This is a genomic window from Psychrobacillus sp. FSL K6-1267, from assembly GCF_038003265.1.
Lineage (GTDB): Bacteria > Bacillota > Bacilli > Bacillales_A > Planococcaceae > Psychrobacillus > Psychrobacillus faecigallinarum.
Window position 1 is genome coordinate 1903162 of the sequence record NZ_JBBOOR010000001.1, and the last position, 57671, is coordinate 1960832.

The 57671-nt window shown below is 34.9% G+C and carries 63 protein-coding genes and 2 riboswitches (2 of these 65 only partly in view); of the genes, 50 read left to right on the forward strand and 13 right to left on the reverse strand.

The annotated features are described in order from the left end of the window. The 4 genes from MHB55_RS09500 to MHB55_RS09515 all read left to right on the forward strand — a co-directional run. Nucleotides 1-928, forward strand: partial view of an ABC-F family ATP-binding cassette domain-containing protein gene (locus MHB55_RS09500; protein WP_340863088.1) — the end only. The gene continues 953 nt to the left of window position 1, outside the view; only the last 928 of its 1881 coding nucleotides appear in the window; the start codon falls outside the window, past its left edge; the stop codon is at nucleotides 926-928. 24 nt (nucleotides 929-952) lie between these two features. Beyond that, on the forward strand, nucleotides 953-2065 hold the full coding sequence (locus tag MHB55_RS09505; RefSeq protein WP_154310893.1) for a conserved virulence factor C family protein: 1113 nt from the start codon (nucleotides 953-955) through the stop codon (nucleotides 2063-2065). Between the two features lie 241 nt (nucleotides 2066-2306). Further along, entirely contained in the window at nucleotides 2307-2588 is a 282-nt protein-coding gene (locus MHB55_RS09510; RefSeq protein WP_144536686.1) for a hypothetical protein, read from the forward strand. Between the two features lie 212 nt (nucleotides 2589-2800). Beyond that, complete coding sequence (locus MHB55_RS09515) at nucleotides 2801-3307, forward strand: hypothetical protein (protein WP_340863089.1); 507 nt, start codon at nucleotides 2801-2803, stop codon at nucleotides 3305-3307. Between the two features lie 67 nt (nucleotides 3308-3374). On the opposite strand, the gene MHB55_RS09520 is transcribed toward MHB55_RS09515, so the two are convergent. The 4 genes from MHB55_RS09520 to MHB55_RS09535 all read right to left on the reverse strand — a co-directional run bounded on the left by MHB55_RS09520 (nucleotide 3375) and on the right by MHB55_RS09535 (nucleotide 7066). Next, a complete protein-coding gene (locus MHB55_RS09520; RefSeq protein ID WP_191697048.1) occupies nucleotides 3375-4232 on the reverse strand; it encodes a manganese catalase family protein in 858 nt (285 codons plus the stop codon). 133 nt (nucleotides 4233-4365) lie between these two features. Next, nucleotides 4366-5823 (reverse strand): UDP-N-acetylmuramoyl-L-alanyl-D-glutamate--2,6-diaminopimelate ligase, encoded by a 1458-nt coding sequence (locus MHB55_RS09525; protein ID WP_340863090.1) that lies wholly within the window; start codon nucleotides 5821-5823, stop codon nucleotides 4366-4368. Nucleotides 5824-6266: 443 nt separating this feature from the next. Beyond that, entirely contained in the window at nucleotides 6267-6671 is a 405-nt protein-coding gene (locus MHB55_RS09530; RefSeq protein WP_340863091.1) for a VOC family protein, read from the reverse strand. Between the two features lie 47 nt (nucleotides 6672-6718). Next, nucleotides 6719-7066, reverse strand: a complete 348-nt coding sequence (locus tag MHB55_RS09535; RefSeq protein WP_191963859.1) for a n-acetylglutamate synthase — start codon at nucleotides 7064-7066, stop codon at nucleotides 6719-6721. A gap of 212 nt (nucleotides 7067-7278) precedes the next feature. On the opposite strand from MHB55_RS09535, the gene MHB55_RS09540 reads away from it, so the two are divergent. From MHB55_RS09540 to MHB55_RS22270, 16 genes are all read left to right on the forward strand, one after another. Then, complete coding sequence (locus MHB55_RS09540) at nucleotides 7279-7707, forward strand: BrxA/BrxB family bacilliredoxin (protein WP_144536676.1); 429 nt, start codon at nucleotides 7279-7281, stop codon at nucleotides 7705-7707. Beyond that, nucleotides 7707-8486 carry a class I SAM-dependent methyltransferase gene (locus MHB55_RS09545; RefSeq protein WP_340863092.1) on the forward strand — a complete coding sequence of 260 codons (780 nt, stop codon included), beginning with the start codon at nucleotides 7707-7709 and terminating at the stop codon, nucleotides 8484-8486. Before MHB55_RS09540 ends, MHB55_RS09545 begins: the two co-directional genes overlap by 1 nt. Before the next feature lie 278 nt (nucleotides 8487-8764). Beyond that, nucleotides 8765-9340, forward strand: coding sequence for a YpjP family protein (locus tag MHB55_RS09550; RefSeq protein WP_151110026.1), 576 nt, complete (start codon nucleotides 8765-8767; stop codon nucleotides 9338-9340). Between the two features lie 37 nt (nucleotides 9341-9377). Then, on the forward strand, nucleotides 9378-10322 hold the full coding sequence (locus tag MHB55_RS09555) for a thymidylate synthase (protein ID WP_340863093.1): 945 nt from the start codon (nucleotides 9378-9380) through the stop codon (nucleotides 10320-10322). Between the two features lie 14 nt (nucleotides 10323-10336). Further along, the gene (locus MHB55_RS09560) at nucleotides 10337-10828 is read left to right on the forward strand and encodes a dihydrofolate reductase (RefSeq protein WP_340863094.1); all 492 of its coding nucleotides are present in this window, start codon (nucleotides 10337-10339) and stop codon (nucleotides 10826-10828) included. Then, complete coding sequence (locus MHB55_RS09565; protein ID WP_225321676.1) at nucleotides 10791-11564, forward strand: lysophospholipid acyltransferase family protein; 774 nt, start codon at nucleotides 10791-10793, stop codon at nucleotides 11562-11564. The genes MHB55_RS09560 and MHB55_RS09565 overlap by 38 nt, the downstream gene beginning before the upstream one ends. 59 nt (nucleotides 11565-11623) lie before the next feature. After that, nucleotides 11624-12463 carry a DegV family protein gene (locus MHB55_RS09570; RefSeq protein ID WP_151110020.1) on the forward strand — a complete coding sequence of 280 codons (840 nt, stop codon included), beginning with the start codon at nucleotides 11624-11626 and terminating at the stop codon, nucleotides 12461-12463. Nucleotides 12464-12629: 166 nt separating this feature from the next. Further along, a complete protein-coding gene (locus tag MHB55_RS09575) occupies nucleotides 12630-13442 on the forward strand; it encodes a GDSL-type esterase/lipase family protein (RefSeq protein WP_151110018.1) in 813 nt (270 codons plus the stop codon). A gap of 12 nt (nucleotides 13443-13454) precedes the next feature. Continuing rightward, nucleotides 13455-14030 carry a YpmS family protein gene (locus MHB55_RS09580; protein WP_151110016.1) on the forward strand — a complete coding sequence of 192 codons (576 nt, stop codon included), beginning with the start codon at nucleotides 13455-13457 and terminating at the stop codon, nucleotides 14028-14030. 10 nt (nucleotides 14031-14040) lie between these two features. Continuing rightward, complete coding sequence (gene msrA / locus MHB55_RS09585) at nucleotides 14041-14571, forward strand: peptide-methionine (S)-S-oxide reductase MsrA (protein ID WP_340863095.1); 531 nt, start codon at nucleotides 14041-14043, stop codon at nucleotides 14569-14571. After that, nucleotides 14561-14971, forward strand: coding sequence for a peptide-methionine (R)-S-oxide reductase MsrB (msrB, locus tag MHB55_RS09590; RefSeq protein WP_144536655.1), 411 nt, complete (start codon nucleotides 14561-14563; stop codon nucleotides 14969-14971). Before msrA (MHB55_RS09585) ends, msrB begins: the two co-directional genes overlap by 11 nt. Nucleotides 14972-15605: 634 nt before the next feature. Continuing rightward, nucleotides 15606-15860 carry a hypothetical protein gene (locus tag MHB55_RS09595; protein ID WP_144536653.1) on the forward strand — a complete coding sequence of 85 codons (255 nt, stop codon included), beginning with the start codon at nucleotides 15606-15608 and terminating at the stop codon, nucleotides 15858-15860. Between the two features lie 267 nt (nucleotides 15861-16127). After that, complete coding sequence (locus MHB55_RS09600; protein ID WP_340863096.1) at nucleotides 16128-16784, forward strand: Type 1 glutamine amidotransferase-like domain-containing protein; 657 nt, start codon at nucleotides 16128-16130, stop codon at nucleotides 16782-16784. Between the two features lie 373 nt (nucleotides 16785-17157). Beyond that, nucleotides 17158-18360 (forward strand): IS110 family transposase, encoded by a 1203-nt coding sequence (locus MHB55_RS09605; RefSeq protein WP_340863097.1) that lies wholly within the window; start codon nucleotides 17158-17160, stop codon nucleotides 18358-18360. Between the two features lie 355 nt (nucleotides 18361-18715). Next, nucleotides 18716-19144 (forward strand): hypothetical protein, encoded by a 429-nt coding sequence (locus MHB55_RS09610; protein WP_340863098.1) that lies wholly within the window; start codon nucleotides 18716-18718, stop codon nucleotides 19142-19144. A 174-nt stretch (nucleotides 19145-19318) separates the two neighbouring features. Continuing rightward, nucleotides 19319-19606, forward strand: a complete 288-nt coding sequence (locus MHB55_RS22270) for a TIGR04104 family putative zinc finger protein (protein WP_427659898.1) — start codon at nucleotides 19319-19321, stop codon at nucleotides 19604-19606. Between the two features lie 120 nt (nucleotides 19607-19726). Here the strand turns inward: MHB55_RS22270 and MHB55_RS09615 are convergent, their stop codons facing one another. Continuing rightward, nucleotides 19727-21568, reverse strand: a complete 1842-nt coding sequence (locus MHB55_RS09615) for a methyl-accepting chemotaxis protein (RefSeq protein WP_229654079.1) — start codon at nucleotides 21566-21568, stop codon at nucleotides 19727-19729. Between the two features lie 120 nt (nucleotides 21569-21688). Between MHB55_RS09615 and MHB55_RS09620 the strand changes: the two genes are divergently transcribed. The 6 genes from MHB55_RS09620 to MHB55_RS09645 all read left to right on the forward strand — a co-directional run bounded on the left by MHB55_RS09620 (nucleotide 21689) and on the right by MHB55_RS09645 (nucleotide 26701). Further along, entirely contained in the window at nucleotides 21689-21910 is a 222-nt protein-coding gene (locus MHB55_RS09620) for a YozE family protein (RefSeq protein ID WP_144536646.1), read from the forward strand. A gap of 71 nt (nucleotides 21911-21981) precedes the next feature. After that, nucleotides 21982-22683 (forward strand): purine-nucleoside phosphorylase, encoded by a 702-nt coding sequence (gene deoD / locus MHB55_RS09625; RefSeq protein ID WP_340863099.1) that lies wholly within the window; start codon nucleotides 21982-21984, stop codon nucleotides 22681-22683. A gap of 73 nt (nucleotides 22684-22756) precedes the next feature. Beyond that, nucleotides 22757-24271, forward strand: coding sequence for a S41 family peptidase (locus MHB55_RS09630; RefSeq protein ID WP_445678231.1), 1515 nt, complete (start codon nucleotides 22757-22759; stop codon nucleotides 24269-24271). Between the two features lie 103 nt (nucleotides 24272-24374). Then, nucleotides 24375-25280, forward strand: a complete 906-nt coding sequence (locus tag MHB55_RS09635; protein WP_340863100.1) for a CobW family GTP-binding protein — start codon at nucleotides 24375-24377, stop codon at nucleotides 25278-25280. Beyond that, entirely contained in the window at nucleotides 25273-25533 is a 261-nt protein-coding gene (locus MHB55_RS09640; RefSeq protein WP_144536638.1) for a hypothetical protein, read from the forward strand. The genes MHB55_RS09635 and MHB55_RS09640 overlap by 8 nt, the downstream gene beginning before the upstream one ends. A gap of 160 nt (nucleotides 25534-25693) precedes the next feature. After that, nucleotides 25694-26701, forward strand: a complete 1008-nt coding sequence (locus MHB55_RS09645; RefSeq protein ID WP_340863101.1) for a CAP domain-containing protein — start codon at nucleotides 25694-25696, stop codon at nucleotides 26699-26701. 66 nt (nucleotides 26702-26767) lie between these two features. Here the strand turns inward: MHB55_RS09645 and MHB55_RS09650 are convergent, their stop codons facing one another. After that, entirely contained in the window at nucleotides 26768-28120 is a 1353-nt protein-coding gene (locus MHB55_RS09650) for an MATE family efflux transporter (RefSeq protein WP_340863102.1), read from the reverse strand. A gap of 40 nt (nucleotides 28121-28160) precedes the next feature. Here MHB55_RS09650 and MHB55_RS09655 point away from each other — a divergent pair, with 40 nt between their 5' ends. Further along, nucleotides 28161-29237 carry an undecaprenyldiphospho-muramoylpentapeptide beta-N-acetylglucosaminyltransferase gene (locus MHB55_RS09655; protein WP_340863103.1) on the forward strand — a complete coding sequence of 359 codons (1077 nt, stop codon included), beginning with the start codon at nucleotides 28161-28163 and terminating at the stop codon, nucleotides 29235-29237. 38 nt (nucleotides 29238-29275) lie between these two features. Here the strand turns inward: MHB55_RS09655 and MHB55_RS09660 are convergent, their stop codons facing one another. Beyond that, entirely contained in the window at nucleotides 29276-29821 is a 546-nt protein-coding gene (locus tag MHB55_RS09660; protein ID WP_144536633.1) for a GNAT family N-acetyltransferase, read from the reverse strand. 610 nt (nucleotides 29822-30431) lie between these two features. Here MHB55_RS09660 and MHB55_RS09665 point away from each other — a divergent pair. The 7 genes from MHB55_RS09665 to MHB55_RS09695 all read left to right on the forward strand — a co-directional run bounded on the left by MHB55_RS09665 (nucleotide 30432) and on the right by MHB55_RS09695 (nucleotide 40040). Continuing rightward, on the forward strand, nucleotides 30432-31109 hold the full coding sequence (locus tag MHB55_RS09665) for a response regulator transcription factor (RefSeq protein WP_340863104.1): 678 nt from the start codon (nucleotides 30432-30434) through the stop codon (nucleotides 31107-31109). 110 nt (nucleotides 31110-31219) lie between these two features. Then, a complete protein-coding gene (locus MHB55_RS09670) occupies nucleotides 31220-32476 on the forward strand; it encodes a HAMP domain-containing sensor histidine kinase (RefSeq protein ID WP_340863105.1) in 1257 nt (418 codons plus the stop codon). Nucleotides 32477-32746: 270 nt separating this feature from the next. Then, complete coding sequence (locus MHB55_RS09675; protein ID WP_340863106.1) at nucleotides 32747-35548, forward strand: 2-oxoglutarate dehydrogenase E1 component; 2802 nt, start codon at nucleotides 32747-32749, stop codon at nucleotides 35546-35548. Between the two features lie 26 nt (nucleotides 35549-35574). Beyond that, complete coding sequence (gene odhB / locus MHB55_RS09680; RefSeq protein WP_144536625.1) at nucleotides 35575-36819, forward strand: 2-oxoglutarate dehydrogenase complex dihydrolipoyllysine-residue succinyltransferase; 1245 nt, start codon at nucleotides 35575-35577, stop codon at nucleotides 36817-36819. 160 nt (nucleotides 36820-36979) lie between these two features. Further along, complete coding sequence (locus tag MHB55_RS09685) at nucleotides 36980-37177, forward strand: DUF6501 family protein (RefSeq protein WP_144536623.1); 198 nt, start codon at nucleotides 36980-36982, stop codon at nucleotides 37175-37177. A 108-nt stretch (nucleotides 37178-37285) separates the two neighbouring features. Beyond that, nucleotides 37286-38149 carry an ATP-binding protein gene (locus tag MHB55_RS09690; RefSeq protein ID WP_340863107.1) on the forward strand — a complete coding sequence of 288 codons (864 nt, stop codon included), beginning with the start codon at nucleotides 37286-37288 and terminating at the stop codon, nucleotides 38147-38149. Nucleotides 38150-38159: 10 nt separating this feature from the next. Beyond that, complete coding sequence (locus tag MHB55_RS09695) at nucleotides 38160-40040, forward strand: vWA domain-containing protein (RefSeq protein WP_340863108.1); 1881 nt, start codon at nucleotides 38160-38162, stop codon at nucleotides 40038-40040. A 162-nt stretch (nucleotides 40041-40202) separates the two neighbouring features. On the opposite strand, the gene MHB55_RS09700 is transcribed toward MHB55_RS09695, so the two are convergent. Both MHB55_RS09700 and MHB55_RS09705 read right to left on the reverse strand, forming a co-directional pair. Next, on the reverse strand, nucleotides 40203-41399 hold the full coding sequence (locus MHB55_RS09700; protein WP_340863109.1) for a toxic anion resistance protein: 1197 nt from the start codon (nucleotides 41397-41399) through the stop codon (nucleotides 40203-40205). After that, on the reverse strand, nucleotides 41377-42048 hold the full coding sequence (locus tag MHB55_RS09705; RefSeq protein WP_340863110.1) for a 5-bromo-4-chloroindolyl phosphate hydrolysis family protein: 672 nt from the start codon (nucleotides 42046-42048) through the stop codon (nucleotides 41377-41379). Before MHB55_RS09705 ends, MHB55_RS09700 begins: the two co-directional genes overlap by 23 nt. Before the next feature lie 256 nt (nucleotides 42049-42304). Here MHB55_RS09705 and MHB55_RS09710 point away from each other — a divergent pair, with 256 nt between their 5' ends. The 5 genes from MHB55_RS09710 (at nucleotide 42305) to MHB55_RS09730 (ending at nucleotide 45045) form a co-directional block, all read left to right on the forward strand. Continuing rightward, nucleotides 42305-42583 (forward strand): DUF1033 family protein, encoded by a 279-nt coding sequence (locus MHB55_RS09710; RefSeq protein ID WP_144536613.1) that lies wholly within the window; start codon nucleotides 42305-42307, stop codon nucleotides 42581-42583. Nucleotides 42584-42777: 194 nt separating this feature from the next. Then, complete coding sequence (locus tag MHB55_RS09715; RefSeq protein ID WP_144536611.1) at nucleotides 42778-42978, forward strand: cold-shock protein; 201 nt, start codon at nucleotides 42778-42780, stop codon at nucleotides 42976-42978. Nucleotides 42979-43133: 155 nt separating this feature from the next. Further along, the gene (locus MHB55_RS09720) at nucleotides 43134-43973 is read left to right on the forward strand and encodes an STAS domain-containing protein (RefSeq protein WP_144536609.1); all 840 of its coding nucleotides are present in this window, start codon (nucleotides 43134-43136) and stop codon (nucleotides 43971-43973) included. Between the two features lie 201 nt (nucleotides 43974-44174). Next, nucleotides 44175-44663 carry a YkvA family protein gene (locus tag MHB55_RS09725; RefSeq protein ID WP_340863111.1) on the forward strand — a complete coding sequence of 163 codons (489 nt, stop codon included), beginning with the start codon at nucleotides 44175-44177 and terminating at the stop codon, nucleotides 44661-44663. 58 nt (nucleotides 44664-44721) lie between these two features. After that, nucleotides 44722-45045 carry a hypothetical protein gene (locus MHB55_RS09730; protein ID WP_340863964.1) on the forward strand — a complete coding sequence of 108 codons (324 nt, stop codon included), beginning with the start codon at nucleotides 44722-44724 and terminating at the stop codon, nucleotides 45043-45045. Between the two features lie 149 nt (nucleotides 45046-45194). Here the strand turns inward: MHB55_RS09730 and MHB55_RS09735 are convergent, their stop codons facing one another. Then, entirely contained in the window at nucleotides 45195-46796 is a 1602-nt protein-coding gene (locus MHB55_RS09735) for an ABC-F family ATP-binding cassette domain-containing protein (RefSeq protein ID WP_340863112.1), read from the reverse strand. Nucleotides 46797-47132: 336 nt separating this feature from the next. On the opposite strand from MHB55_RS09735, the gene MHB55_RS09740 reads away from it, so the two are divergent. After that, nucleotides 47133-47354 (forward strand): transcriptional regulator, encoded by a 222-nt coding sequence (locus MHB55_RS09740; protein WP_225321673.1) that lies wholly within the window; start codon nucleotides 47133-47135, stop codon nucleotides 47352-47354. Between the two features lie 184 nt (nucleotides 47355-47538). Beyond that, entirely contained in the window at nucleotides 47539-47919 is a 381-nt protein-coding gene (locus tag MHB55_RS09745; RefSeq protein ID WP_144536603.1) for a YolD-like family protein, read from the forward strand. Between the two features lie 178 nt (nucleotides 47920-48097). Here the strand turns inward: MHB55_RS09745 and MHB55_RS09750 are convergent, their stop codons facing one another. The 3 genes from MHB55_RS09750 to msrA (MHB55_RS09760) all read right to left on the reverse strand — a co-directional run bounded on the left by MHB55_RS09750 (nucleotide 48098) and on the right by msrA (MHB55_RS09760) (nucleotide 49543). Further along, nucleotides 48098-48412, reverse strand: a complete 315-nt coding sequence (locus tag MHB55_RS09750) for a DMT family transporter (protein ID WP_144536601.1) — start codon at nucleotides 48410-48412, stop codon at nucleotides 48098-48100. Continuing rightward, complete coding sequence (locus MHB55_RS09755; protein WP_144536600.1) at nucleotides 48412-48753, reverse strand: SMR family transporter; 342 nt, start codon at nucleotides 48751-48753, stop codon at nucleotides 48412-48414. The genes MHB55_RS09750 and MHB55_RS09755 overlap by 1 nt, the downstream gene beginning before the upstream one ends. A gap of 66 nt (nucleotides 48754-48819) precedes the next feature. After that, nucleotides 48820-48917, reverse strand: a riboswitch (guanidine-I (ykkC/yxkD leader). A gap of 95 nt (nucleotides 48918-49012) precedes the next feature. Then, nucleotides 49013-49543: a peptide-methionine (S)-S-oxide reductase MsrA gene (gene msrA / locus MHB55_RS09760; protein WP_340863113.1), complete on the reverse strand. Its 531-nt coding sequence runs from the start codon at nucleotides 49541-49543 to the stop codon at nucleotides 49013-49015. Between the two features lie 162 nt (nucleotides 49544-49705). On the opposite strand from msrA (MHB55_RS09760), the gene MHB55_RS09765 reads away from it, so the two are divergent. From MHB55_RS09765 to MHB55_RS09805, 9 genes are all read left to right on the forward strand, one after another. Continuing rightward, nucleotides 49706-50656 carry an LCP family protein gene (locus MHB55_RS09765; RefSeq protein ID WP_340863114.1) on the forward strand — a complete coding sequence of 317 codons (951 nt, stop codon included), beginning with the start codon at nucleotides 49706-49708 and terminating at the stop codon, nucleotides 50654-50656. Nucleotides 50657-50726: 70 nt separating this feature from the next. After that, on the forward strand, nucleotides 50727-51923 hold the full coding sequence (locus tag MHB55_RS09770) for an AI-2E family transporter (protein WP_340863115.1): 1197 nt from the start codon (nucleotides 50727-50729) through the stop codon (nucleotides 51921-51923). A 5-nt stretch (nucleotides 51924-51928) separates the two neighbouring features. Further along, nucleotides 51929-52324 (forward strand): sporulation protein, encoded by a 396-nt coding sequence (locus tag MHB55_RS09775; RefSeq protein ID WP_191697063.1) that lies wholly within the window; start codon nucleotides 51929-51931, stop codon nucleotides 52322-52324. Nucleotides 52325-52453: 129 nt separating this feature from the next. After that, nucleotides 52454-52681 (forward strand): hypothetical protein, encoded by a 228-nt coding sequence (locus MHB55_RS09780; RefSeq protein WP_144536592.1) that lies wholly within the window; start codon nucleotides 52454-52456, stop codon nucleotides 52679-52681. A 71-nt stretch (nucleotides 52682-52752) separates the two neighbouring features. Beyond that, the gene (locus MHB55_RS09785) at nucleotides 52753-52884 is read left to right on the forward strand and encodes an RAxF-45 family protein (RefSeq protein ID WP_340863116.1); all 132 of its coding nucleotides are present in this window, start codon (nucleotides 52753-52755) and stop codon (nucleotides 52882-52884) included. Nucleotides 52885-52992: 108 nt separating this feature from the next. After that, a complete protein-coding gene (abc-f, locus tag MHB55_RS09790) occupies nucleotides 52993-54858 on the forward strand; it encodes a ribosomal protection-like ABC-F family protein (protein ID WP_340863117.1) in 1866 nt (621 codons plus the stop codon). 89 nt (nucleotides 54859-54947) lie between these two features. Then, nucleotides 54948-55052: riboswitch (SAM riboswitch) on the forward strand. Between the two features lie 199 nt (nucleotides 55053-55251). Further along, the gene (gene metA / locus MHB55_RS09795) at nucleotides 55252-56160 is read left to right on the forward strand and encodes a homoserine O-acetyltransferase MetA (protein WP_340863118.1); all 909 of its coding nucleotides are present in this window, start codon (nucleotides 55252-55254) and stop codon (nucleotides 56158-56160) included. Nucleotides 56161-56362: 202 nt separating this feature from the next. Further along, on the forward strand, nucleotides 56363-57178 hold the full coding sequence (gene speD, locus MHB55_RS09800) for an adenosylmethionine decarboxylase (protein WP_144537200.1): 816 nt from the start codon (nucleotides 56363-56365) through the stop codon (nucleotides 57176-57178). 320 nt (nucleotides 57179-57498) lie between these two features. Then, nucleotides 57499-57671, forward strand: partial view of a site-2 protease family protein gene (locus tag MHB55_RS09805; protein WP_151109967.1) — the beginning only. 274 nt of this gene lie beyond the right edge of the window; the window shows 173 of its 447 coding nt (coding positions 1-173); it begins with the start codon at nucleotides 57499-57501; its stop codon lies beyond the right edge, outside the window.

A 57671-nucleotide genomic window follows, 5' to 3' on the forward strand; every position in this document is an offset into this window, starting at 1 on the left:
AGTGTTAGAAGGCAAAAATATTTCTAAACGCTTTGATTCTAAAGTAATCGTAGACGATTTTTCTTTTATCCTACAGGCAGGAAATCGAATCGGTATTGTAGGCCCTAATGGGGTCGGGAAAAGTACATTGCTAAAAATGCTTGCAGGAGAGGTTCCAATGGACTCTGGAGAAATTGTCGTTGGTTCTACCGTAAAATTAATGCATTTTTCGCAACAACTTCCAAAACTAAATGAACAAACGAGAATGATTGAATATGTACGTGAATCTTCCAATCTGATAGAAACAGGTTCTGGAGAGAAATTTTCGGCAGCTCAAATGCTTGAACGGTTTCTATTTCCACTAAATACACACGGTACTCAGATAGGCAAACTGTCTGGAGGAGAGAAAAAGCGACTTGTCCTTTTAAAAATGTTAATGGAGCAACCAAATGTTCTATTCCTGGATGAGCCTACAAATGACCTGGATATTCAAACATTATCTGTATTAGAGGATTTTATGGAATCCTTCCCAGGCGTTATTATTACGATTTCTCATGATCGTTTCTTCCTAGATCGAATTGCCAAAAAGCTCTGGATCCTTAATGGAGATGGTTTAGTTCAAGAGTGGTTAGGGATTTATTCAGATTATTTGGATGATCTTAAAGATGTATCTAAAGTAGCGGTGGAAATAAAAAAGGAAGAGACACCAGTAAAAAGTATAAAGGAAAAGAAAAAGCTATCCTATAAAGAGCAACGAGAATGGGAAGGGATAAGTGGCGAGATTGAAAAAACCGAGCAGTTAATAGAAGAGCTTGAGCAAAAACTTTTAACTACTGGTTCTGATTTTACATTGTTACAGCAACTAACTGAACAATTAGACCAAGCGAACGCAGCTTATGAGAAGCTAATTGAAAGATGGTCCTATTTAGAAGAAATTGCTTCTTCATGATTTATAATACTGGAGGTATGAATTTTGAAAATATTAACGATTGAACCAACACCAAGCCCAAATACAATGAAGATAGTCATCGACCAGGAGTTACCCTTTGGTAAAAGTCATAACTATAAGAAGGATAACATAACAGATGCCCCAAAAGAGATTCAAAGACTCTTTGAAATTGAAGGAGTAAAAGGGGTATACCATGTTGCCGACTTTTTAGCGATTGAACGAATCGCTAAATTTAGCTGGGAATCCATTTTAGCATCAGTTGAAAATGTATTTGGTGGAGAAAACGAAGCAGAAACAGGAGATAAACCTTTAGATCATTACGGTGAAGTGTATGTCCATGTACAATCCTTCAAGGGAATTCCTCTGCAGGTAAAGGTATTTGATGGTGACTCAGAATCTAGATTTGGTTTATCTGAACGTTTTACTAAAGCATTAGATGAAGCGATGGAAGGTGACAAAGAAAACTATATCATGCTTCGTAAATGGGTAGATTATGGTGTTCGCTACGGAGAACAAAAGGAAATTGGGGAACAGTTAGTAAAAGAACTGGAAGCCAGCTTCCCAGAAAGTAAACTGCAGCAATTAATAGTTGATAAGGATAAAGCTGAAGAAGACAAAAAACCAATTCGGGTTCCTTTTACTCTTGAAGAGTTCGAGGTAGGTGATTGGGAAAAGAGATTCCAGCTTCTTAATAATCTTATCAACCCGGAACTTGAAGATATCCCTGTGCTTGCACGAGCTATTCAGGACGAGCAAGTTTCCATTAGACGACTTGCAACAGTTTACCTTGGCCTTATAGAAGATGAATCCGTTGTACCTTATCTAGAGATGGCGTTAAAGGATAAAAGTTCATCAGTGAGGCGTACTGCTGGGGATGCAATGAGTGATTTAGGTTTTGAACAATTTGCTGGCGCTATGAAGGAAGCTCTTTTTGACAAAAACAAATTAGTTCGTTGGAGAGCAGCAATGTATTTTTATGAAGTAGGAGATGTGGATGCGTTACCAGCTCTGAAAGAAGCAAAAGACGATAAAGAGTACGAGGTCAAGCTTCAAATTCGTATGGCGATTGCCCGAATTGAAGGTGGGGAAGAGGCGAAAGGTTCCGTCTGGAAACAAATGAGTGAAGCAAGAAAATAAGCGAACAATTCTAGGAAGCATTGGAGATATCCTGTGCTTCCTTTTTTGTGATAATAAACTGAAAAGTTTGATACCTGCTGTATAGGAATGTTTTATTTGTACAGATTCGGGTAATTTTTAAGTAATCAATATAAAAGCCTCGTCCTGTAAAAATAAAAAAATATTCCACTAAGAGATGTGTAAATTCAGGAAAATGGGTGAATAATATAAATATAATTTAAAGCCGAAGAGAGGGATCAAAATGAGTAAGGATCAAGTTAAACAAAAAGGAGCCAACTCTAAGGGAAATAGTCATGTTACGTATTATTTTACTATTATTTTTCTAATCGTAGGTACTCTTATAACCTTATATTTACTTACATTTAAAGTAGAAGACATTAACCTTTTCATTGTAGTTTTATCTATTTTAGCTGGTGGACTTCCAATGGGATTCATAGGAGCCTTTATCGATTACAAACTCTCGCTAACAAAAGTTAAATACAAGCGTAATTCAACAGTAAAAGAAAGCAGACCTGAACATTAATTATTAATGTGGGTCTGCTTTTTTCTATTTCGAGAACACAACAAGGGTTTAGGAAATATTTGTAGAGATAAAAATGTATAATGAAATAAAGATGCACCCGAACTTGTGATAAAAGTTCTTTATACATATATCTATTGGAGAAGTATGAAGACGAGGGTAGATGGACTTTTTAAGATAATCAGTAGTTGTCCTATTAAGGGGGGGAGTATAATATGCAGAAAATATTTGTACCATTATTTTTAATAATTGTTTTGGCAGGATGTTCTAATGAAATAGAAATCAAAGAAAAACCTAAAGAGATTGTTTTAGTAGAAGAAAAAATACAGTTACCTTCATTTGATTCAATTGAAAATCCAATTCTTTCACCAAATAATCAAGTAGGGTTTGATTCTATTTATGAAGAAATTTGTTGGTTGGATTGTTCTGCAGAAGATAGATTAAATCATCAGTTTAATAACCAAGGACAAGCACAAATTGGGGATGTAATAAGAGTTAAATGGGATAACATGAATCCGGCTCCGAACAAGGTGGAAATTAAAGAATATACGACCGAGTATCACCAAATTGGCAATACACAATTTATTGCCGATGGACAGAATGGTTTTTACATGAAAGTTAAGGACACTTCTTACAATAAAATATATGAACTAATTTTTATTTGGGAGCAGAATGAGAAATCTGTTGGAAAGAGTAGATTAGCATTTCCCCTAACAAATTAAACAGATCAATATCAATAAAAAAGAGCTGTGAATTTACCACAGTCTCCTTTTATTGATGTTATAAGTACTACATGTTCATGTCATTCAAGCCTGGACTATGTTCGTTTGGCATTGGAGGTAGTACAGGTACTGGGAAACCTGTTGGTGGTGGGGTTACTTGTAAATCACCTTTGTTTCTACTTGGACTTGCACCTTTAAATATTTCTCCTATTCTTGTTGGGTCCAATCTAAAGTTAAATTGAGCATTATGATAGCCCAAATCCACAAACTTTTTACACTCAGGATATTTATTAATATCATAATTCGGAATTGGGAAGATTTTTCCCCATTCTACTCCTAAAGTTTCTAATGCTTTTGCAAAAGCATTTTGGTGTGCATTATCTCGAACGATTAAAAATGCCAGCGTTTCACGGAAAGTTTGGTTTGAACTCATCTCATAAATACGTGTTTTTTGAAGTACACCAGTAGACTCTAGTACCACATTATTAAGCAAGTCTGCAATCAGATTTCCATGGGAATATACCCAAGAACCATTCCAAGGGTTGCCTGAAGCGTCTACGGGTAGCGATGCCTGAGCACCAATAATATAATGATGTGGGTTCCCATGTTGTACAGGGTCATGTAATGGTGCATGATCAGGTCCGCTGTTTCCAGCCAAATTGGTATCTCCAGAGCCATCGAGAAGTGCATTTATGGTGTTTTGTACAAGCTCGACATGTGCGATTTCTTCTAAAAATACACCTCTTAATAAATCACGGTACTGTTTTTCATTACCTCTAAAATTGGAGCTTTGAAAAAAGTACTGCATCATTGTTCTCATTTCCCCGTAGTGACCACCTAATATTTCTTGTAGGACACGAGCAGCCGCTGGGTCTGGCTTGTCTGGTTTAATAATATTTATTAACTCTTCTTTATAGTAATACATCTATTTCCCTCACTTTTCTAAATTCTAATGCTTTAGATAGCGTGAGCCTTAATAGTGGAATTATGCATTTACTTATTTCTACATAAAAAGACTTAGCTTTAAAACTAAGTCTAGTCGAAATCGTTATATAAGCTTAACAACTTTCTGCCTCTTGCTTGAATTGGGATGATTGTTTTAATAGATAATCTAAGGTTTGCACATCAGAGGTAGTGGAGAGCGTATAACTTTGTTTATAACTTTCACACCCTTTCCCTGTTATCACAATCCAGTCATTTGCTTGAGCCATTTTCCATGCATGCTTGATTGCCTCCGTACGATCAGGGATAATAATACACTTTTCATGTGTTCCTAAAAGTTGGAGCTCATTAATCATTTGCTCTGGTGATACATTATTCAAGTCATCAAATGTCAAAATGCATTGATTAGAGTGTTTTAAAGAAATCTCAATCATTTTAGCTCTTTTATTTACGTCTCGATTCCCCCGGAAACCAAAAACATGATATATATTTTTAGCATTTTGAGATTTGACTGTTTCCAAAATATGTTGAAATGCGTTTGCAGTATGGGCGTAATCAATAACAATGGTTGCTCCTGTAGGATGGGAAAATAATTGAAATCGACCAGGTAGACCTTTGAAGTCATTCAGTGCTTCCTCGACAACTCTTGCATCAATACCTAGTTGTACAGAAGTTGCGAAAGCGACAGAGGCATTCTCAATATTATGTTTACCTTGCATTGTAGTCGCAAGAGAAAATGTCTCTTTAACTTGAGTGGTTTCATCTATAAGACTTGAATCCAGTACTGAATAGGTGGGGAACAGGCCATTAATTTTAATTACCTTTCTACCAATAGACTCTACGTATGTATTTAATCTTTCGCTCCAGTCATTGCTTGAGTAAATAATTGCAGTACCGCTATTTTTTAAAAGCGTAAATAATGACTGCTTTGCTAAATAGTAAGACTCCATATTCTTATGATAATCTAAGTGCTCTTGCTCTATATTTGTGAAGATACAAACATCAAATTCAAGACCTTCGAATCTTTGTTGAATAAGCCCGTGTGAGGACACTTCCATTATAATGACCTGATCATTACTAGTTACAACGAGCTCATGAAATGTTAAAGGATCCAATGTAGTGTGAGAGGATGCTTGTTCTTCATTGTTTAAGATAACGGAAATACTTCCAAACAGGGCACAAGAAAAGCCTTGGCTTTCTAAAATATGCTTAATCATGTAAGAGGTAGTCGTTTTACCGTTAGTTCCAGTTATGCCAATAAGGATTTTATCTTTAGTTGGATTTTGAAAATATTTCTTAGCCAAATATGCCAAGGCTGTCCTAGAATCATTTACTTGAAAGTAAGGAACATTTTTTAAATCCAAAGACTTTTCCCCGATGACTGCGACAGCACCATTTTGGATGGCATCTTCAATAAATGAATGACCGTCCATATGGTTGCCAGAGATAGCCACAAACAAAAAACCTTTTTCAACTTTCTTAGAGTTGAAGGCGAGACCACTTACCAAAATATTTTGTGTCATTTGAGTAGCTTTTACGTTTATTGCTGTTAACAATTCATTTAACATCATCATTTTATTTCGCTCCCCATCAAATTAACTTGTGTGTATTACGAGAGAGCTAATCCATCGTAAGATTTAGTTTCAATACATGAAGGTATCTTTTTGTAAATAGCTTTAACAGATATTAGACGTTTATGCTTTTTGAATTACCTTGTTTTATTTTTGTTGAAATTTGTCTGAAAAAGTCGATTTTTATGATATTTCTAATATTATCATAGTTAAATTTCTATCTCTAAAAATAAGAGTAGTTTAATGCAAAAATGATACCATTTTTCCTTAAATTTTTAATAGAAAGGGTTCAATTTGACAATTGTTGTTTCTAATGAGAAAAAATTTAGTTCAATTGGCAAGTTATCAGTGAGAAATTAGCTGGAGATTAATACTTTAGAAATAACAAAATAAGTCCTTCTGATTTTCAGAAGGACTTATTTTGCGTTATTCATTATTTTCTTTAACTAAATTCCTTTATTGTCTCGAAGTTCTATAATTGTTCCTTCAGGAGCTTGTAATTTGCATAGGTTACCATTCTCAACTTGATAAATGAATTCATTGTTTTTCATCAGAAATTTAGCTCCTATTTCACGTAGACGAACCACTTCTGAATTTAAATCATCAACCCATAAACAGAAATGAACTAACCCTTGCGAATTTGAGTCTCCACGACTAAGTATTTCATTTAGTTTTCCAGTTTGTAATTCAATATAAAAGTTATTTAATTGTATCCATGTGTTAAAATTTCTGTCATGAAAACCGGATGATTCTTTTACTAATTTAAAACCTAGCCCTTCGGTGTAAAAATTTAACGATTCATAATATGTATTTGTTTGAATGCATAAATGATGTACAAAGCTTTCTCCCACATAATTACCTCAATTCAGTAAATTGATATCCTAATTATTATTTCTATTTAAAAGTTTCTAACTTCCTCAATGATTGAATTTCCCTCAGTAGCTTCAGAATCAAGCCATTTCCATTTTTCATATAATCTAATTCGCCCATCAGGTAAAATTTTAGGAGTAGAAGTGCATTGGCCACCTCTAATTTCATTTTTGTTGTTAACGTGGTTATATCGAAACTCTAAGCAACCGTCGCCCTTTATAACTCCAATCAATGTGCCTTTTACAATTTCCCCACCACTATATGCTGCTGAGATAATATGTCCCTCTTGTTTGTATTCAAAAATAGTTTTTGAAGAAACTTCACCGTTATCTGTATTTTCAATTGAAACAAAGCATCGACCATTGTAATCTATCACTTTTCTCTTCCCCCTTTGCCTTATGATGTTTAATAATCATACTATTTTTTATTGAACGGAACTATTGATTATTCGATGATTCGTAATAATAAGGATAAAAATTAATATTAAAAGTTAAATGAAGTGAAAAAATTTAAAAAGAGAAGTAGAATAGGAAATATAAAACCCTTTAAATAATGGGAATATGAACATAAATGAAAGTGGGCGAAACCATGAATGCGTACGATGAATATATGAAGCAAGTAGTTAAACCAATGAGAAGTGAGTTAACAGATGCTGGTTTTAAAGAATTGACTACTCCTGATGAAGTACATAGCCATATGAAGGAGACTGGGGTTTCTTTAATTGTAGTTAACTCAGTTTGTGGATGTGCAGCTGGGCTTGCTAGACCCGCAGTAACAGCAGCCGTTGCGGAGCTAGACAAAAAACCTGAGCATTTAGTAACTGTTTTTGCTGGTCAAGATCAAGAGGCAACTGCAACTATGCGAGATTATTTTAGCGATGTTCCTCCAAGCTCGCCTTCTATTGCTATTTGGAAAGATGGGGAATTGGCTTATTTCATTCCTAGAGAACAAATTGAAAGTAATTCTATGGATACTATTAAAGATCATTTAGCTGGTGTTCTTGCAGATATTATCTAATGGAAAGTATTATTACCACTGCTGGTAGAACAAATATAAGTATGATTCAAACCGCAAAAGAAATAGCATCTCTTTTAAAAATTTCATATGTAGAAAGAAACAAAAAATCTGTTGAAAAAATACAACAAGAGCATCAGGCAAATGTAATGGTTGTGGGGAAGGAGCGGTTAGAGTATTTTCCTTATGGTTCCTTAACCCCTTTTTTCTTTCACCCAAATTCCGCTGCATTCCGAATGAAAAGATTGATCAAGGGAGATAAAGATCCTTTTTTACTCGCAACAGAGCTATCTAAAGGAGATAAATTTCTAGATACTACTGCGGGATTGTGTTCAGATAGTCTAATTGCAGCTTATGCAATAGGAGATACTGGAATAGTGAATGCATTAGAAAAAGATAAAATTATTGCTTACATGGTGCAACAAGGTTTAAAAAAATATAATACTGATTTTTCTATTCTACAACATACAATGCGCCAAATAAGCATTTGTCATGACGACGCTTTAAATTTTTTAAAAAGAGCTGAGGATAATTCATATGATGTAATTTATATGGATCCAATGTTTGAAGAGGAAATTATTGAATCCACCAACTTTCAATCGTTGAGAGATATAGGGGTACATGGAGGCTTGAGTAATGAGTGGGTGGAACAAGCAACAAGAGTTGCTCGAAAACGAGTAGTTTTAAAAGCTCATTTCCGATCGCCAATGTTCGAAAGCTTTGGTTTTAAGCAAATAACCAGACCCACCTCTAAATTTCACTACGGAGTGATTGAAAAATAAAAAGAGGGAAGTGACTAATGTCGCTTCCCTCTTTTTTAACAGTTTAAAAATCAGTGCGTGAAGTTTAATGAAGTTAAATAACCTAATAAAAATAAAAATCCAATTCCAATGATTATATCTGTGCTCATAAGAATTTCCTCCTTAGTTTAAAAAACCTACTGATTGTTTACCCTATTTATTGTACAATGAATACAAGGAAGATGAAACCTTTTGTTCTCGATTTCGTATATCTTAATATCCGGTTATACCAAATTTGTACATAATTGAAGGTGAAAAAGATGAAAAAATGGTTCCAAAAGTCGATTATAATTACTGTTGCTTTGCTTACCTTTGGATTAATATCGCCAAACCATGTCATTTGGGAGCAATTATTAGACAATAAAGCTCCGTTGAAATCGGTCACTTCTGAAAGCAATACCCGGGAGTATGACCATGTCAGTCTTCAAGAACCTATTGATTACAGTGAAAGTATTACCATAGCAGCTAAAGAGCAAGCATACATAAAATTTGGGACAAGAATAGGGCCAGTTATACAAAATGAATTTGATGATATTATATTCCCGAGGATTCAAGAAGCTATTGATGCTACAATTATTACTCTAGACAGTGATAAAGCATCTCAACTAGCTATATCAGAGAGACCATCTGGGGAATATCATGAAAAAATATTTAATATTTATGATGACATTACTAAAAAAGACATAATGCGTTTCCACGTTAGAACAGATAAAAAACCGCTTGATGGTTACTACTTTAATTTTCATTATCACCTGGCAGAAGATAAATATACTAAGCATTATGCTCTAGGTGAGATTTTTTGGTCCAAGAATACACCACCTAAATGGCTCTCTTAGATGAGAGCTTTTTTTACGGATGAAAGGAAGTAATAAAATGAAGCAATACTTAGATTTATGTAAACACATTCTCGAATATGGAGTAGAAAAAGGGGATCGAACTGGAACAGGCACGAAGAGCGTTTTTGGTTATCAAATGCGCTTTGACTTATCTGAAGGTTTCCCTTTAATGACTACTAAAAAAACTGCCTTTCGACTTATAGTTAGTGAGCTTTTATGGTTCTTAAAAGGAGATACGAACGTTAAAACGTTGATAGAGGCTAATAATCATATATGGGATGAATGGGCTTTTGAAAAATGGGTGAATAGTGATAAGTACACTGGTCCAGACATGAGCAATTTTGGCGTAAGAGCTTCAAAGGATCCTGAATTCAAGGTAGTGTTGAAAGAGCAAATGAAACACTTCTGTGATAAAATTCTCTCAGACGAATCTTTTGCGAAAGAGTTTGGCGACCTTGGCCCAGTATATGGTAGACAATGGCGTTCATGGCCAACTCAAAATGGTGAAACAATTGACCAATTAGAAAACCTAATAGAGGGCATTCAAAACAATCCTGATTCTAGAAGACATATTATTACTGCATGGAACCCTGCAGAGGTGGATGATATGGCATTGCCACCATGCCATAGTTTTATGCAATTTTATGTGGCTAATGGAAAGCTATCCTGTCAGTTGTATCAGCGAAGTGCGGACGTTTTCCTAGGCGTTCCTTTTAATATTGCATCCTATGCTTTACTTGTTCATCTAATAGCTAGGGAATGTAAGTTAGAAGTAGGTGAATTCATTCATACTCTTGGTGATGCTCATATTTATTCGAATCATTTTGAACAGGTTGAAACTCAGTTAGCAAGATCGCCTCGTCCTTTACCGACATTATTATTAAATGAAGAAAAATCGTCTATTTTTGACTTTGAAATCGAAGATATTACTATAGAAGGCTATGACCCACATCCAAAAATCAAGGCACCAATTGCTGTTTAGAGGAGAGAAGAATAATGATATCACTTATCGTAGCACATGATCCAAATCGTGTAATTGGCTATAACAAAGATTTACCATGGCATATACCAGGTGATTTGGCTTATTTCAAAGAGAAAACAATGAACAAAGCAATGGTTATGGGTAGAAACACATACGAGTCGATTGGAAAAGTATTACCAGGAAGAAAGAGTATCATTGTTACTAGAAATCCTTCATACAGAGTCGAAGGAGCAGATGTAGTAGGTAATTTGACTGATGCTGTTGAATTAGCGAAAGCTCATCATCACGAAGTAATGGTTATCGGGGGAGAACAAATATTTAGAGCAATCTTGCCAAAAGCAGATAGATTATATATTACATTTATTCAACAAACGTTTACAGGAGATACTTTTTTTCCGCCTTATAGTTATGATGAGTGGGTTCTTACGGAAAAGTCAGAAGAAATGACGACTCCTGATGGAATAACCTATGTATATTTGGTTTATGATAGAAAGGTTAGTGAATAAGTTGTTTTCTTCTTTAAGGACATTTGGATTTTTATTTGGTTATTTACCATTTAGTCTTCCAAAATTAAACAAGATTAAATCTCTAAAAAATGAGATTTCAGTAGAGGAATACGATCAATTAATTCATGAGGTGCCTCAAAAATGGGCAGGCGGTATTCTTAAAAGAACAAAAAGTGAATTTATTGTAGAGGGATTAGAAAACCTCCCCCAGGGAGCTGTGTTGTTTATAAGCAACCATGAAGGAAACTTTGATATACCGACACTGTTAACTCATATACCTAAACCATTTGGATTTATCTCAAAAATAGAGGTAAAAAAAATTCCCTTGATTTCTAAATGGATGGAGGAAATGAATTGTGTATTTTTGGATCGGTCTAATAGAAAAAGCAGTTATCGTTCGATACAAGATACTGTGTCACAATTGCAACAAGGACATTCTATTTTGATGTTTCCAGAGGGTACACGAAGCAAAGGACAAGGCATTGGCACATTCAAATCAGGATTCATGCGTATTGCCAAAGAGGCAAACGTGCCGATCGTTCCAATAGCCATACACGGAACCTCAAATATTATGGAGAAAAATAATAACAAAATTTGCCCAGCTCACGTTCAAATTAGTATACTTCCTTCATATAGTAAAGAGATGATTCAAGAAAATGATTCAAAACAAACTATGGAAGACCTACATACAGTTATCTCAAATAAAATTATTGAGCTCCAAAGTAGACACAAATAGTTTACAGATTGGCGTCTTTCTTCTTATAATAGTACTATAGAGGAAGGAAGGGATACACAGTGCCTAAGGTTCATATAGTTACAGACTCGACAGCAGACCTAACAAAAGAGATAATTGAAAAATATAATATACATGTTGTACCTTTAACAATCCAGATTGATGGAGAGTCATACATTGACGGTGTTAACTTACAGCCAGAAGAATTTTTACATAAAATGAGCTCTTCAAAAGATCTTCCAAAGTCCTCCCAACCTGCAGTAGGTGTTTTTAAAGAACTTTATGACAGGCTTGGTAAAAATGGAGATCAAGTTATTTCTATTCATATGACCGGAGGCATGAGTGGTACGGTTAAATCAGCACAGAATGCAGCTGATTTAACGGATTCTGATGTTACAGTTATTGATTCAAAGTTTATTTCTTTTGCCCTGTACTTCCAAGTAGAAGAAGCAGCAAAGATGGCGGCAAACGGTTCAACAAAAGAGGCTATTATTGAAAAGGTTTTTGATATTCGATCTAAAACCGATTTATATGTGGTTGTAGATACTTTGGATAATTTAGTTAAAGGTGGACGTATTGGAAAAGGGAAAGCAATGATTGGATCATTACTTTCTATTAAGCCAATTGCTAGCCTTGCAGACGGGGTTTATACTCCTGTAGCAAAAGCTAGAAGTCATAAGCAAGTAGTCAACTATTTGTTTAAACAGTATTTGGAAGACACTAAAGGTAAAATCGTAAAAGCAGTTGGAATATCTCATGCCCATGGGTTATCTATGGCCACACCTTTAATGGAATTAATTAAAGACTCTGGTTTTAAAGATATTCAAGTTTCCTTTACTTCTCCAGTGATTAGTACACATACTGGTCCCGGTGCTATTGGTTTTATGTATATGACAGAATAATGCTAAAAGCAGGGAGGCTCAATATTTCCCTGCTTTTATTTATAGATTTTGTGAAGTTTGCCTAGGACATTAAGTTTTCGTACAGTTAAATAGCAAGGGCGTACTTCAAAAAAATAAAGGTATTTTTCATCCAGATTATTAATGGGTATAAATAAAGGGGTTAGATATGAAATATAAGTATTTAATAATTCTTGTTTTTGTTTTTCTTTTATCAAGTTGTGCTCCAGAAAAAATACAAGAAGTAAGCTTTTCTGAAAAGGAGACAATCTTATTTGAAGAATATATAATTCCACCTGAATTCTTTCCAAGAACTCTTGAGTTGGTTGGGCTTGGTGATTCTCTAACTCAAGGGGTGGGAGACGAATTAAAAAGAAATGGTTATGTAGGAAGGCTAAAAAATCAAATATTAGAATACAAAGGAATAGAAGATGTTGTCTTAACCAATACTGCTAAAAGAGGAAGACGTAGTGACCAACTCTTAAAATTGTTAAGAGATGGTGAAATCGACCATCAAATTCGAAAAGCAGATTTAATAACAATTACCATTGGTGGTAACGATGTTATGAAGGTATTTAAAAAGGACCTTTTTAATCTTCAAATTGAGGCTTTTGAAAAGGAACTTCAACGTTTCGAAAGAAATTATGATGATATCCTTGAAGAAATTCGAGAGGTTAATAGCAGTGCTCCAATACTAATGATAGGAATTTATAACCCTATTACCATTGTTACAGATGAAACGAGTGAGGTAGACCAAATTATCACTGATTGGAATGACACCATTGAATCACTCTCATATAGTAATACGAATGCATGTTTTGCACCGATTGATACTTTGTTTGATTCTAATGCAAACTTAGTTTATCATACCGACTTCTTCCATCCTAATAGCAAGGGATATGAGTTAATAGTCGAGAATGTAGTAAATTCTTTAGAAAATTGTGGTTTGATAGATGAGCAAAGTAGGGAATTGTTCTTTTGAGGAGTTGGTTAGATGAATAAGTGGAAGATTGCCTTTTTTTTATTGTTATTAGTTATTGTAGGAAGTATTGGTACGTTATTATATTGGATAACAGCTCCAGCAGAATCTGTAGAGGTAAAAAGCGCTGAGGAGGCTAATCCCTCTGGGCATGTATTAACTGTAAATGCCTCTAAGGAGGATTTTCAGGGCATTGCAAACACATTTATAGCGAAAGCAATGGATAATAAACCTATACCCCTTCAATTGAGTGTAGATGATCAAATTATTTTAAGCTCGGAGTTAACTATATTTTCACTAACTCTCCCAGTTAAAATGTATTTCGAACCTTTTGTAGAGGAGAATGGCAATATTCGTCTCGAGCAATCTTCTGTAGAAGTCGGTCAGCTTCAATTACCACCAGAAACTGTGTTAAAGTTATTAAGAGATTCCATTGATCTTCCACGCTGGATGGTAGTTAAGCCTGACGAGGAGGAAGTATTAATTCAATTAGCTAGCATTCCAATGGCTTCCGGAGTCAATGTCCGAGCTAAAGAATTAAATCTTCAGGAAGATAAAATTGTTTTAGAAATAATAGTTCCATCGAAATGAGGGATATATAATGGAAAAAGCAACATTTGCAGGAGGATGCTTTTGGTGCATGGTAAAACCGTTTGATTCGTATGACGGCATTGAAAAAGTAGTTTCTGGATACACGGGTGGGACTGTACCAAATCCAACTTATGAACAGGTCTGCTCAAATGCTACAGGACACTATGAAGCTATTCAAATAACATTTGAACCAAGCAAGTTCTCTTATGATCAATTACTTGAAATATTTTGGTTAAATATCGACCCGACAGACGAAGAAGGACAATTTTTTGATAAAGGTTCGTCCTATCAAACGGCTATTTTTTACCATACTGAGGAGCAACGAAAGAAAGCAGAGCAGTCGAAAGAATCACTTGATGCTTCTGGAAGGTTCCCAAAGAAAATAGCTACAAAAATTTTGCCTGCCTCAGAATTTTATGAAGCAGAGGAATATCATCAGGATTACTATAAAAAGAATCCGACACATTATAACCGTTACTTTGTTGGATCAGGAAGAGCGGCGTTCGTAGAGAACAATAGGAGGCTACAAAATGAAGGATAAACTAACTGAAATGCAATATTATGTTACACAACAAAATGGAACAGAGCCACCCTTTCAAGGAGAATATGATAAGCATTTTGAAGAGGGAATCTATGTAGATGTTGTTTCTGGAAAACCATTATTCCATTCTAAGGATAAATATGATGCGGGATGTGGATGGCCAAGCTTTACTAGACCCATAGAAGCACATGAAGTGATAGAGCACTTTGATGATTCTCATGGCATGAGAAGGGTAGAAGTAAGAAGTAAAACAGCTAACTCTCATTTAGGACATGTTTTTCCTGATGGTCCTAAGGAAGAAACAGGTTTACGATACTGTATAAATTCCGCTGCTATGCGTTTTGTTCCAAAAGCCAAGCTAGAAGAAGAAGGCTATGGAGAATTTTTAAAATTATTTTAAGAACACAAAAGCATGGAATTAATTTTCCATGCCCTCTGTAATATTTTGTTGACGATCTTAACGGATGGGCTCTATGGCACCATAGTTGATCGACCAGGTAGAAAGTGCATTAAATATTGGCACTACTTTTTTAATTTACTTACCAAAAAATTAAAATAGGCCCTCTTATCTTATATTGATTTATTGATTAAGGGTAACGATTCAAAAATACAACTGATATTAATAAAATAATAAGGCTCTGTTTATGGACAAGGTTGATTAATCATTAAAGAACGTGTGCGTAAATAGCGCAAGCACGGTTCAGTAAGGGGGAGGAACACAATCTACTGAAAGGTAGAGAGGTTCTCTTCTACTAGGTCGATAAGGACATAATAAGAGCTCTGTATCAACATTTTTTGTTAATACAGAGCTCTTATTTTTCATGGAGGAATTATTAATCCACTTGACGTAGAACCAAAAGTAGTTCATCTCCATTCGAATCTAACCAATGACCAACGTAATCCTCAGTTTTGGTGGATCGCACTAGACTGTATGATAACGTTCTGACAATGTTATTGAAGGTAGAAGTACTTGTTATAGGGAATTATTTCATAAGTTTTATAAGAGTAAATTGTAATGAGAAAAGGGAATTCTAATGAATTTAAAACATTTTCTTTCTGGTGCTTCAGTAGCGTTTGCGGTTATTCTGTTTAGACTAATTAATGAATATTTAATCGACATTCCTACATTATTAGGTGCATTTATGGTAGCTATCTTTTCAGGGGTTGTTATCAAAGTGATTCAATCTATATCAGCATTAGATAGAAAACTAAAAAAACATACATATTTGACTTTATGGATAATAGCTTTTGTCTGTTTATTAGGTTCTTTTCATTTCTTCGATTTATAATAATAGAACTCAGTATGCAGTATTTCTATAACTAACAAGTGCTTTAGCAAAATATGGCCATCATTTCGATGATCTATTTTTATGTCCAAAACATTAAATTGATCTCAGATATGCATTGTTAAATGTTACAATTAAACTAAAGCAGCAGGATAGTTGAAGAGTGTTGTTTAAATTGTGTTTAACAATCGGGTATATTGAGAGTGACAAGAAAACAGAATGAGTGACGCAAGGAATAAATATTATTTACACTTTGCTGAGGGGGTACTTATGAAAATTCACTATTATTTAGGTTGGTTTGACAATTTTTTTCCAGAGAATCTGGGTAGGGTATTACAGGAGGATATAACTGATAGAAAATCGTTAGCTATGATTAGCTCGAATCCATCTATTTATGAAGATGATGGTGCTACTGAACGCTCGTGGCTCGATCAGGCTGGCATTATGTTTGATGAGTATCATTTAATTAATTTCCGCGTACAGAAGGAAGAAGCCCAAACGATAATTCAAAATGCTTCCGTCATTTTCTTGTTGGGTGGCAATATTCTTAATCAAAATGGTTTTTTGATGGAATATGAATTATCGGATTCGATTAAAAAAAGCAGCGCCGTTGTGATGGGAGCCAGCGCTGGAGCAATCAACATGTCCGCTAAATGGTTATGCTCGAAAAACTTTGGAGATGAAGTTGAAATGAGCTCTGTTTACGACGGAATCGGTCTTGACAATTTTTCCGTCCTGTCTCATTTTGATCTTGAAAATAACATGGCACTGGTTCAAAGCGAACTATCTCCCCTATCGGAAGAAATAAATATTTATGCGTCGAACAAAGATTGCGCTATACGTGTAAAAGGAGACAAAATCGACGTTTTTGGCAATGTTTATTTAATTTCCAACTCAAAGATTCAGAAATTGGATGAGACGCTCTAGTTGTAGCGAATCGCTAATGGGTTATTGAAATAATTTCTTTATGCACCGTCTCTAATTTAAATTAAGTGAAGGAGAACTGGCGCGATTGTTGAATATGCGTTTATTTTTCTACTTAACCTAACAGGTGCGTTCGTATTATAAGGTTAACCAGTTTTTACTGGTTGACCTTATTTTTATAGGATTTAATATATCAGTAGCCAGGGTAGGACGTACGGGTGCGTGGGACAATGATCCCGTCGGCTAAACTGTCCACCCCCTACTTGTAGAAACATGTTTGAGGCTGGTTGGGACGTAGATCTCGTATAACAAGCGAAGCTATGACACTATAAGGAGGAACAGGGGTACTGGTGAGTGAGTCAGAGGAGGAAGTTAAATGAACCCAGTAGTTGGTCTGGATGTGGCAAAAGGAGAGAGCCAAGTTCAGGCATTTTTAGATAAATCGAAGCCGTTTGGAAAGAGTTATTCTATGAAGCATACACGAGAGGATTTAGACCATTTTATAGGCTTCTTACATGAGATTGAAGTGATGACCGGGCAAATGCCTATAGTCATTCTAGAATCTACAGGCCATTACCACTCTCCTGTTATTCAATGCTTGGAGGAGAACGAGGTTTTATATATCTTGCTTAACCCTATTATTTCTTATCAAGCGAAGAGATCTAGTTTAAGAAAGGTAAAAACAGACGCAATTGATGCGTATCAGTTGTGTATGCTTTATTACAAAGAAGATTTTGAACCTCATAAAAAAAGAGGGATTCAACTCTTAAATCTTAGAAATCTATCGAGACAACAGGAGATTGTGACGAATATGTATGTGGAGGCTAAGCTACAGTTTCACACTATTCTAGATCAAGTGTTTCCTGAATACCGCAAGGTTTTTGGTGATCTTTATTCAAAGGTTTCTTTATTGATGTTAAAGAAATATCCCACTTCAGAAGATGTAATAACGGCTGGAGAAAGTAAGCTAGCAGAGTGTGTGATGGAGTTTTGTCCAAGACGTTCTAGTCAATGGTCATTGGAAAAGGCAAAAAAACTAATGGATTCTGCCTATCGAAATCCATTTCAAAAAGTGGTGTATCATAGTCACTTGATCAATCTTCAAATGTATATTGAAATGCTTTTTCAGTACCAAGGGCACCTTTCGGAGTTGGAAATTCGTATAGTGACCTTGGCAAATGAATTAGAAGATTACAAGATTGTCCAATCGATTCCAGGAATCGGAGAAAAGATCGCTGCCACGATAATCTCTGAGATCGGAGAAATCGAACGGTTTAATCATCCGAAAAAACTAGTTGCCTTTGCAGGAGTAGATCCCAGTGTTCACTCATCAGGAAAGTTTACTGCCACAACCAATCGTATTACAAAACGAGGTTCAAGTAGATTACGCCATGCTTTGTATCTTGCCGTATTGTGTGGTATCAGAAGTTCAAGAAACAACAAGCTGAAAGAATTCTATGATAAGAAGAAATCAGAGGGAAAGCCTGCAAAAGTGGCGATAGTAGCCTGTATTAACAAACTGCTTCATTGGATTTATGCTTTATTAAATAGCAAAGAAACTTTCCAAGATATAGCGTAATTACTGGTTACAAGTAATTAAGAGAAAACCTTCCAAAAGGTTTTTGGAGGGCTATTTGTCATGCATAAAATAGTATATCATAAGATTAATAATAATTTTAGAGAAAAATATTGACATCCTATTAACTGGTTTAGCAAAATCTGGCCATCGTTTCGATGGTCTATTTTTATGTCCAAAACATTAAGTTGATCCCAGATATGCAATGTGAAATGTTACAGTTAAACTAACGGTGCATTATTTGAACAAGGAATTTGTTAGCTCACGTATCAACGTTTTTGTCAGACATATACCGTTGACACATTAAATGGAACTTTTTAACACGAAATTCGACTCATTAAATGAAGGGGGGGTTCAGATGAGATTTACACAGAATTTATTTGTTTCATTAACAATGATTTTATTTGTTATTACAGGGTGTTCTAGTGGAATAGAAAACGAAGAACAAAGTATAGAAGTTCAAAAGCGTATTGGTGATGAAAATAAATATGAAGACTTCAAAGAAATTACTGATAATAAGAAAGTTCAGAAAGTAAAAAGTATATTAGATAAAGCTGATTGGGAAAACGCCAAAGTGGATATGGTGCGTCCTGCTGATTACAGGTTTGGATTTCAATTTAAAAATCCTGAAATAGAGGCTAAAGCAGTGTTATATGAAATTTGGATAAGTCCAAATATAGATAAAGTGGAAGTTGTAAAAGGTGATAATGAGTACGTTCAATTAAACGAGGAAAATTCTACTGTTTTATTTGAAATATTAACAGGAGAAAGACTTTTTGATTTGTGATTGGATAATACAGATGTTTAAAAAGAACTTGAAGAAAATTTTAAACTTTAATCTTTCTTCAATAAACGTCGTGCTTTACTTCAAGAAGGGGTTAAGCTTTTTTTCTTATTGGACTAACGCGGTAGGATAATAAAACAACAGAAAATTCAAAAATTATAATGGAGGTTATTAGTTTTGCAAAAATGCGAGAAATGCAATACATATTTTAGTTGGAGTAAAATCTATGAATCCTTCTGGCTAAATTATAAACCTATTAATTGTAACGAATGCGATACAACACATAAGATAACAACACCAAGCAGGTTAATTTTTGTTTCTTTAACTATTCTTCCAATGCTCACCTTCGGGTATTTTCTTTCTCCTTTTAGTAATGGTCTTTTGACACTTGGCATAGCTATTTTTATTTTAATAATTGGTTCTTTGTTGGCACCTTTTCTTGTTACATATAAAGGGTCTTTGTGAAATAATGTACTTAAACTAACAGGTGCTTTAGTAAAAAAGGAAATCAAAATAAAATGAGCTTAGGAAAAATACCTAAGCTCATTTTTTGTGTCTTAAATCAACCTTTAACATAGCCAAATCTTAAAGCTTAAATTCATTGACAACTTTTCGTAGTTCGTCCGCTTGATGAGACAATTCAACAGCAGATGCATTGATTTCTTGCATCGCTGCGCTACCTTGCTCAGCAGCTGCAGCAGAGCTTTCTGTGTTGGACGCAGTATTCTCAGCAATATGAGTAACCTCTATAAAGGAGGCAGCTACTTCCTGGCTAAATTCAAGTGTTTGTCCGATTTGATTTACCATTTTATCAATAATACTGATTGTTTCCTCTGTATTTTTCATTATTTGTTCCAGGGAAGCATTTGTCTCATTGGCAACTTCTACACCTTTGATAACGCTCTCTACCCCTTCATGATTTTGCTTAACGATAGAAGTGACCTCAGATTGAATAGAAGTTACAATTCCTGTCACTTCTTTTGCAGCATTTTGAGATTGTTCGGCAAGTTTTCTTACCTCATCGGCGACTACTGCGAAGCCTCGTCCGTGCTCACCCGCACGAGCAGCCTCAATTGCTGCATTCAATGCAAGCAGATTAGTTTGCTCGGCTATAGCGGTAATCGTTTTAATAATAGATGTGATTTCATATGACTTTACCCCTAGAGCTTGTACTGTTTGAGATGTGTTAGCCATCGTTTCTTCGATATCTAGCATGACATTAGACGAGTGCTGTACTGATTTTACACCTAATCTAGCAGCAGAGGTCATATTATCTGTTGCTGATTTTACAGCTTGAGCGTCATCGTTCAAATATCTAGTTGCTTCCTCTAGTGAATTCATTTTTTGAATAGCCAGTGTCATACTTTTCAAGGTCTGTTCACTTCCGGATGCAATTTCGTTTGTAGAGTCGGCTATGGATTGAATCGTGATTGATGTATCATCAGAAGAAGCCATGAGCTGCTGTCCACTTGCTGATACGTTTTCAGTTAACAAACTAACTCGTTTAACCAAATCTGCAATAGATGCTATTAAAACATTTGTATTAGAAGCAATCTCAGCGAATTCATCCTTTGTTCTAACTTTTACTCTTCTTGTCAGATCGCCACCTGCTTGAGCAATATCTAAAATAGAACGGTTAATAGAATAAGTGCTACGTTTAATCGAATTAAATAACAAAATTCCAAATATTAAAGTTAACAATACAGAGAAAATTGTTAATCCTATAAACAAGTACAAGGAGTTTTGATTCTTTTCTTCAAGTAGTGCAATTTGATTAGCATTCTTTTTTGCTAACACTTCATTCATTGCTTCTATTTGGACATCAACATGACTCATAGCTGTACGTCCATTTCCTGCATTAACGAGCTTTTGCGCAGCTTCGAAGCCATTTTTATCTCTCAAGCTAAGGGCACGTTCCGAGTATTGAAGATATGTATTAAAATGCTCATTAATTGTTGTCACTTTTTTTAGTTCTTCTGGTCTGTTCTTATAGATCGCCTCTAATTCTTTAAAACGAGTAATGATTGCATCTTTATAACTTCTATAACTTGTCATATAATTTGATTTACCTGTTATGATATAACTTTGCTCCGCGTTTGAAAGTTTCGCTATATCTGCTGACAATTGGTTGACCATAAGCTGCTCTTTAATATCCACGTTCATAAAAGTTTCTAATTCCTTCTGAGACGACTGCATGTTGCCTGAAGTAAGAAGAAGCATGGAAAATAGAATAATAATTAGGACGGAAAAAATAATTAGTACTCTTCCACGGATTGAATTTAACAGATTTGTCTTTTGAAAGCTCTTTCTCTTGTTTGTATCTTTTGTAAAACGGGAAAGTGAAAAAACAAATGGTTTTTTCTGTTTCTTTGGTTTTGGTAATTTAGGTGATTTAGGAGCTTTCTTCTTTTTAATAAAAGAGGTCAAACGAACCAATCCTTTCTATAGGTTTTATCTTCATAATTTTTAGTTTAATTGTTTTAGTTGGAATTATCTACAAATTTTTTTATTAAAGTGCTACTTCATGACTAAAGGAGGAAGAAAAGTATGCATCAATCGTTTTACTTATTTGCTTTAAAGTTCCGGGGAGGACAAAAGAACGATGCTAAAGCCCAGTTTGCGGAACATATGTTTTTACAGCATGATTTTCCTAAGGCAGAAACGTCTTTTCAGGAAATATCTGAATACATCGAAGAACTTGCTCATCCCGAGATGACGGCAATCGTTTTTGATGAAATATGGGGGTTATACGAAGATCACATTAGATAGGCTTCTGCATTGCAATTCCTAGTAAAAAAAGGTATTATTAACTCGATAAGTTTAGAAATGAGGTTATTATAATGAGTATTCATATTAACGCAAAAAAAGGTGAAATTGCAGACACAATTTTATTACCAGGAGATCCACTTCGTGCAAAGTATATTGCAGAAACATTCTTAGAGGATGTTGTGCAGTATAATGAAGTACGTAATATGTTTGGTTACACAGGTACATATAAGGGGAAAAGAGTTTCTGTACAAGGTACGGGGATGGGTGTTCCATCAATCTCTATTTATGTAACTGAGTTAATGAATGATTATGATGTACAAAAGTTAATTCGTGTTGGAACTTGTGGAGCAATTCAAAAAGATGTAAAAGTTCGAGATGTTATTTTAGCTCAGGCAGCATCTTCTGATTCTTCTATGAACAAAGTACTTTTAGATGATATTAGTTTCGCTCCTACAGCAGATTTTGACCTATTATATAATGCATATAACGCTGGTAAAGAAGCTGGGTTAAATCTTCGTGTAGGTAATGTCTTCACAGCAGACTTATTCTACAACGAAAATGCACAAAATGAAAAATGGGCAAGCTACGGTGTTCTTGCAGTAGAAATGGAATCAGCAGCACTTTACACTTTAGCTGCTAAATTTGGACGTCAAGCTTTGTCTGTATTAACAGTGAGTGACCATATCATTACAGGTGAAGTTACTTCATCAGAGGAAAGACAAACAACATTTAATGATATGATTATTGTAGCTTTAGAGGCAGCGCTTAAATAAAATCTTTAAACATAGACTGTCATTCTTGGCAGTCTATTTTTAAAAGATGAACTGTGTGAAAAGGGTGAAGATTTTGGACGAACAAGAGCAACGAAACAATGAGGAACAAGAACAAATTTCAACTGATGCTTCTAAGTATATAAAAATGAAGCCTTTCGTGTTATGGATAATGATTTTTACCCTCGTTATAGTATCATCTGGAATTACAAGCCTTTTTCTTTTGAATAACAAGGATGAGGGAAGTATAGTCCATACTGAAAATTCACAGACAGAATATGTGGGTGAAAGAGCTGAATTTACCAAATTATATTTGGCCTATGATAAATTAGTAAAAGATTATTATAAAGAAATTGATCAGGATGCTGTTATTAACGGAGCAATCAATGGAATGATAGATGCTTTAGAAGATCCTTATTCAGAATATATGAATCAAGATGAGGCTTCAATGTTTGACGATAGTATACACTCAAGCTTTCAGGGAATTGGTGCAGAGATTCAAGAGCAAGATGGCACTATTACAGTTGTTTCTCCTATAAAAAATTCACCTGCTGAAAAAGCTGGTTTACTACCAAATGATAAAGTATTAAAGGTTGACGGTAAGGATATTCAAGGCTACAGTGTTTCCGAAGCAGTATTATTAATACGTGGTAAAAAGGGGACAGAGGTTACTCTTTCTATTCAACGTGGAGATAGTGCATTGATGGAAATGAAGATAGTTCGCGATGATATTCCTATAGAAACGGTTTACGCTGAAATGCTAAGTGACAATGTTGCCCATATTATTATTTCAAGTTTTTCAGATGATACGTATGATGAACTTGTTACAGCAATAGAAGAAATGGAAAAAGAAGGTATGGAGGCACTTGTATTGGATGTAAGACAAAATCCAGGTGGCTTGCTTGATTCAGCGGTGGACATTTCTAACCTCTTCATCGAAGAAGGTAAAAATATTGTTCAAATTGAAACTAAAACAGATAAAAATAAACTTGTAAAAGAACCGATCGCTGCTTCTCCAGGGCTTCGTGTAAATATTCCTGTAACAATTTTAATTGATGAGGGTAGTGCTTCGGCTTCAGAAATACTAGCTGGAGCGCTAAGTGAATCTTCAAATGTACCTATAGTGGGTGTAAACTCATTTGGTAAGGGTACTGTTCAATCTGTGAATAACCTACCTGATGGTTCCAATATTAAAATTACAACTGCTAAATGGCTAACACCTGAAGGTAACTGGATTCATGATAAAGGTATCGCACCAGATTATGAAGTAGCTTATCCATCCTATGCTATGCTTTCTCCTTTAAATAGTGCGGAGGTCTTAAAGTCAGGGATGACTTCAGAAGCAGTTCAAAATGCCAAGGAAATGCTGAAGGCTGTAGGATACGAGGTTGGGAAAATAGACAGTAGCTTCAATGATCAAATGGTTTCAGCGGTTAAAAAATTCCAATCAGATAATAAGCTTGAAACTACTGGTGAAATTACTGGTGAAACGGCATATCTATTAATGGATAAACTTCGCGAGAAGCTTTTAAACGAAGATCCACAATTGTCAAAAGCTGAAGAAGTAGCGAAAGATTTGATCAAAAAGTAAATTATTATCTTTACCAACTATAATATTTAATTTAGTGAGGAAAAGAGCTGACCTATTATGGTCAGCTTTTTCTTCTAATATATAGAAAGAGGTGTATGAGCAAGTGAAGGATGTATATTTATTGAGTGGTTTTTTAGGAAGTGGCAAAACCTCTCTTCTATCTAATCTTATTGCTCAATTTAAGGCAGAAGGGATTAAACCAGCAGTTATTATGAATGAGCTCGGCAAATTAGCATTTGACAGCAGGGCAGTAGACGAAGATATACCTCTTAAGGAAATGTTAGAGGGATGTATTTGCTGTACCGGTTCTGAAAAAATGGAAGCACAGCTCCAAACATTGTTGGCAGGGGAAGATTTTGATGTGTTACTAATAGAGACTACTGGAGCTGCACATCCAGTAGAAGCTTTAGATGCTGTTTTTTCACCTTTGTTTGCTAATGAATTAAACATTAAAGGTATTATCACGGTAGCAGATTGCAAAAGATGGCTAGAACGTGAGAAGCTGAGTCCTCAGACACGCATGTTATTCCTTGAGCAAATTAGGCACGCTCATTTAATAGTAGCAAACAAAGTGGACCTGTTAACTGAGGAAGAGGTATTTAATGTCTCTATGCAGCTACAAGCTATTAATAGTAGTGCGCCCATTATTCAGACATCTAATAGCAAAATCTCTATAAATGCTATTCAAAATCTTGAAGCAACCTTTTATCAAAAAGAAGTTCAAGAAGTATCAATAGGTAAGCAACTATTCTTATCATCTAGATTACACACATTCAAGAAACCTATTAATCAGGAAACCTTTGAGGAATGGATAAGAAATCTCCCAGATACAGTTTATCGAATGAAAGGATATGTGTCGCTTGAGGGACATAAGAATCCTTTTCTCTTTCAATATGCTTACGGAATGATTCAATGGCTGCCAGAATACATGAAAATGGCTCCTCAGATTGTAATTATCGGTGAGCAAATAGATAAATTACAGATAGTTGGAGACACGGAGAATGATTGAGGCATTTAAAATGATATATAAGAACCGTATTTCTATAGAAAGAGATATAACTGAAGAAGACGTGCGAAGTATTATAAAGTCAGAACTATTAGATGAATACACTCATCCTCGTGCAAAGCTTTCTATAGAAAGGAAGCTATCGATGGCATTGGCACGTGTGAATAATAGTAATCTATCACAAATACAAAAAGAGATGATATTATCTGTGATAAATGAGGAATATGTGAAACTGTCAATAGGTTTGAAAAACTAATATTTTAATTGTTTGGATAGTGCTTCCATTTCATTGAAAGAGAATCCTTTATTACTTCGGTATTTTTATATAGAGTTGGTCAAATTGGAATATATTATAAAATTTTTTCTACTGATTTTGTGTTTAAAATGAGAGAGCACAAAAGAAGGAGGAAATGAAAATGAACAAAAAGCAAATCATGGCGGGTGTCCTAGCAGGAGGATTATTATTAACTGTTACTACAGCATCTGCAGAAACAAATGCTAGCAATTCAAAAACTACTTCTGAGGCAAAAACATCCATCCAATGGAAGTCTCTAAAGATAAACTCTAAAGAATTGGCTTGGAGTGACAAAGCAAGTGATAAATTACTTCAAGAGGTTAATATAAATAAAGATTTAATCGTTGCTAACCTAGCAAAAATCATCAAAGCAGAAGCTGAGAAGAAACATGTAGCAACACAACAGGTAGAGAAAGATTCAAAAGAAACAACAAAAGAAGTTACTCAACCTAAAGATGTGAAAAAAGAAGAAGTAGCAGCACCAAAGGCTGAAGCAAAAGAAGAAGTAGCAGCACCAAAGGCTGAAGCAAAAGAAGAAGTAGCAACACCAAAGGCAGAAGCAAAAGAAGAAGTAGCAACACCAAAAGCTGAAGCAAAAGAAGAAGTAGCAGCACCAAAGGCTGAAGCAAAAGAAGAAGTAACAGCACCAAAAGCTGAAGCGAAAGAAGAGGCAGCAACAACTCCTCAACCTACTCAGCAAGCTCAAGCTACTGAAAAAACTGAAACTAATACTAATTCAGAAAAAGCTCAGGTTTCTTCTGTTATTCAACAAGTGGTTGACTTAACAAATGCAGAGCGTGCAAAAGAAGGTCTAGCACCACTACAAATCGATTCTGCTTTAACTAAATCAGCGCAGCTTAAATCACAGGATATGAAAGATAATAATTATTTTTCACATACAAGTCCTACGTATGGTTCTCCTTTTGATCAAATGAAATCATTAGGAATTAACTACAAATCAGCAGCTGAGAATATCGCAATGGGTCAAAGAAGTGCAGAAGAAGTAGTCCAAGGATGGATGAATTCTGCTGGACACAGAGCTAATATTATGAACGGAAGCTACACTCATATCGGAGTAGGTTTGTCAGATAGCGGATATTACTGGACACAACAATTTATTAGTAAATAATATTAAAAGGTGTAAGTGATTGATTTCACTTACACCTTTTTTAATGATAAACAGCTCAATATATGCTTAACTGACTATCGAAAATTTTTTCTGTAAATATACAAGTCGAGTTCCTAACGTAATTGCTCCTATTGTTAAACCAACAATTAATCCAATCCAATAACCAAATGGTCCGTAGGAGGTGTAGGTTCCTAGTAAGTAGCCAGTTGGCAGCCCGATAACCCAATAAGATATAATTGCCATTATAAAAGTGATTGTCACATCTTTATATCCTCTCAATGCACCTTGAACCGGTGCTTGTATGGCATCAGACAATTGGAAGAGTGCTGCAAAAAAGAAAAATTGAACGGCCAAATTAATTACTTCAGAATCATTTGTATAAATACCTGCTATTGCTTCTCTGAAAATGATTAAAATAGAAACCGAGACGAAACTGAATACTACTGCCGTACATACTCCAAGCCAGCTGTATACCTTGGCATCTTGATATTTTTTTGCTCCTACCTCGTGTCCAACTAATATAGTTACCCCCATTGCAATACTCAAAGGAATCATATATAACAACGAAGTAAAATTCATCGCTACTTGGTGAGCTGAAATTACTGCAGTAGAATATACACTCATCATAATAGTAACCGCAGAAAAAATAGTAGTCTCAGCAAAAAGGGATAGCCCAATAGGCAAACCTATTTTTGTTAACACTTTGGATTTTGAAAGAGAAGGCATAGTCCAGCACTGAAATATACGTAAATCTGCAAATGGTTGATTGTTTTTTACAATCAAAATAGTAATAAATAAAATAAGCCAATAGGTTAATGAAGAAGCTAATCCCGCCCCCACGCCACCTAAGGCTGGTAAACCGAATTTTCCGTATATCAGTACGTAATTTAACGCTATATTAATAGGTGCGGAAAGAAGTGTGACAAACATCGATACACGAGTTTTTCCTAAAGCATCAATAAAAGAGCGTAGTACACTATAAAGAAATAAAGGAATCAGACCTATACACATCATCAATAAATATTTTCTCGCCACTTCGCGTACATTAGCTTCAAGGGGAATAATATTCAAAATGGGATCAATGAGTACTATAATACCTATGAATACAAAAAAGGCTAGTAGAATTGCAATATAGAAACCCTGCTGAACAAAGGATCTTACATCTTCATGCTTTTTTGCACCGATTAATTGTGCTACAATTGGCGTGATGCCTAGTAGGATTCCGGTTAATCCAGTATATACTGGCACCCATAAAGACGAACCTATAGAAACGCCTGCTAAATGTTCGATACTATATTTACTTGTCATTAAAATATCAAAAAAAGTCATTAAATAGAGTGCGACCTGTGTGATTAAGATAGGAAGCACTATTTTAATCATATACTTAGTCTTTTCTTGTAAGGTTTTCGTTTCTTGCATTTTGGCATACATCCTTTAGATAAATAGTTAGGAGATTAAAATGAATAATAACACAATAGTGCTGACTGGTGGGGGAACTGCTGGTCACGTATCTTTAAATGAAGCGATTATTCCCGAATTGTTAAAAAAGGGCTACGAGGTCCATTATATCGGATCGTCCGATGGTATTGAAAAAACTATCATTGAAAAAGGCTTTCCTACCTTACCATATTACTCCATTTCAAATGGAAAGCTTCGGAGATATTTTTCTGTAAAAAATTTTTCAGATCCCTTCAAAGTTTTGTATGGAACTATGCAAGCTCTTAGAATTTTAAGAAAGGTAAAACCTTCTGTTGTATTTTCTAAGGGGGGGTTTGTTTCTGTACCAGTCGTGGTTGCAGCTAAACTTTCGAATATACCTGTAGTTATACACGAATCCGATATTACTCCAGGTCTAGCAAATAAAATTGCTACCCCTTTTGCAGAACATATTTTTTCTGTATTCGAAGAAACCTTAAAGTATCTTCCGAAGGATAAATCCTCTTCTATAGGTGCAATAATACGCCCTGATTTATTTCAAGGAGACGAAAAAATTGCCAGAGAGCTAACAGGCTTTAGTCCTCTTAAAGAAACGATTATTATTATGGGAGGGAGCCAAGGTTCAAAAAATATTAATACTGCAATCAAGGACAATATAGAATCTTTAACAAAAAGATTTCAAATTATTCATCTTTGTGGTAAAGGAAACTTAGATCCTACTTTAAAGAATAACTCTAATTATGTAGCTTTTGAATATGTAACAAACGAATTGCCCCATTTACTGAAAATCACTAACTATGTAATTAGTAGAGCGGGCTCTAACTCCATTTTTGAATTTTTAGAGCTAAAAAAACCTATGTTGTTAATTCCTCTTTCTAAGAACGCAAGTAGAGGGGATCAAGTTTTAAATGCAAATTTCTTTGAGAAGCAAGGATACGCTATCGTACTAGAAGAGGAGAATCTAACATCCGAGACTTTTATGAGCTCAATTTCTGCTCTTGCTTTGAACAAAGAGAAAATAATAGATGCTCAGTGCATGGCTAATTCTTCAAAGACGCCAGAGCAGTTTACAGAGTTATTACTAACCTACAAAAACTAATGAAACTCCCGTCAAAATATTTGACGGGAGTTTTTTGGTTACATCGCTTGTTCTTCTTCTCTGTTTTGATGTAGCTTTTTCATGTGGAAGAGGTCCTTTGGTATATAGTACAAATCGAATTGGTCCGTACCTTGATTGATCTCATCGTAAATCACTGTATGGGATTCATTTGCTTTTAGAGCGTATCCCAATTTTTCCGTTGCACGAATGCTCTTAACATTATTTTTTCTTATGCGTAAAAATACGGTGTGAATATCTAGGTCAAAGAACAATTCTTCTAAAAACTGTTCTTTAGCTTTTTTATTGTAGCCTTGACCTTGAAATTGTGATCCAATCCAAGTGCCTAAAAAGCCTGTCCCGTGTTTAATATCAAAAAGGTTTATTGTGCCAATAGGTTGCCCATAGTCACTCATAATTGTGCGAGAAATTGCCGTTCCAGCAAGCTCTTCCTCCATTAATTGTTTTGTTAGGAACCAGTATTCGTCTGCAGAATAAGCTTTATGACGAACAAATGGCATAATAGTAGGGTCAGACATGAGTTCAAATAGAATAGTACACTCATGTAATTCTCTTTTTTTCAACACAAAAAAACGCCTCCTCCAGAACTAACAATGAACATAGTCATTCTAGTTCCCCTGAAATTTTTCATTTCGAATTGCATAAAAAATTTCGGGGTAGGAATCGAACCTACTAGAACCAGTTTAATTACTGGTGGCGCACCATTTGCCTTCCCTCGGCAAAGTAACCTTTGCCTTATAAAATTATTTGCATAGAATAATATACTTGATGTTTGTCGTTTTGCATAGTGTTAAATTTTACATTTTTAAAAAATAATAATGTTACACACTTGTATGTTTCACAATAAATACATATGATTAAATTATATGTATTTAGGAAAATGTTTTTCCCTTGAAAATTCTTAGTCTCCCTGTTATTACTAAATAGCATTTTTACTATTATATAATCTCACAGCGGCTTTGTCATATATCTTTTCTCTCAAATTGAGTCGCTTTTTAAAGAGTACTATGATAAAAACATTAGAATGTATCGTAAGCAAGTATGTCATAGAACTGCTATACAGTTAACGAGCTTCTATAGAACAAATATTGTATATTAATATAACATCGATAAAAACAATCATATACCACAAATGCCGTTCATTATGAGCGGTATTTTTTTAAAGGAAGTGTAAAAATGAAACAACATATTTTATTGATAGAGGACGAGAAAAATATCTCGAAGTTTGTGGAACTTGAACTTAAACATGAAAATTTTGATGTCACCGTTTCCTATGATGGTAGAGAGGGGTTTGAACTGGCTTCAAATAACACATATGACCTGTTGTTAGTAGATGTCATGCTACCAAATTTAAACGGTCTAGAAATATGTCGTAGAGTCCGAAAAATAAAGGATGTTCCCATTATTTTAATCACTGCCAGAGATGCTGTGATTGATCGTGTATCTGGTTTAGAAGCAGGAGCAGATGATTACGTCGTAAAGCCCTTTGCAATAGAAGAGTTACTTGCAAGAATACGTGCCGTTTTAAGAAGAGCATTACCATTAGCAACAAGCGTGCATAATATTTTAGGTATAAAAGGTTTGGAGATTGATCAACAGGCTTATAAGGTATCTTTCCATAAGAAGGAGATAAACCTTACTAAAACCGAATATGATCTTTTAGTATGCTTTATGCAAAACTGCGACATCGTATTGACTCGAGATCATATTTTAGAAAAGGTATGGGGCTTTGAAACGGAAGTGGAGACAAATGTAGTGGACGTTTATATTAGACATCTAAGAAAAAAGCTGCCCGAAGAAATTGCTTCTCTAATAGAAACAGTTCGAGGAGTAGGATATGTGATGCGCTCATGATCAAGTGGACATTGCAAAAGAAATGGACATATTCCGCAGCGTTATCCATCTTTCTAAGCTTTTTAATGATGTGTATTATACTATACTTCTCCATCTTTAGCTGGATGCTAATGTCCGAAAAAAAAGTTGCTCAAAACACACTTAATGAAGTGGTTAGCTTCTTCGAGTCGCAAGGGCCAGTTATAAGTGTACAGGACATTCAAAGAAATCGTACTCTTATTAATCAGCTTGTTAATCAAGAGCAATCGGTAAGAATTTTAAATGAAGATGGGATTGAATTACTTCGTATTAATGATGCCAGCCCCTTTAAAGAATTTTCAGCTTCTACAATCGAAGAATTCAAGAAAGACGAAGTAAATGGCCAGCCTATTTACCTAAAGTCAGCACAATTAGATTTTGGCTTATTTAAGGGTTATATAGAAATTTCTCATAGCCTAGCTAATTTTAAAGAGCTAATGCAATACATCAAATTGGCCATGATAATTTTTGCGCTCATCGCTCTTATTCTGTCCGCGTTTATCGGCTATTCTTTGTCCGCATTTTTACTTAAACCTATCAAAGAGCTACGCGATGAAATGCAGCTTGCCAAGGATACTAGGTTTTCTAAAGAAGTAAATTTTGAGAAAATCTCTAATGATGAAATTGGAGAACTGATGAAGATCTATAAAGAGCTAATGAATGAGGTGAATGAAACTATCTCTAGACAAGATGAATTCATCCATAATGTATCTCATGAGCTAAGGACTCCTATACAAGTAGTGGAAGGGCATCTTGCTCTACTTAATAGATGGGGGAAGGAAGAGCGAGAGGTCCTAGATGAATCACTGGACATTTCTCTTTTAGAAGTACAAAAAATGAAAACACTAATAGAAGAAATGCTAAAACTTGCAAAAAACGAAAGAACTATTCAAGAAGCTAGGACAAGTGTTTTTCTAGTGGTTAAAGAACTTGAACAAAAATTTCAGGTTTTATCTCCAGAAGCATCAATAGTTTATCAAGGTAGTGAAAGTATAGTAGTAAATATGCCTAATACAACCTTAGAGCAGATTCTAAGGAACTTAATTGAAAATGCGATAAAATACAATGAAAAAAAGCCTTCCATTATTATTGAAGCTAAGGAAGAGTCTGACGAGACTGTAATTATTGTTTCAGATAACGGAGTTGGTATAACAGAAGAATCACTTCCTAGAATTTTTGATCGTTTTTATACAGCCGACGAGGCAAGAACAAAAACGAAAGGTGGATCTGGATTAGGCCTTAGCATCGTACAAAGATTGGTTGGTGCATATAAAGGTAATATCCAGGTTCAAAGTAACAGTAACGGTTCAAATTTCTTGCTGTTTTTCCCTAAATTTACAAGTGAATAATCATTCATTTTTAAAGTATAAAAAAATTATGGAAATAGTAATTTAATTTGCCAAAAAGGATTGTATTTTTTTGAGAGAGTAGTAAGATGGATATGGAAAAATTGTTCTTATAGTTGAACTCTTTCAGTCTAACTAAAAGAGTGGTAAACTGTAAATGTGAAGATTTAATGAATAAATAAGTATATCTTTCGTATTCAGGCTTTTGCATTTATTTTTAATGTACTATTCATTAATGCCAGAATTGGCACAATATGTTGGAGGTTTTTTTAAATGTCGAACAAGCAAACACCTTGGTCCATTTTTTCGGGGCCCAATCTTGGTTATGTGATGGAGCAGTATGATCTATACCTTCAATCACCTGAAGAAGTAGATCAAGAATTAGTTAGTTTATTTGAAGAGTATGGTGCACCTGTATTGACAGGAAATTCTACTGCAGCAGGAACAAACTCCCCAGCAGTAGAGTCAAACAATTTTGAAAAAGTAGTTCGTGCAATCGAATTGGCTGATGCAATTCGTGCACACGGGCATTTGACTGCAGATATCTATCCTTTAAATGACAGAGAAAAAAATGATTCTCGGATCAATTTTAAGACGTATGGTCTTACTCCTGCCGATTTAAAAGATGTTCCTGTAGGCTTTTTACTAGAAGATGCACCGAGTACGGTTAACAATGGTTTAGAGGCTATAGAGTATTTAAAGTCAGTTTATACGAATAAAATTGCTTTTGAGATTTCTCACATTGTTGATGTAGAAGAGCGTAAATGGTTACAGAGCAAGATTGAAAAAGGTGTTGTATTAGAGGGTTTATCTACTGAGCAAAAGAAAGAATTATTGAAACGTTTAACACAAATAGAAGGATTTGAGAAATTTATCCATCGTACGTTTGTAGGTGCGAAACGATTTTCAATTGAAGGATTAGATACTTTAGTAGTGCTAATCGATGAATTGGTAAGACAATCTAACGTTACAAAAACAAAACAAGTTAACATCGGGATGGCCCACCGTGGACGTTTAAATGTGTTGACACATGTTTTGAAGAAACCGTACGAAATGATGTTCGCTGAATTTGCACATGTCCCTTCAGAATCCTTCCTACCAAAAGACGGTTCTTTAGAGTTGTCAGAGGGGTGGTATGGCGATGTTAAGTACCATAAGGGGGCCGCTTATCATTCTCCGTCTGGGTTAACTTTAAAATTGGCATACAATCCTTCTCACTTAGAGGTAGTAAGTCCAGTAGTTACTGGGCAAACTCGTGCAGCTCAGGAAGCTACTGATCAGTCAGGAATGCCGGTTCAGGATAAGAATGCTGCGTATGCTATTTTAGTTCACGGAGATGCTGCTTTCCCAGGGCAAGGGATTGTAACGGAAGTATTAAACTATAGTAGAGTAAGAGGCTTCCAAACAGGTGGGTCTATTCATATCATTGCTAATAATATGATTGGATTTACAACTGAACATTATGATTCACGTTCAACTTTCTATTCTTCTGATCCAGCTAAAGGATATGAGGTTCCAGTCATTCATGTAAATGCGGACGATCCAGAGGCAGTTATCGGTGTTGCGAAGCTAGCGCATGAATACCGCAATAAATTTGGTAAAGATATTGTTATTGATTTACTTGGATACCGTAGATACGGTCATAATGAAATGGATGAGCCATTAGTGACTAATCCTCAGATGTACCATATTATTCACAAGCACCCTACTGTGCGTAAAATTTATGGACAAAAGTTAGTGGATGAAAAGGTAATTCAAGATAATGAGGTTACCAAGCTTGACGAGACTATTTTCAGTGGAATGCAGGAAGCATACGATCGCGTGAAAGAGCTTCCACAAACTACAGCACATGAAATTATTATTCCAGAAGTAGTTCTAGAAGGTATGCCTGAGCTTCCAACGGGAGTTGAGGAAAGCAGACTGAAGAAAATCAATGAAGAACTTTTAACATGGCCATCTGATTTTACAGCGTTTAAAAAATTGGAGAAAATTTTGAAACGCCGTGAAGAACCATTTAAAGGAAAAGGGAAAGTTGATTGGGGTCATGCAGAGACACTTGCTTTAGCAACCATTATTCAAGATGGAAACTCTGTTCGCTTAACAGGACAAGATGCTCAGCGTGGAACTTTCTCTCATAGACACTTAGTATTGCATGACGAAAAAACTGGTGCGGAGTTGACTCCTATCCATAGTATAAGCGATGCAAAAGCGTCCTTTACTGTGCATAATAGTCCTTTAACAGAAGCTGCTGTACTAGGCTTTGAGTTTGGTTATAATCTAGAAGATAATAACTCATTAACTATTTGGGAAGCACAATATGGTGACTTTGCGAATATGGCACAAGTGATGTTTGATAATTTTATCAGCTCTGCTCGATCTAAATGGGGACTAAAATCAGGGCTTGTTATGCTGTTACCACATGGTGCTGAGGGTCAAGGGTCAGAGCATTCAAGTGCACGTTTAGAGCGTTATCTACAGCTTGCTGCTGAAAACAACTGGACAGTTGCCAACCTTTCTAGCGCGGCAAATTATTTCCATATTCTTCGCAGACAAGCTAAAATGTTAAAAGAAGATGCAATTCGACCATTAGTAATCGTTTCACCGAAATCATTACTTCGTCATCCATTAGTAGGTGCGGATGTGGTAGAATTGACTGCAGGTAAGTTTGAAACAATTATTGAACAACCAGGTTTAGGTCAACAAACTGACAAGGTCGAAAAAATTGTATTTGCTAGTGGTAAATTAGCAATTGACTTAGCAGACAAAGTAAAAGATGGAGATGGCCATGAGTTTATGCATATTGTTCGAGTAGAACAACTATATCCATTCCCAGAAGAAAAAATTCAAGCAATTGTAGATCGATATCCTAACCTGAAACAGCTTGTATGGGCTCAAGAAGAAACAGAGAACATGGGTTCATGGAATTTTGCACTTCCATATTTACTGGATATTGCTAAAGGAAAAGATATTAAATATGTAGGGCGTGTTCATCGTTCTAGCCCTGCAGAAGGTGATATCGACACTTATAAAGTGGAACAAGCAAGAATTATTGAAGAAGCATTAAAAAGTTTGTAAGAAAAGCATTAGAGGAGGAAAATCAAGTGGCAGAAATTATTGTTCCGGAACTAGCAGAATCGATTACAGAGGGTACCATTGCACAATGGTTAAAACAACCAGGTGATACAGTAGAAAAAGGCGAATTTATCGTTGAATTAGAAACAGATAAAGTTAACGTAGAGGTTATTTCTGAAGAAGCTGGAGTAGTAAGTGAGCTATTATTTGCAGAAGGTGATACTGTTCAAGTTGGAGAAGTTATTGCTATTGTAGGTGCTGGTTCAGGTGCACCAGCAGCTAAGACAGAAGCAAAGGAACAACCAAAAGAAGAAGCGAAAGCTCCTGAAGTTAATGGTAACAAAGCACAAGAAGTAGCAAAAGCAAATGAAGAGGCTTCTAATGAACAAGATCGTACCATTGCAAGTCCTGCTGCTCGCAAACTAGCTCGCGAAAAAGGCATTAACTTAAGTGAAATTTCACCTGTAGATCCTATGGGTCGCGTTCGAGTTCAAGATGTATCTGCGCATGGTTCTAAACCAGCACCATCAAAAGCAGAGCCTGCTAAAACAACAACACCAGCTAAAGAGGATGATGGCCGTACTACTCGTGAGAAGATGTCACGCCGTCGTCAAACAATTGCTTCTCGTCTATTAGAAGTAAGACAAAGTACAGCAATGCTAACAACTTTTAACGAAATTGACATGACTAATGTTATGGCATTACGTTCTCGTAAAAAAGACAAATTCTTTGAGGACAATGATGTTCGTCTTGGATTTATGTCTTTCTTCACTAAAGCAGTTGTAGCTGCATTAAAAAAATACCCATATGTGAATTCTCAAATTGACGGGGATTACATTGTTAAAAACAATTTCTACGACATTGGTATAGCTGTTTCTACAGAAGGTGGATTAGTAGTACCGATTGTACGTGATGCTGACCGCAAAAACTTTGCAGAAATTGAAGGAGACATTGCGGGCCTTGCTAAAAAAGCGCGTGACAACAAATTAGCTCTTTCTGACATGGCTGGTGGATCATTTACTATCACAAACGGTGGAGTATTCGGTTCCCTACTGTCTACACCAATTTTAAATGGTACACAAGTTGGTATTCTTGGAATGCATACAATTCAAAAGCGTCCAATTGCTGTTGGAAATGAAATTGAAATCCGTCCAATGATGTATGTAGCACTTTCTTATGACCACCGTGTAATCGATGGAAAAGATTCTGTTGGATTCCTAAAAACAGTTAAAGAACTTCTTGAAAACCCTGAAGATTTAATGCTAAATTCTTAATCATTTAGAGCAGACATTTAATTTGTCTGCTCTTTTTTTAGTTAAGAAAACATATACTGTTTTCAAAGTATATGTCCAGCTTTGCGTAACTAGTTAAATTAGTATCGTGATTGAATTTTCCTTCATTCAATCGTATACTATATTTAAAGGAAGTGGTTAAATGATACATACAAATTGGGCAGTGAAGCCAACTATTAAGACAGTAACATGTATCCATACAGACGCTAAAAAATTCTTAGTTAGCAATGTACTGACAGTTGGAAACACATATGAAGTTAAAAATGAAACCGAAGAATTTTTATTTGTCATAGACAATACAGGTAAGGTCGGCGGCTATTATAAGGAATATTTTCAATAAAAACTGATGATTCTTCATCAGTTTTTTTTTGAAAACAAGATAGTTTTCGCGTTTTGAGCAAGTAGGCAGTCATAGGCGCTTGAACTTTTCTTATTAAGGAGGAACAACATGATTGATTTAATAGAGAGAGAAAGACAAATAAGAACTAAAAGGTTGCACAGTGAGAAAGATATAGATTTGATTGGCTTTGGAGGATATGTTTCACCAATCGACTTTTTGTATGAGGATGTATTGATTGCGGTTTCCTTAAAAAAGCCTGTTTTATTAAAAGGTCCAACAGGAGCAGGGAAGACAAAGCTTGCTGAAACAGTGTCTCACTTCTTTTCTCAGCCTGTACAGAGCATTAACTGTTCGGTAGATTTGGACGCAGAATCCTTACTTGGTTTTAAAACTATTGTCATTAAAGAAGGAACTAATGTTATTGAGTTTGTAGATGGTCCTGTAGTTGAGGCGATGAAAAAAGGGCATATCCTATATATTGATGAAATAAATATGGCAAAGTCCGAAACCTTACCGATTTTACATAGCGTGTTAGATTATCGCCGTATGCTTACAAATCCCTTTACTGGTGAGGTCATCAAGGCTCACCCAGATTTTTCTGTTATAGCTGCCATTAATGAAGGGTATATCGGAACAACTCCTATGAATGAAGCATTGAAAAATCGTTTTGTCTCATTTACTATTCCATATATTTCTGGAGATTTACTTGCGAATCTATTTCATAATTTATTTCCTGATGCACAAGAAGAGCTTCACACTCTAATGCTTAATCTTGCATCAGATTTAATGGAACAAGTGAAGCAAGGTCTATTAGCTGAAGACGCTGCCTCTATTCGAAGCCTTCAATATGCAATGGAGCTAGCACACTATATGGAACCATTGAGAGCTATAAACTATGCGATTGCTGAAAAGTTAGAGGATGAACAAGAGAAGAGACTTGTTTTAGAGCTTGCTTCCTCTTGGATTAAGTGAGGTGATGTAATTGTCTTCGGTAAATCGCTTTATCCAATTCAATAACGAAACGATTGATGCAAGGCAACTGATGCATTACGAAACAATTGCTAAGGCTATGACAAAAAATATGGATATTACAATTAATGAAAGAAAGCTAATTGAGTTTCAACCTGAGGAACAGACTGTTTCTATAAGTGTATTTTGGAGACATCGTAGTGAAGAGGTTATGCATAAAGGTAGACTATCTGATATTTATTTATTAACAGAAGGATTTTGGAAGCACTTTAGTGTTCTAGCTTGGTCACATTACCTTGATCAAAGGGATAGTATCCTACCAAAGCTCATGGATCAAATCATCTTTTGTCTGGAAGAGTTTCGATTGATGGAAAGTATTCAAAAAAAGCGGATTGGTATGAGGAAAACTTTTGATATTAGAATAGAAACATACTTAGCCTTTCATAAGCAGCAGTTAACAGTAAATTTGCAAAAAGGATTTCTAGCAGATGCTTACCTCAGTTATTTGTATATCTGTTTGTATGAGGGAACCATTTATGCTACTGGTCCAGATTCCTTTATCGCAACAAACCAAATTATTCAAAAGGTATATGACAATAAATCTACTCAGGATTCGATTGATCTTGCGTTCCAAATTATAAATATTTTATCAGAGTTTATTTTTGACGATACCCTTCTCCAGTTTTATGCCATCCTATCGCCTTCTAATATAGCAAATATAGATTTTCATTACCATCAAGGGTTGAAGGATTCTGAGATGGGGGAGGAAGAAAAAAAAGATACGATTGAAGAAGTATTTAGATCGTGGCACAGGGAAAATGAGCAGGAGGATGGAGTCCATCTTCAATATGAATTGGAGCATGGCCGGGATGGAAAGGCCGAGCAAAACGTAAATGCAGAACAAGGGCAGGAAAATCATGAGATTACCGAAACAGGACGGGGAAACTCCACTGGAAATAATAGTAAAGTTCAGGACGTCAAGCATGAAGAAGAAAAAAGTGGTTATAGCAAAAAAGCGGGCAAGAATTTTGGAAACGAGCATACTAATGTGGTTTATGAAGAAAAAAGGATAGAAATTGTTCCTAACCTCATTCAAAAAACACAACTACAAGCTATTCGACAGGACCAGGCTCCCTTTGTAAAAGCATTTGTACAAGAAATGAAAAAACGAATGGAGCAAAAGAAGATAGACCGACGAACAAACCTCTCTAAAGGTAGGCTTTCCACACAAATGACATCCATTTGGACTGAAGAAAGACCAAAACCGTTTTATAAAAAAAATGCTCCAAGTACTCAGTTAAATGCTGTATTTGGTTTACTTGTGGATGGTTCAGCTTCTATGCAGGATAAAATGGAGGAAACTCAAAAAGCCGTTTTATTATTTCATGATGTTCTAAGAGAGTTGAAGATTGTACACGAAATCGTTCTTCATTATGAAGATGCCTTCGAAGCATCTGAAACTAAGCAACCAAACACCTTTGAATGGGTTCATCGTTTAGAGGATGGTCATAAAGATAGTGGTTTCAGTATTTTGTCTATGGAAGCCCATGAGGATAATCGTGATGGATTTGCTATCCGCTGGATTGGTAAACGACTAGAGGCACGACCAGAAAATCATAAATTCTTACTTGTCTTCTCTGACGGAGAGCCTTCTGCTTTTGGTTATGCACAAAACGGCATTATGGACACTGCAGAGGCTGTACTGGAGGTTGAACGAAAAAAGATATCCATTCTTCATCTTTTCCTAAATGATGAGGAAGCCACTGAAGAACAGATAGAGCTTTTTCATCTGATATTTGGTAAAAAAACTGCTACTGCTGCATCTTTGGGAAAGTTCTCAGATGAAACTTTACGGTTGCTACGGAAAATGCTTCATCATATCGTTAAAAGCTGATTAGTGAAAACAAAACTATAGCGTTGTGTTTTTTTGTGTGGTTTTGAGGAGAAAGTGGAGAGAGGCTTTAATGTTAATTGTGTAATTGAATAGGAACTACTAGCTTTTTCTATAAACATATAATATAAAAGGCATCGCCAATAAAAGCAATGCCTTTTTATATTATGGTTGTACGGATCTGTTTTTAGATTGGTCAGCGATGAGAAGTAGACGTTGTTTCAGTTCTTCTTCCATACGGCTAATTTCTATTTCTGCTGCTTTACGTTTTACTCTTCCATCGGCTTGGATACGCATTGTTTCCTCGATTGTTTGAAGAAGATTTTCCTGTGTTTTCTTCAATGTGTCGATTTCTACGATGCCACGTTCATTTTCTTTAGCAGTTTCAATACTATTTACTTTTAACATTTCTGAGTTTTTCAAGAGTAGATCATTTGTTGTTTTCGTTACCTGTCTTTGGGCCGCTACTGCTTTTTGCTGACGATTTAATGTAAGAGCGATAGCAATTTGGTTCTTCCACAATGGAATAGATGTCATAATTGACGATTGAATTTTTTCAGCTAACGTTTGGTTGGTTTGCTGAATCATTCGGATTTGCGGAGCGCTTTGGATGGTAATTTGACGTGAAAGTTGCAAATCATATACTCTTTTTTCTAAGCGGTCTACAAACTGTGCCATGTCATTAACTTCTTGATATGCCATTTGATCGTTAGACATTTCCGCTTTTCTTCTTAATTCTGGTATTGTTACATTTACAATTTCATCTCTTTTAAGCTCAGCTGCAGCAATATACACATTTAAAGCCTGGAAATATGTTTTGTTTTGATCGTAAAGTTTATCTAGCATTTGAACATCTTCCACTAGTCCACGTTTGGAATGCTCTAATTGTATGCCTATTCTGTCAATCTGAGTGCTTAGCTTTTGGTATTTCGTCATCATTTCTTGCACAGAACGGTTGACACGATTAAAGAGTTTTCGGATACCTGATTTCTTTTCTGTGGAAAGCTCCTCGGGATTCAGCTCAGATAACTTTTTCATTAAATCGCCTAAAATATCACCAACGGGCCCAATATCTTTTTTCTGAACATGATCTAACATTTGGTGGGAAAAGCGAGTAAGCTCTGTTTGAGCATTGGCACCATATGTTAGTATTGCCTCATAGTTTCCAGCTGGTATTTGATCAGCTAATTGTTGAGCTTTATGTTTTTCTTCTTCCGATAAACGATCTATTAATTTCGTTGGTAATGCATCTTTTGTTTGTTCGGAAACTGCTTGAGGTTTAGCTTCATTTAGAGCAAATGGGTTATTTAGAAGTTCGTCCATTAAAAAATCATCTGTTTTATTTGAGGTATTTTCGCTCATCTTTTGTCTCTCCTTTTAAATATAAAGGTTTAGCTTTTTTAGATACTGATAATTTAGCAAAGTCTAATTCCATTCTCAAATGCTCCATGTCGCTTGCTAGAACATTTTTTAAGTCATCTTCCATTACAGTATTGATGGATTCTAAAGTCTCTCGTGTATCTTCTAGAGCTAGCTTCATTTCTCTGTTTTTAGAAGGTTGAGAAACTAAGAAAGTATACTTAGAAGTAAGTTCTACAGCTGAATCTAGATGAGCGTAGAAGAAGTTTTCTGCTTGGTAAAATTTTTTAGGGTTTGCTTTAACCAATGCAATAATTCGTTTGGCTAATCTATTTAGTTCAAAAAGCTGTTTAAAGGAACTTATAGATCGCACTTTCAAATAATGACTATTAAGAGTACGGACCTTTGCATTAGCTTCCTTGATTTGATTTCGAATGTGGAAATATTCAGATGCTGTTAAATCATATTTCTTCATAATGGATTTTTGTTGTATTTTTTTAATCGTAAAGTTAGAGGCTGCATAAACGATAACAGCTAGTCCGGAACTTCCTAAAAATCCAAAATCGAGAGGAAAAAAGAATGTAAACCATGATGCAATCATGATTGGAATATTTATAAAATGACGAATGACGGTTTGAACTGCTTCTGTCATAGTCAAGACCTCCTTATATATACACTACATTATACGAATGAGAGAAAAGAAGGTTTCATTTTGCAAAAATAAACAATATGGGAAGAGCCTTTATAAGCTTCCCCAATTTCTCCATTTTGTTTGTAGTTGTTAATTATAACTTAACCCAAAGAGAGAAGATTTTCAATTTAAACAGTTCAAGTAAGTCGTAACAGTAGACAAAATAATTTAGAGCAGTAAAATATGAATTATTATAAAGTATTAGAGGCGATATATTATGTATGAGGTAATTTATATGAAAGCAGATTATGAACCATGGTGGGCTTTCGAAGGATGGGAAGATCATATTTTAGAAAGAGTTTCATTTGAAAAGGAAGAAGATGCACGATTGTATCTTGATAACAGGCTAACAGAATTTCGTAGAAAATTTCCAAAAGAAGAATCTAGAGAGGATAAATTCTGGGCTTTTTGGTCTGTTAAGGAGCAATGCTATTGTGAGTCCTGTGAGGATGATTTACAAATATTTCATGGTATCATCTGGAAAACTATCGAATAAACGATTTAGAATAATGTAAAAATTTGTTGACTAAATTTATCCAACTGCTATAATTTAGATAACAATTAAAATGATAAACTGTATTAGCAATTCACATATCCCATGTAGTGATCGATGATGTGATGTCGGTACTTCATGGAATATGTGAATTTTTAGATTTACATATTGTTAATTTTATTTTTGGAGGTAATAACATGAAACAAGGTACTGTAAAATGGTTTAACGCAGAAAAAGGATTTGGATTCATCGAAGTTGAAGGAGAAAATGACGTATTCGTACACTTCTCTGCTATTCAAGGTGAAGGCTTCAAATCACTTGAAGAGGGACAAAGTGTAGAATTTGAAGTAGTAGAAGGAAATCGCGGACCTCAAGCTGCAAATGTTACAAAACTATAAGTTAGAAAGCCCATCATTTAGATGGGCTATTTTTTTTTGTCTCAAAATAAAAAATGTTTATGAAAACACTATCCGCATAGTGTTTAACTTTAAAACTATATGGGTAAATAAGACGAGTGTTCAAATTATCATTAAAATATCTAGGGGGAAGCAACTTGGAAAAGCTATTTTTAGACGAAAGAATTATAGAGTACTTTAAAGAGAACAAGAATCGTGTTCAAGAAAATCTTCTTTCTGAAGCTGTAAATGTCCGTGACAAGATTAATGACATTTTAAGAGTTGGAGATATTGATTTAATTAATAATGCACATAGTCTTATTAAGAATATTATCGAAGGTAATGATGAGGAGTTAGACTTATTTGCTAAGCAAGAAGGAATCGCTTGGGCAACTCATTCCTTAACTTTAGCCTTCAAACTTGAATGGGTGCAGGCTATCCGTAGAACAGTCTGGGCCTTTATAAAAGAAATGAATGATCTTGAAGACTATTGGAATATGGAAGATTTCTTTGAAATAGAAAAACTGCTAAATAATAGAATTGATAATTTCTTAAACGCATTTTTCATAAATTATTCTACTTATAAAGATGCATTGATACTCTCTCAAAGAAAGGTTGTCGAAAATCTTTCAGTACCAATTATACCAATTACACCTTCTATCTGTATTTTACCTTTAATTGGTTCAGTTGATACATATCGAACAGCAATTTTAGAAGAGAAAGTATTGACAGAGATAGGAAGACTACGAATACAAACTTTAATTATAGATTTATCTGGAATTGCTGAAATGGAAAATGACGTAATAGAGCATCTTATGAAAACTTTATATGGAACTGCCATGATGGGGTGTCAAACAATAATTACCGGCTTAAGACCAGAGGTTGTTCGTCAAATGATCCGATTAGGAATGATGTTTGATAAAGATACAAAAACCTATGGCACATTACAACAAGCTTTAAATGAGTATTTAAATATAGGTGAAATAACATTAAAATAAGTTTATCTCATAAACAGAACATGCATGGAACAGGGATATTTAATGGCTTATCATTCATCCTATACTTTGTTACAGGTGCCTGGCACCTGTAACAAAGTACGCAAGCTGTAGTGGAAATCAATTATTTCATTTAAGTAGTACTATATATGTTTCATTTACCTAAATATTTGGTATAGTGATAAAAAGAAGGGGGAGTTTTGTATGGACTTAGAGTTAAAAAAGGAATTGCCTTCCTATGATGAACAACAAGATTTTTATACGAAATTACGCGCTAAAATAACAAATTACGTTGATTCAAAATCAAATAAGATGGGAAAGTTTACTCCGTATCTTTTGTTTGCTCCTGATTTTTTTCATTTACTTATTAAATCAATGTTGGATGACCGCATTGACTCGAAAAGTAAAACACTTATAGGGAGTGGTATTCTTTACTTTATTACTCCAATCGATATCTTACCAGAGGGCCTAGTGGGACCTGGTGGTTTCATCGATGATATTATAGTTGCAGCATTTATCGTAAATATGCTATTAAATAAATTTTCACCTGAAATTGTAGAAGAGCATTGGGCTGGAGAAGACAAACTTTTAAACACGTTGAAAAAGGTATCGGAAACTAGCGATACTGTTTTAGGAAAATTACCGGCTCGTTCATTGCTTGGCCGATTTATCAAAACTTCAAAAAAAGCATGAGACAATAGTTGTCTCATGCTTTTTTAAAAATTGATAATAGTAACTATTTTTGTTTGAGGTGGTAATAGTGAAATATTTTGAAGAAGCAAAAGCTATTTGGAAAAAATATGTTCCGCCGAATGGACAATCGGAAACCGTAGAAGGAGAATTAATTAGAGCTATTGAGAAGTTAAGATATGAGGCACAGAATAATGGCAATGCGAATTGGGATGTTGGATTTGTTCGATTCTGTGATTATATATGGGATTCTCTAAATGATGATGTTGTTTTTAAGCATGATGAGTTAAAAGAAATCAAAAATGATGTAGACGAGTTGCGAAATTCAGTTGTACCTGTTTTTGATGACGAATTGTATGATCGTATTATAGATCGTGTAATCTAGTGGGGTCTGGCACATAATGGACCAATTAAAAGAGAACGAGATCCTCTGCAATATAGAATAGATGAGAAAAGGGTATCCGTGAATTATCACGAATACCCTTTTTTAAGATAAGAAAATGTAGATTTTATCTAGCACTGCGCTTTTCTATATTATAATTTTTGAGCTTCTTTCCATTCCAAAAATTCATCGTATGTCAGCTGCTTATCTAAGATAGAGCCGTCCTTGCGGATTTCGATTACACGATTTGCAATCGTTTGAATGAACTGATGGTCATGAGAGGTGAAGATCATAGCACCTTTAAACGCGATTAAGCCATTGTTTAGGGCTTGGATTGATTCTAAGTCTAAGTGGTTGGTAGGCTCATCTAATAACAAAACATTACTTTCAGAAAGCATCATTTTGGATAGCATACAACGAACTTTTTCTCCTCCAGATAGTACGGAAGGCTTTTTCTTTACTTCTTCACCAGAGAATAGCATACGTCCTAGGAATCCACGTAAGAATGTCTCACTTTCATCATCTGGTGAATATTGGCGAAGCCAATCAACTAGAGACGTTTCTGAACCGTTAAAGTATTTTGCGTTATCAAGAGGGAAATAAGCACGAGATGTAGTAACGCCCCATCTGATAGATCCTTCTTGTGGCTCTTCCTCTTCAGCTAGAAGACGAAGTAGAGCAGACTTAGCGAGCTCATCACCTAACAAAATAATTTTGTCGTCCTTATTCAAAGTGAAATTCATGCCAGAGAATAGTTTTTCGTTCTCTAATGAGTAACCAAGATCTTGAACTTGTAAAACGTCATTTCCAATTTCACGTTTCATAGCGAAGTTAACATATGGATACTTACGAGAAGATGGTCTAATATCATCTAACTCGATTTTATCTAACATTTTTTTACGTGAAGTTGCTTGCTTAGATTTAGATGCGTTAGCACTAAAGCGAGCAATGAAGGCTTGTAATTCTTTAATTTTTTCTTCTTTTTTACTGTTTTGATCTTGTGCCATTTTAGTTGCAAGCTGACTCGATTCATACCAGAAGTCATAGTTTCCAACATAAACTTGAATTTTACTAAAGTCTAAGTCTGCAATATGTGTACAAACCTTGTTTAAAAAGTGACGGTCATGCGAAACTACGATAACAGTATTTTCAAAGTTGATCAAGAAATCTTCTAGCCATTGAATTGCTTTTATATCTAAATGGTTGGTAGGCTCATCTAGTAAAAGTACGTCTGGTTTACCAAACAATGCTTGTGCTAAAAGGACCTTCACTTTTTCTGAACCTGTTAATTCAGACATTTTCTTTTGGTGCATACTATCTGGAATTCCTAAACCTTGTAGAAGGATTGCTGCTTCTGATTCAGCTTCCCAACCGTTTAGATCGGCGAATTCGCCTTCTAGCTCGGCTGCACGCATACCATCTTCATCAGAAAAGTCTTCTTTCATATAAATTGCATTTTTTTCATTCATTACTTCATATAAACGCTTATGACCCATAATAACTGTTTCTAACACATTATATTCTTCATACTCAAAGTGATTTTGCTTCAAAATCGCTAAGCGCTCATCTGGATTCATAATCACATTACCTTCTTGTGGCTCAATTTCACCTGACAAGATTTTGATAAATGTAGACTTACCAGCTCCGTTTGCACCGATTAACCCATAGCAGTTACCTGGTGTAAACTTTATATTTACATCTTCGAATAATTTACGATCGCCAAATCGAAGACTTACATTACTTACTGCAATCATACTATACCTCCTAAAATTCACAATGCTCTTATTATAGCATGTAGTTTAAACAAAAGCTATCAAACGTTGATATGTTGGGGTTTAGAGCTGAATTAATTAATGGAGTGCCCCAATTTTGGCCCTACTTAATTGTAAAATATTTCTGAAACAAACTTACTGATTATTGTTCAAATTACAAATAGAATAAAAAAAATTGACTTAAACTTGTAATTTGAACCCAAAATGGCGATAAAGCTGAACGTAATAAATAAAAATGACTATTTTATTTTTTCCTGAAATTTCAAGTTGTAAAAACAAACAAATGTTCTTATAATAAATAAAAAGGAGGGAACAAATGTGCGTATTTCAATTTTGAATTCAATGAAAACAAATCAAGTATTTGAAATGATTTATATGAAAAACAACGGTGAAATCAGCAAGAGGAGAGTAAAAGTATTGAGTGCTTCAAAGGAAACATTCCAAGCCTACTGCTTTTTAAGGGGTACTAAAAGGATTTTTAAAATTAACAACGTATTAGCATTTGTCCCTGTCATTCATAAAGAAAGGACGGTTATTTAACAAAATTACTTGTTGTAGGAAGCTGTCTGAAGAACAATATACTTATTCATTCAAAGAAAATCAAAAAGCGGATGGCTTTAGATATTCTCTAGCTAGCTAATTAATAGTCAATTAAACATTTAAAAAAGAAAGGCTAATCATTTTTATTGAACCTTATTTATTACATTAAAGGAGAGTTTGACTTATGGGTTTTCATGATGCCTTTTTCGAAGAAGCAAAGAAATCAAAATATAATATTGATCCACGAAGAAATATTAAGTGGGGAACTTCAATGATGCTTCCAGAGCATGTGGCATTGCTACGTGATTATTACGAGGAAGTAAAAAGAGAGCCGAAACCAGAGTTAACAGAATATGATTACGTGACACTATCAGAGAATCTGAATATAGCTTATACATCCAAAAGTGATACAAAAATTAAAAGATGGAAAAATGGTCAATTTGTTTATAATAGGGGAATTATAGAGGAAGTTGACTTAAAGCACAGGGTGATCCAGCTACAGGACCCATTTTATTTATTATCGATAAAAATAGACGAAATAGTAGATGTTACGATTATGGATTAAACTAAATGAATTTAAGAAGAATAAGTAAATAGAAGGAGAGGGTGTTGAGAAATAAATAGATAAGAAAACTAACAGTAGAATATTGCTAAAATAAAATAGAATTTTCTACCGAGTAATTTTTATCTTCTAACTTTGTTTAATAAATAAACTCTCCTCCTACAGTCCATCAACAATAACTTTAGGCTACAAGTTTTAAACCTACTGCAGCCCCTAAAACCATGCTTATAAAAACAATTCTTTTCCAATCTGAGGATTCTCCGTATAAAACCATACCCAAAATTGCTCCACCAGAAGCACCAATTCCTGTCCAAATAGCATAAGCTGTACCCATAGGAAGTGTTTTCATTGAATAAGCAAGAAGTATAAAGCTTGCTCCAAACCCTAAAATTAATATCACAAGCGTTTGCCAATTTCGATCTTTATGCAACTTACTTATCATTGCAACACCAAACATTTCACACAATCCTGCTAAGATTAAAGAAATCCAGGCCATTAGGATTCATTCCCTTCTTGAACTTTGTCGGGTGTAACTAGTTTCAAGCCAATTACTCCTGCTAACAAAAATAATATCAAAAGTACTTTTTCTACTTGGAACGGTTCGCCAAAAAATAGTATTTCAGAGAAGACAGTTCCTGCCGTACCTAAACCAACAAAAACTGCATATACAGTTCCTACTGGAAGTCTACGTCCAGACATGATCATTAAATAAAAGCTGATAAAAATAGCAATGACGGTTCCAGCCCATGTCCAAAAGTCATCCGCATGTTTTAAACCAATAACCCAAAAAATCTCAAAGATAGCAGCAACAAATACCTTAATCCAGTCTTTATTCATCTAAAAGCACCTCCAAATTTATTATTACCAAAAATAAAAAAGCCTAGAAGATAACTGTTTAACAGTTTCTCCCAGGCTTTTATCCTTCCGTGACACAGCAAAGCTGTGAGTTTTCTCTCGGTCCAGACTAACGTAACTGTTACGGAACCCTAGAAAACATTTAAAGTATATAATTACTTTGTATTATACACATTTTAATACTAAAATCAATATTATGTTGAAAAAATTTTAATCCCTTAAGCATAAGCTCAGTCTGTAGTTAGCTTTGAGTTTTATTCCAATGCTTGCCGAGGAATTCATCTCTTCCGGATTGTGCACGATCTTCTTTATAGTGATCAGGACTTTTTTTATAAAAGTCTTGGTGATAATCCTCAGCAATATAAAAGACCTTGGCATCTCTTATTGTGGTAACGATTGGCTTAGAAAATTTACCGCTTTCTGCTAGCTGCTGTTTCGATTTTTCTGCTAGCTCTCGTTGGTTCTCATTATAAACAAATATAGCAGTACTATAGCTTTCTCCACGGTCCTGGAATTGCCCTCCAGCGTCTGTGGGATCAATTTGCTGCCAATAAATTTCTAATAGCTTTTCATAGGAAAAGATAGATGAATCATATTGTATTTCTACTACCTCTAAGTGCCCAGAATCACCTTTTTTTACCTGTTCATACGTAGGGTTTTCAATATGCCCACCCATATAACCTGAGGTTACTTTATGTATTCCGTTCCATGTATCAAATGGTTTTACCATGCACCAAAAACAGCCTCCGGCAAACGTAGCTTTTTCTATCATTTTTATATACCTCCTAATATAGTAAAATGATTTTACCATTACTTTTGAAGTTGTACAAAATTCTGAAACCAAGTTTATGAAAATACGTTATTATAAGAGTAGGCTACTAATGGCATTTAAGTGCCTTTTCATATAGCTGAGGAACTTAAGGGGAGATTTATAATGGATGAAGAACAAGTAAAAGAAAGAAGATACAAACCGAAGAAGAAGCTACGAAAAGGTAGAGTGATATTAACTATACTTGTCGTATTTGTATTAGTTATAGGTACTTATTCATTTTTACAATATAGAGCAGGATATAATTTAGCGAAGGAAACAAAAGTTCATCAAGAAATCGACTTCGAGGGTGACTCTTGGTCTAAAGGCGAGCGAGAAAATATTTTAGTCCTTGGTGCCGATTCAGGAGCAGGAGGGAAAGAAAAATCCAGAACTGACACGATGATGGTTATTTCCTGGGATAAGAAAAGTAATGATGTGAAAATTATCTCGTTCATGCGAGACATCTATGCAGATATTCCAAACTATCAATCATATAAGTTAAATACTGCATACTATTTGGGCGGTGTCCCGACTCTTCAGGCAACATTGAAGAATATGTTTGATATCCCGATACATCATTATGCCCTTATCGATTTTAGGAGCTTTGAGTCACTAGTTGATATTCTTGCGCCCGAAGGGATAAAAATGGATGTGGAAAAAGATATGTCCGAAAAAATTGGTGTGTCCTTAACTAAAGGGGAGCAACAATTAGATGGGAAGGAATTACTAGGTTATGCAAGATTCCGTGCAGATAATGAAGGCGATTTTGGGAGGGTTGCCCGACAACAAAAAGTGATGGAAGCTTTAAAGGATGAAGTGCTATCTATAGATAATATTTCTAATGTTCCTCAATTCTTAGGTGCAGCAGAGGGATATATCCAAACAGATTATTCAAGAAAAGATAAAGCTATTCGAGTGATGGATGCAATCGTTAGTGGAAAATTAGAAATAGACAAAATGACGATTCCTGTAGAAGGGAGTTATTCTTTTAAGAGCTATAAACATGCTGGTTCTGTAATTGTCATTGATAAAGAGCAAAATAGGAAAGCAATAGAAGATTTTTTATCAAGTTAGTAGCTTCTACATTTGATATTGAATCTTTACACTCGTAAAATAAGGGTATAGGAAAGGATGTTTGGTAAAAGTGGAACCAGAAAAGCCTTCTTTTTTCTCAACGAGATACATAAAGTTTTTAGGTGGGCGTAATACTATATTCACCCTTATATTGCTGTTGATGATTGGGTTAATCATTATGATTTATGATGAAATTTCCTTTATTTTTGTCCCGCTCACAGTTTTTTTGGGGAATGTTATACTACCAATCATTTTAGCGGTCATTGTTTATTATTTACTTAGACCGATATTGCGAATGCTAGAAAAAATTAAAGTTAAAAGAGTGCTCGGAATACTCCTGATCTTTTTAGCTTTAGTAGGAATTGTTACCTTATTGGTATTTCTTGTGTTTCCCTTTTTAAAAGCTCAATTTTTTAGATTGGCAGAAGAGCTCCCAGGTTATTTTATAGAAGTATTGAGTCAATTAGATTCATTTTTGAGAACAAATACTTTTATTAGCTCTTATTATTTACAAATAGAGAATGATGTTGCTAATCTGTTATATGATTTACCAAAGGAACTAGGAGTATTCTTCCAAAATACCTTCACTGGTATAGCAACTGGTATTTCATCTTTTATCGGTATACTTACTAGCTTCATATTAGCAATTGTCACTGTGCCTTTTATCTTATTTTACCTTTTAAAGGATGGAGAAAAGCTTCCTGCATATATTCTTAAAATATTTCCACCTCGTATGAGAGAGGATTTAAAATCGGTATTTACTAGCATAGACAAGCAAATAAGCTCTTACATCCAAGGTCAGATACTTGTTTCCATGTGCATAGGAATAATGATTTTTATTGGTTTCACCATTATTGGAATGGATTATGCATTATTGTTAGGCGTATTGGCTATGGTAACAAGTGTTGTCCCTTATCTAGGGCCAGTTATAGCTATTACTCCAGCAGCTATTATTGCTTTAGTCACATCGCCATTTATGTTGATTAAGCTCGCTGTTGTATGGACGGTTGTTCAACTGATCGAAGGGAAATTTATATCCCCACAAATTATGGGTAAATCACTACATGTGCATCCAATTACTATTATTTTTGTATTAATTACTTCTGGTGCATTATTCGGAGTTCCTGGAGTTATATTAGGTATTCCGGGGTATGCCATTTTAAAAGTTATAGTTTCCCATTTTTACACATTGTTTAAAAAGAGGTACAATAAATTTGAACCGGTTGTAGAAAAACATTATGAGTACACAAATAACAAGGTGGAATGAGAGTAATGGCCAAAAAATTTAACTCCAGTATAGAAGTAAAATCAATAAAAATTGATACAATTGTGGATCACCCTTATATCGAACACGGTATAAATCTTTCAGGAACTATCTATATTGATGGCGTACATGACTATGAGCAAATTGAAAATATTAAATTAGAAGTCTTTAAAGTGATTAATGGTAAAGTACCAAAGGTTGTTTCCAAGCATTCTATTGAACTGGTTGGTACTGTCGCATCTAAGGATATGCAAATGATTCCTTTTGAAATAATGCCAGATGAAAGATGGCTTCCAGACGGTGAAGAAGAAATGACTACACTTATCTTAAGAACGACCGTCTTATTTGAAAATGGTTCCGAATACAATGACGAAGATGAAATACATTTTGATATTGAGGAATAAAAAGCAAAGAATCCCAGCATTTATTGCTGGTTTTTTTGTGGATAAAATTCTATTTGAAGACCACTCTATGTGAAAAGAGACTGCAAATTATTGCTTACAAGTGATAATTGCATCATAAAGGAGCAGCCGATGAAAAAGTTAATTGTTTTGTTAATATTAGTTTTGTTGCCTTTAACTGCTTGTGGAGAAGATCGTACTTCAAATGATGTCCCACCGCCAGAAACGATCGATAATACAAGAGATAGTATTACCCCGGAATCAGGGAATGAAGAAGTTAATAAAGAGAATGATGAAGGAATGCCAAACACGAACGAGCTTAACGATCCTGGCTTAGAGGGCTTAAAAGGTGACGAATAAAAATTCACATTGTAGGAAATAGTGGAATATGTTAAAATAGTCTTACATTAATGATCGGAGGTGAAGAAGGAATGAAAAACGCTGTGAATGCACATGGATTTATTTTGGGATTTTTATCCATATCCTGTGCGATTACTCATGGATTTGCTAAGAACGGGACCAGTCTGTCCTTTTTTAAACAATTACATGAAATTCACAGCTGATAAGCCATTCTTTCTGAACCACATTTAGGAGACTGCCCGCTTATGGAGCAGTCTTTTTGTATGCAGAAAAATGCTTCCAGCTATATTTTGGAGAGGAAGCGAATTATAATGATATGTAAAATACAGGAAATTAGTAAAATGCTTGGTGGAAACACAATATTTGAGGATTTAACCTTGGATGTAAGGTCTGGAGACAAATTAGGGATAGTTGGTAGAAATGGAAGCGGTAAAACAACTCTTTTTAAAATGATTGCAGGTATAGAAAAACCAGATCAAGGTACGATAACCTTCAAAAAGGGGACAAAAATAGGTTATCTTGCTCAAATCCCCACTTTTGAAAACCATATTACAGGGAAAGATCTGCTATATGATGCTTTTGAAGATATAAGGCTACTTCAGCAAAAGATGAGCGAACTAGAACATGAGCTTGCAGTAGCTGATTCTGAGATATTAGAAAAGCTCTTAAAACAGTATGGGGATATTCAGGAAAAATTCACTTTACAGGGTGGATACGGTATTGACTCGGAAATTGATAAAGTAATTCAAGGGTTACAGCTAAGTGGCTTTGTCAATCAGACTTTTTCAAGTTTAAGTGGGGGTGAGCAAACAAAAATAATGCTTGGACAGCTTCTTCTAACCAGTCCACAGTTATTACTTTTGGATGAGCCGACCAATCATTTGGATTTGTATGCTATAGAGTGGCTGGAGGAATATTTGGTTAACTATTCAGGCACTGTAGTTTTAATTTCGCACGACCGATATTTCCTAGATAAGGTTGTCACTAATGTTGCCGATCTTGAGGACGGGATGTTAACACTTTATCATGGTAATTATTCTTCGTTTTTAATAGAGAAGGAAGAAAAGCTCACTCGTGAATTCCAGCAATATGAGGAACAACAAAAAAAGATAAAAAAAATGAAAGAAGCCATTAAGAGATTAAAAATTTGGGCTAACCAGGCTGTTCCTCCAAATGCAGGACTTCATCGACAAGCAAGAAATATGGAACGAGCTCTAGAACGCATGGAAAAGGTTCGCAAGCCTTTGATAGATCCTAAAAAAATGAACCTGACATTTGACGCAGCACCTAGAAGTGGAAAAGAAGTAGTAATAATGGAGAGCGTCTCCAAATGCTTTGGAGATAAAAAGATTTTAAATGACACAGATATGCATGTTTATTGGAAAGATCGACTTGCTATAGTGGGAAGAAATGGAACGGGTAAAACAACCATATTAAATATTCTCAGAGGGGAAGAAACAATTGATATAGGGGAAGCTCGATTTGGAAGTAATGTAAGACTTGGCTACCTTTCTCAACATTTTGAAATAGGAGATCCAAAAGCTCGATTGATAGATATTTTCAGAGGTGAAGTGAACGTTAGTGAAGGAGAAGCGCGCCACATTTTAGCGAAGTTTATGTTCTACGGACCCGATGTTTTCAAAAGAATTGCTGATTTAAGCGGTGGAGAAAGAATGCGTCTTCGTCTAGCACAGTTAATGCATCAAGACATCAATTGTTTAATATTAGATGAACCAACTAACCATCTGGACATTGATTCTTGTGAGGTGTTAGAAGAAGCACTCGATGATTTTAGTGGAACAATTATTGCTGTTTCCCATGATAGATATTTCTTAAATAAACTATTTTCAAGAACTGTTTGGCTAGAGAATGGCAAGCTTACAACTTATGAAGGACCGTTTGAATGGGCAAGAGAAAAATGGGTTGAATTTATCTCTAAACAAAATTCGGAGAAAGAAATAAAGGAGCAGCTGCCCATAAAAAAATCACCAACCACTAAACAAGAAAATAAGGTTCCACTAGAACACCAAATAAATGAGTTAGAGAAGATAATAAGTGACTTAGAAAATCAGATTAACGTAGAGGCAGACTGGTCAATCTATGAGTCATTAAGCTTGAAGAAATTACACGCAGAAGAGCAGTTGGAACAATTAATGGAGAAGTGGTTAGAACTATGAGATTAATAGGCTATTCTTGAAAATGGGTTGATATAAATAAGAGACCATGCTAATATTATTTATTGACAAATAATTATAACAATTAAATATTCTTATCAAGAGAAGCGAAGGGATTAGGCCCGTTGAAGCTTCAGCAACCTCTGTTATACAGAAAGGTGCTAACTCCTACAAGACATTATCTTGGAAGATAAGAGCTAAAGAGCAAATTTTTGCCCCTCTTTTCTTACATGGAAAGAGGGGCATTTTTGTTTGAAAAAAAGTATCTGGTTTTTGGTTGTCTAGCTCAGAGTTTACCCACAAGGTTCAAGTAAAATCTGAATTGCTTTGTAATTGTACCTATGTTTTCACTGTACAAACGTTAGTTCTAGTGCTTTTCTATAAGGAGGAAATAAATTGCCTATTAATATTCCAAAACAATTACCGGCAACAAAATTATTAAAAGAAGAGAAAATCTTTGTAATGGATCAAGAAAGAGCATATACACAAGATATTCGTCCACTCAACATCGTTATTTTCAATCTAATGCCTGAAAAAGAAAAAACAGAGCTACAGTTATTAAGACTTTTAGGTAATACACCATTACAAGTAAATATAACATTTATGAATACAGCAACATACGAATCTAAAAATGCTAGTAAAACTCATCTAAATACATTTTATTCGACATTTGATGAAATTAAGGAAAAAAAGTATGATGGCATGATTATTACTGGTGCTCCAATTGAGCAACTTCCATTCGAAGAGGTAGATTACTGGAGAGAGATGAAGGAAATCATGGAATGGTCTAAATTGAATGTGACCTCAACGTTACACATTTGCTGGGGTGCCCAAGCAGCTCTTTATTATCATTATGGAATTGATAAATTTCCTCTTACTCAAAAGTGTTCAGGAGTGTTTAGACACATTTTAACTAATCAGGTGGAGGATCTAGTAAGAGGATTTAATGACAAATTTAATGCCCCAGTATCCCGTTATACATCTGTTTCAAGGGAAGAAATTGAAAGGAATGAACACTTAACCATCCTTGCCAATTCTGAGGAAGCTGGAGTATTTCTTGTGAAATCGAATGACAACAAATTTGTGATGGTGACTGGTCACTTAGAGTATGATGCATATACTTTGGCAGAGGAATATAATAGAGATCTCAACAAAGGAATAGAGGTTGAGATGCCTAAATACTATTTCCCAAATAATGATCCTTCTAGTCAACCATTGAATACATGGAAAGCCCATACGCACCTGTTATTTTCAAACTGGTTAAATTACTATGTATACCAAGCTACTCCTTATGATTGGGAATAAAATGTTCTATTGAACAGTCAGAAAGAAAGTAATATTTGTCTTGTATATTGAACTCCTGTTTAAATAAACAGGAGTTTTTCTTATTTTTAGTTTTATTTATTCAGATATTAGGGAAAACAAAAGAGAAGAGACATTGTATTATACAAAGAAACATATTTTTAATGGTATTGATTTACACTTTATTGGAAGCGAGGTTAAGTCTATGAGTTTGACACCAAAACAAAGAATCGAGTTACATGGGTTTAATAATCTAACGAAAACATTAAGCTTTAATATGTATGATATCTGTTATACGAGAACCAAGGAAGAAAGGGAAAAATATATAGAATATATTGATGAGCAATATAACGCTGAACGCTTAACTAATATACTAACCAAAGTATCCGAAATTATAGAAGCGAATATATTAAATATTGCACAGCAGGATTACGAGCCGCAGGGTGCAAGTGTAACCATTTTAGTATCGGAAGGACCTGTCGATCAAACACCGATAGAATCATTTAAGCAATCTCCGGGGCCAATACCAGAAACTGTACTTGGTCACCTAGATAAAAGCCATATTACTGTTCATACTTATCCGGAATATCACCCGGATGAAGGAATCAGTACTTTTAGAGCAGATATAGATATTTCTACTTGCGGAGAAATTTCTCCATTAAAAGCACTAAATTATTTGATTCATTCCTTTGAAACTGACGTGATGGTCATGGATTATCGAGTGAGAGGGTTCACGAGAGATGTGAAAGGCCATAAATTATTCATAGATCACGATATTAATTCCATTCAAAATTATATCCCAGATGCTTTGCAGGAATTTTACCATATGATCGATGTTAACGTTTATCAGGAAAATATTTTTCATACTAAATGTAAGCTAAAGCAGTTTGACTTGAATAATTACCTATTTGGCTACAACGAAGATGAACTTTCAGAAGAAGAAAAAATATTGATAACGAAAAAGCTAAAAACAGAAATGGACGAAATCTTTTACGCAAAAAACATGACTCGATCAGATTAAATTGAAAAAAGCTCTGAGTAAATCACTCAGAGCTTTTCATTTGTGTGAAGAATGGACTTTATGACCGGATAGAAAAATTTATGACCGGATAGACCAGGTTAATGACCGGATAAAAAAATTTATGACCGGAAAGAAATTTTATAGCCGAATAAACCAGTTGTAAGACAATAGTCATAAAAAAGGTTGATTTATCATTTAATGTTCAGTGAACTACTTAGACGACTCTTACTTCATGAAATAATATGGCTGAAAATTAATATTCAGAAATATTCGAAACATTATAACCCTTTCTCCGTAAATGTTAGAAAGGGGATGAAAAGATGGACTTTTTAATAAACTTCATAATTATTACTTTGTTTATTAGCCCAATTATTGCACTCATTCACGAAGCTGGACACGCATTTTTTTTGAAAATATTTGGTGCGAAAGTAAGTGAGTTCTCTATAGGGAATGGTAATACACTTTTACAGATAAATAATTTTCTCATAAAAAA

Coding starts and splice junctions, on each gene's coding strand:
- MHB55_RS09510 (WP_144536686.1), top strand. CDS start 2,307: ATGAGTAAGGATCAAGTTAAACAAAAAGGAGCCAACTCTAAGGGAAAT.
- MHB55_RS09515 (WP_340863089.1), top strand. CDS start 2,801: ATGCAGAAAATATTTGTACCATTATTTTTAATAATTGTTTTGGCAGGA.
- MHB55_RS09520 (WP_191697048.1), bottom strand. CDS start 4,232: ATGTATTACTATAAAGAAGAGTTAATAAATATTATTAAACCAGACAAG.
- MHB55_RS09525 (WP_340863090.1), bottom strand. CDS start 5,823: ATGATGATGTTAAATGAATTGTTAACAGCAATAAACGTAAAAGCTACT.
- MHB55_RS09540 (WP_144536676.1), top strand. CDS start 7,279: ATGAATGCGTACGATGAATATATGAAGCAAGTAGTTAAACCAATGAGA.
- MHB55_RS09545 (WP_340863092.1), top strand. CDS start 7,707: ATGGAAAGTATTATTACCACTGCTGGTAGAACAAATATAAGTATGATT.
- MHB55_RS09550 (WP_151110026.1), top strand. CDS start 8,765: ATGAAAAAATGGTTCCAAAAGTCGATTATAATTACTGTTGCTTTGCTT.
- MHB55_RS09555 (WP_340863093.1), top strand. CDS start 9,378: ATGAAGCAATACTTAGATTTATGTAAACACATTCTCGAATATGGAGTA.
- MHB55_RS09560 (WP_340863094.1), top strand. CDS start 10,337: ATGATATCACTTATCGTAGCACATGATCCAAATCGTGTAATTGGCTAT.
- MHB55_RS09565 (WP_225321676.1), top strand. CDS start 10,791: ATGTATATTTGGTTTATGATAGAAAGGTTAGTGAATAAGTTGTTTTCT.
- MHB55_RS09575 (WP_151110018.1), top strand. CDS start 12,630: ATGAAATATAAGTATTTAATAATTCTTGTTTTTGTTTTTCTTTTATCA.
- MHB55_RS09580 (WP_151110016.1), top strand. CDS start 13,455: ATGAATAAGTGGAAGATTGCCTTTTTTTTATTGTTATTAGTTATTGTA.
- msrA (WP_340863095.1), top strand. CDS start 14,041: ATGGAAAAAGCAACATTTGCAGGAGGATGCTTTTGGTGCATGGTAAAA.
- msrB (WP_144536655.1), top strand. CDS start 14,561: ATGAAGGATAAACTAACTGAAATGCAATATTATGTTACACAACAAAAT.
- MHB55_RS09595 (WP_144536653.1), top strand. CDS start 15,606: ATGAATTTAAAACATTTTCTTTCTGGTGCTTCAGTAGCGTTTGCGGTT.
- MHB55_RS09600 (WP_340863096.1), top strand. CDS start 16,128: ATGAAAATTCACTATTATTTAGGTTGGTTTGACAATTTTTTTCCAGAG.
- MHB55_RS09605 (WP_340863097.1), top strand. CDS start 17,158: ATGAACCCAGTAGTTGGTCTGGATGTGGCAAAAGGAGAGAGCCAAGTT.
- MHB55_RS09610 (WP_340863098.1), top strand. CDS start 18,716: ATGAGATTTACACAGAATTTATTTGTTTCATTAACAATGATTTTATTT.
- MHB55_RS09620 (WP_144536646.1), top strand. CDS start 21,689: ATGCATCAATCGTTTTACTTATTTGCTTTAAAGTTCCGGGGAGGACAA.
- deoD (WP_340863099.1), top strand. CDS start 21,982: ATGAGTATTCATATTAACGCAAAAAAAGGTGAAATTGCAGACACAATT.
- MHB55_RS09640 (WP_144536638.1), top strand. CDS start 25,273: ATGATTGAGGCATTTAAAATGATATATAAGAACCGTATTTCTATAGAA.
- MHB55_RS09645 (WP_340863101.1), top strand. CDS start 25,694: ATGAACAAAAAGCAAATCATGGCGGGTGTCCTAGCAGGAGGATTATTA.
- MHB55_RS09650 (WP_340863102.1), bottom strand. CDS start 28,120: ATGCAAGAAACGAAAACCTTACAAGAAAAGACTAAGTATATGATTAAA.
- MHB55_RS09655 (WP_340863103.1), top strand. CDS start 28,161: ATGAATAATAACACAATAGTGCTGACTGGTGGGGGAACTGCTGGTCAC.
- MHB55_RS09665 (WP_340863104.1), top strand. CDS start 30,432: ATGAAACAACATATTTTATTGATAGAGGACGAGAAAAATATCTCGAAG.
- MHB55_RS09670 (WP_340863105.1), top strand. CDS start 31,220: ATGTCCGAAAAAAAAGTTGCTCAAAACACACTTAATGAAGTGGTTAGC.
- MHB55_RS09675 (WP_340863106.1), top strand. CDS start 32,747: ATGTCGAACAAGCAAACACCTTGGTCCATTTTTTCGGGGCCCAATCTT.
- MHB55_RS09685 (WP_144536623.1), top strand. CDS start 36,980: ATGATACATACAAATTGGGCAGTGAAGCCAACTATTAAGACAGTAACA.
- MHB55_RS09690 (WP_340863107.1), top strand. CDS start 37,286: ATGATTGATTTAATAGAGAGAGAAAGACAAATAAGAACTAAAAGGTTG.
- MHB55_RS09700 (WP_340863109.1), bottom strand. CDS start 41,399: ATGAGCGAAAATACCTCAAATAAAACAGATGATTTTTTAATGGACGAA.
- MHB55_RS09705 (WP_340863110.1), bottom strand. CDS start 42,048: ATGACAGAAGCAGTTCAAACCGTCATTCGTCATTTTATAAATATTCCA.
- MHB55_RS09710 (WP_144536613.1), top strand. CDS start 42,305: ATGTATGAGGTAATTTATATGAAAGCAGATTATGAACCATGGTGGGCT.
- MHB55_RS09715 (WP_144536611.1), top strand. CDS start 42,778: ATGAAACAAGGTACTGTAAAATGGTTTAACGCAGAAAAAGGATTTGGA.
- MHB55_RS09725 (WP_340863111.1), top strand. CDS start 44,175: ATGGACTTAGAGTTAAAAAAGGAATTGCCTTCCTATGATGAACAACAA.
- MHB55_RS09735 (WP_340863112.1), bottom strand. CDS start 46,796: ATGATTGCAGTAAGTAATGTAAGTCTTCGATTTGGCGATCGTAAATTA.
- MHB55_RS09745 (WP_144536603.1), top strand. CDS start 47,539: ATGGGTTTTCATGATGCCTTTTTCGAAGAAGCAAAGAAATCAAAATAT.
- MHB55_RS09750 (WP_144536601.1), bottom strand. CDS start 48,412: ATGGCCTGGATTTCTTTAATCTTAGCAGGATTGTGTGAAATGTTTGGT.
- MHB55_RS09755 (WP_144536600.1), bottom strand. CDS start 48,753: ATGAATAAAGACTGGATTAAGGTATTTGTTGCTGCTATCTTTGAGATT.
- msrA (WP_340863113.1), bottom strand. CDS start 49,543: ATGATAGAAAAAGCTACGTTTGCCGGAGGCTGTTTTTGGTGCATGGTA.
- MHB55_RS09765 (WP_340863114.1), top strand. CDS start 49,706: ATGGATGAAGAACAAGTAAAAGAAAGAAGATACAAACCGAAGAAGAAG.
- MHB55_RS09775 (WP_191697063.1), top strand. CDS start 51,929: ATGGCCAAAAAATTTAACTCCAGTATAGAAGTAAAATCAATAAAAATT.
- MHB55_RS09780 (WP_144536592.1), top strand. CDS start 52,454: ATGAAAAAGTTAATTGTTTTGTTAATATTAGTTTTGTTGCCTTTAACT.
- MHB55_RS09785 (WP_340863116.1), top strand. CDS start 52,753: ATGAAAAACGCTGTGAATGCACATGGATTTATTTTGGGATTTTTATCC.
- abc-f (WP_340863117.1), top strand. CDS start 52,993: ATGATATGTAAAATACAGGAAATTAGTAAAATGCTTGGTGGAAACACA.
- speD (WP_144537200.1), top strand. CDS start 56,363: ATGAGTTTGACACCAAAACAAAGAATCGAGTTACATGGGTTTAATAAT.